At 48.1% G+C, this 57,671-nt stretch carries 51 protein-coding genes (2 of these 51 running past the window's edge); 18 read left to right on the top strand and 33 right to left on the bottom strand.

Annotated features, from left to right (window positions below):
• Positions 1-445, top strand: the 3' portion of a protein-coding gene (gene aceB / locus L8G48_RS06260) for a malate synthase A (RefSeq protein ID WP_248263745.1). 1,139 nt of this gene lie to the left of the window's left edge; 445 of the gene's 1,584 nt are visible here — the last part of the coding sequence; its start codon lies off the left edge, out of view; the stop codon is at positions 443-445.
• Between the two features lie 45 nt (positions 446-490).
• A complete protein-coding gene (aceA, locus tag L8G48_RS06255) occupies positions 491-1,828 on the top strand; it encodes an isocitrate lyase (RefSeq protein WP_248263744.1) in 1,338 nt (445 codons plus the stop codon).
• Here aceA and aceK read toward each other — a convergent pair.
• Positions 1,812-3,500, bottom strand: coding sequence for a bifunctional isocitrate dehydrogenase kinase/phosphatase (aceK, locus tag L8G48_RS06250; RefSeq protein ID WP_443986711.1), 1,689 nt, complete (start codon positions 3,498-3,500; stop codon positions 1,812-1,814). The genes aceA and aceK overlap by 17 nt on opposite strands.
• Before the next feature lie 28 nt (positions 3,501-3,528).
• Positions 3,529-3,819: a helix-turn-helix domain-containing protein gene (locus L8G48_RS06245; RefSeq protein ID WP_248263742.1), complete on the bottom strand. Its 291-nt coding sequence runs from the start codon at positions 3,817-3,819 to the stop codon at positions 3,529-3,531.
• 169 nt (positions 3,820-3,988) lie between these two features.
• On the opposite strand from L8G48_RS06245, the gene L8G48_RS06240 reads away from it, so the two are divergent.
• The 3 genes from L8G48_RS06240 (at position 3,989) to L8G48_RS06230 (ending at position 6,991) form a co-directional block, all read left to right on the top strand.
• Positions 3,989-4,924 (top strand): LysR family transcriptional regulator, encoded by a 936-nt coding sequence (locus L8G48_RS06240; protein ID WP_248263741.1) that lies wholly within the window; start codon positions 3,989-3,991, stop codon positions 4,922-4,924.
• A 232-nt stretch (positions 4,925-5,156) separates the two neighbouring features.
• On the top strand, positions 5,157-6,524 hold the full coding sequence (locus L8G48_RS06235) for a GAF domain-containing sensor histidine kinase (RefSeq protein WP_248263740.1): 1,368 nt from the start codon (positions 5,157-5,159) through the stop codon (positions 6,522-6,524).
• Positions 6,525-6,532: 8 nt separating this feature from the next.
• Positions 6,533-6,991: a tellurite resistance TerB family protein gene (locus L8G48_RS06230; RefSeq protein ID WP_248263739.1), complete on the top strand. Its 459-nt coding sequence runs from the start codon at positions 6,533-6,535 to the stop codon at positions 6,989-6,991.
• A 127-nt stretch (positions 6,992-7,118) separates the two neighbouring features.
• Here L8G48_RS06230 and L8G48_RS06225 read toward each other — a convergent pair whose 3' ends face one another.
• The 3 genes from L8G48_RS06225 to azu form a co-directional block, all read right to left on the bottom strand.
• Positions 7,119-10,226, bottom strand: a complete 3,108-nt coding sequence (locus L8G48_RS06225; protein WP_248263738.1) for an efflux RND transporter permease subunit — start codon at positions 10,224-10,226, stop codon at positions 7,119-7,121.
• Positions 10,226-11,269 carry an efflux RND transporter periplasmic adaptor subunit gene (locus L8G48_RS06220; protein WP_248263737.1) on the bottom strand — a complete coding sequence of 348 codons (1,044 nt, stop codon included), beginning with the start codon at positions 11,267-11,269 and terminating at the stop codon, positions 10,226-10,228. The genes L8G48_RS06225 and L8G48_RS06220 overlap by 1 nt, the downstream gene beginning before the upstream one ends.
• 88 nt (positions 11,270-11,357) lie before the next feature.
• Positions 11,358-11,807, bottom strand: a complete 450-nt coding sequence (gene azu / locus L8G48_RS06215) for an azurin (RefSeq protein WP_248263736.1) — start codon at positions 11,805-11,807, stop codon at positions 11,358-11,360.
• 84 nt (positions 11,808-11,891) lie between these two features.
• On the opposite strand from azu, the gene L8G48_RS06210 reads away from it, so the two are divergent.
• Positions 11,892-13,043: a trans-sulfuration enzyme family protein gene (locus tag L8G48_RS06210; RefSeq protein ID WP_248263735.1), complete on the top strand. Its 1,152-nt coding sequence runs from the start codon at positions 11,892-11,894 to the stop codon at positions 13,041-13,043.
• Here L8G48_RS06210 and L8G48_RS06205 read toward each other — a convergent pair.
• The 6 genes from L8G48_RS06205 to L8G48_RS06180 all read right to left on the bottom strand — a co-directional run bounded on the left by L8G48_RS06205 (position 13,040) and on the right by L8G48_RS06180 (position 19,661).
• Positions 13,040-14,728, bottom strand: a complete 1,689-nt coding sequence (locus tag L8G48_RS06205) for an NAD-dependent malic enzyme (RefSeq protein WP_248263734.1) — start codon at positions 14,726-14,728, stop codon at positions 13,040-13,042. The genes L8G48_RS06210 and L8G48_RS06205 overlap by 4 nt on opposite strands.
• Positions 14,729-14,964: 236 nt before the next feature.
• Positions 14,965-15,342 (bottom strand): helix-turn-helix domain-containing protein, encoded by a 378-nt coding sequence (locus L8G48_RS06200; RefSeq protein WP_248263733.1) that lies wholly within the window; start codon positions 15,340-15,342, stop codon positions 14,965-14,967.
• 10 nt (positions 15,343-15,352) lie between these two features.
• The gene (locus L8G48_RS06195; RefSeq protein ID WP_248263732.1) at positions 15,353-15,652 is read right to left on the bottom strand and encodes a type II toxin-antitoxin system HigB family toxin; all 300 of its coding nucleotides are present in this window, start codon (positions 15,650-15,652) and stop codon (positions 15,353-15,355) included.
• Between the two features lie 366 nt (positions 15,653-16,018).
• On the bottom strand, positions 16,019-16,765 hold the full coding sequence (gene murI, locus L8G48_RS06190; protein WP_248263731.1) for a glutamate racemase: 747 nt from the start codon (positions 16,763-16,765) through the stop codon (positions 16,019-16,021).
• 6 nt (positions 16,766-16,771) lie between these two features.
• Positions 16,772-19,036 (bottom strand): heavy metal translocating P-type ATPase, encoded by a 2,265-nt coding sequence (locus L8G48_RS06185; protein WP_248263730.1) that lies wholly within the window; start codon positions 19,034-19,036, stop codon positions 16,772-16,774.
• Complete coding sequence (locus L8G48_RS06180; protein WP_248263729.1) at positions 19,029-19,661, bottom strand: DUF998 domain-containing protein; 633 nt, start codon at positions 19,659-19,661, stop codon at positions 19,029-19,031. Before L8G48_RS06180 ends, L8G48_RS06185 begins: the two co-directional genes overlap by 8 nt.
• Positions 19,662-19,728: 67 nt before the next feature.
• Here L8G48_RS06180 and L8G48_RS06175 point away from each other — a divergent pair, with 67 nt between their 5' ends.
• A complete protein-coding gene (locus L8G48_RS06175) occupies positions 19,729-20,478 on the top strand; it encodes a 3',5'-cyclic-nucleotide phosphodiesterase (RefSeq protein WP_248263728.1) in 750 nt (249 codons plus the stop codon).
• A gap of 16 nt (positions 20,479-20,494) precedes the next feature.
• Here the strand turns inward: L8G48_RS06175 and L8G48_RS06170 are convergent, their stop codons facing one another.
• Both L8G48_RS06170 and L8G48_RS06165 read right to left on the bottom strand, forming a co-directional pair.
• A complete protein-coding gene (locus L8G48_RS06170) occupies positions 20,495-21,736 on the bottom strand; it encodes a type II toxin-antitoxin system HipA family toxin (RefSeq protein ID WP_248263727.1) in 1,242 nt (413 codons plus the stop codon).
• A complete protein-coding gene (locus L8G48_RS06165; protein ID WP_248263726.1) occupies positions 21,729-22,004 on the bottom strand; it encodes a helix-turn-helix domain-containing protein in 276 nt (91 codons plus the stop codon). Before L8G48_RS06165 ends, L8G48_RS06170 begins: the two co-directional genes overlap by 8 nt.
• A gap of 110 nt (positions 22,005-22,114) precedes the next feature.
• Here L8G48_RS06165 and L8G48_RS06160 point away from each other — a divergent pair, with 110 nt between their 5' ends.
• Positions 22,115-22,561 carry a type II toxin-antitoxin system RelE/ParE family toxin gene (locus tag L8G48_RS06160; protein ID WP_348983641.1) on the top strand — a complete coding sequence of 149 codons (447 nt, stop codon included), beginning with the start codon at positions 22,115-22,117 and terminating at the stop codon, positions 22,559-22,561.
• Positions 22,536-22,817, top strand: coding sequence for an addiction module antidote protein (locus L8G48_RS06155; RefSeq protein ID WP_248263724.1), 282 nt, complete (start codon positions 22,536-22,538; stop codon positions 22,815-22,817). Before L8G48_RS06160 ends, L8G48_RS06155 begins: the two co-directional genes overlap by 26 nt.
• A gap of 117 nt (positions 22,818-22,934) precedes the next feature.
• Here L8G48_RS06155 and purL read toward each other — a convergent pair whose 3' ends face one another.
• Together purL and L8G48_RS06145 are read right to left on the bottom strand one after the other, a co-directional pair.
• The gene (gene purL / locus L8G48_RS06150) at positions 22,935-26,822 is read right to left on the bottom strand and encodes a phosphoribosylformylglycinamidine synthase (protein ID WP_248263723.1); all 3,888 of its coding nucleotides are present in this window, start codon (positions 26,820-26,822) and stop codon (positions 22,935-22,937) included.
• A gap of 98 nt (positions 26,823-26,920) precedes the next feature.
• On the bottom strand, positions 26,921-27,058 hold the full coding sequence (locus L8G48_RS06145) for a hypothetical protein (RefSeq protein WP_248263722.1): 138 nt from the start codon (positions 27,056-27,058) through the stop codon (positions 26,921-26,923).
• Between the two features lie 151 nt (positions 27,059-27,209).
• Here L8G48_RS06145 and L8G48_RS06140 point away from each other — a divergent pair, with 151 nt between their 5' ends.
• The gene (locus tag L8G48_RS06140) at positions 27,210-27,710 is read left to right on the top strand and encodes a transcriptional activator RfaH (RefSeq protein ID WP_248263721.1); all 501 of its coding nucleotides are present in this window, start codon (positions 27,210-27,212) and stop codon (positions 27,708-27,710) included.
• 22 nt (positions 27,711-27,732) lie between these two features.
• On the opposite strand, the gene mltF is transcribed toward L8G48_RS06140, so the two are convergent.
• Positions 27,733-29,100, bottom strand: coding sequence for a membrane-bound lytic murein transglycosylase MltF (gene mltF, locus L8G48_RS06135; protein WP_248263720.1), 1,368 nt, complete (start codon positions 29,098-29,100; stop codon positions 27,733-27,735).
• Position 29,101: 1 nt separating this feature from the next.
• Positions 29,102-30,397, bottom strand: a complete 1,296-nt coding sequence (locus L8G48_RS06130) for an amidohydrolase (protein WP_248263719.1) — start codon at positions 30,395-30,397, stop codon at positions 29,102-29,104.
• 69 nt (positions 30,398-30,466) lie between these two features.
• On the opposite strand from L8G48_RS06130, the gene tadA reads away from it, so the two are divergent.
• Positions 30,467-30,940: a tRNA adenosine(34) deaminase TadA gene (tadA, locus tag L8G48_RS06125; protein WP_282444681.1), complete on the top strand. Its 474-nt coding sequence runs from the start codon at positions 30,467-30,469 to the stop codon at positions 30,938-30,940.
• Here the strand turns inward: tadA and L8G48_RS06120 are convergent.
• From L8G48_RS06120 to L8G48_RS06110, 3 genes are all read right to left on the bottom strand, one after another.
• Complete coding sequence (locus tag L8G48_RS06120) at positions 30,933-32,321, bottom strand: Na+/H+ antiporter NhaC family protein (protein WP_248263718.1); 1,389 nt, start codon at positions 32,319-32,321, stop codon at positions 30,933-30,935. The genes tadA and L8G48_RS06120 overlap by 8 nt on opposite strands.
• A 130-nt stretch (positions 32,322-32,451) precedes the next feature.
• Complete coding sequence (locus tag L8G48_RS06115) at positions 32,452-35,598, bottom strand: TonB-dependent receptor (protein WP_248263717.1); 3,147 nt, start codon at positions 35,596-35,598, stop codon at positions 32,452-32,454.
• A gap of 123 nt (positions 35,599-35,721) precedes the next feature.
• Entirely contained in the window at positions 35,722-38,955 is a 3,234-nt protein-coding gene (locus L8G48_RS06110) for a TonB-dependent receptor (protein ID WP_248263716.1), read from the bottom strand.
• A gap of 84 nt (positions 38,956-39,039) precedes the next feature.
• Here L8G48_RS06110 and L8G48_RS13480 point away from each other — a divergent pair, with 84 nt between their 5' ends.
• The 3 genes from L8G48_RS13480 to L8G48_RS06100 all read left to right on the top strand — a co-directional run bounded on the left by L8G48_RS13480 (position 39,040) and on the right by L8G48_RS06100 (position 41,226).
• Positions 39,040-39,165 (top strand): hypothetical protein, encoded by a 126-nt coding sequence (locus tag L8G48_RS13480; protein ID WP_282444678.1) that lies wholly within the window; start codon positions 39,040-39,042, stop codon positions 39,163-39,165.
• 182 nt (positions 39,166-39,347) lie between these two features.
• Positions 39,348-40,556, top strand: a complete 1,209-nt coding sequence (locus tag L8G48_RS06105; protein WP_248263715.1) for an endonuclease/exonuclease/phosphatase family protein — start codon at positions 39,348-39,350, stop codon at positions 40,554-40,556.
• A 145-nt stretch (positions 40,557-40,701) separates the two neighbouring features.
• Complete coding sequence (locus L8G48_RS06100; protein ID WP_248263714.1) at positions 40,702-41,226, top strand: hypothetical protein; 525 nt, start codon at positions 40,702-40,704, stop codon at positions 41,224-41,226.
• A gap of 208 nt (positions 41,227-41,434) precedes the next feature.
• Here the strand turns inward: L8G48_RS06100 and guaA are convergent, their stop codons facing one another.
• The 5 genes from guaA to L8G48_RS06075 all read right to left on the bottom strand — a co-directional run bounded on the left by guaA (position 41,435) and on the right by L8G48_RS06075 (position 45,558).
• Positions 41,435-43,012, bottom strand: a complete 1,578-nt coding sequence (gene guaA / locus L8G48_RS06095; RefSeq protein ID WP_248263713.1) for a glutamine-hydrolyzing GMP synthase — start codon at positions 43,010-43,012, stop codon at positions 41,435-41,437.
• Positions 43,013-43,023: 11 nt separating this feature from the next.
• Positions 43,024-44,493: an IMP dehydrogenase gene (guaB, locus tag L8G48_RS06090; protein ID WP_248263712.1), complete on the bottom strand. Its 1,470-nt coding sequence runs from the start codon at positions 44,491-44,493 to the stop codon at positions 43,024-43,026.
• 210 nt (positions 44,494-44,703) lie between these two features.
• Positions 44,704-45,063 carry a hypothetical protein gene (locus L8G48_RS06085; protein WP_248263711.1) on the bottom strand — a complete coding sequence of 120 codons (360 nt, stop codon included), beginning with the start codon at positions 45,061-45,063 and terminating at the stop codon, positions 44,704-44,706.
• Positions 45,064-45,071: 8 nt separating this feature from the next.
• A complete protein-coding gene (gene brnA / locus L8G48_RS06080; protein ID WP_248263710.1) occupies positions 45,072-45,305 on the bottom strand; it encodes a type II toxin-antitoxin system BrnA family antitoxin in 234 nt (77 codons plus the stop codon).
• Positions 45,292-45,558, bottom strand: a complete 267-nt coding sequence (locus L8G48_RS06075) for a BrnT family toxin (protein WP_248263709.1) — start codon at positions 45,556-45,558, stop codon at positions 45,292-45,294. The genes brnA and L8G48_RS06075 overlap by 14 nt, the downstream gene beginning before the upstream one ends.
• A 271-nt stretch (positions 45,559-45,829) precedes the next feature.
• Here L8G48_RS06075 and L8G48_RS06070 point away from each other — a divergent pair, with 271 nt between their 5' ends.
• Complete coding sequence (locus L8G48_RS06070) at positions 45,830-46,051, top strand: hypothetical protein (RefSeq protein WP_248263708.1); 222 nt, start codon at positions 45,830-45,832, stop codon at positions 46,049-46,051.
• Positions 46,052-46,057: 6 nt separating this feature from the next.
• Positions 46,058-47,575, top strand: coding sequence for a DUF5666 domain-containing protein (locus L8G48_RS06065; RefSeq protein WP_248263707.1), 1,518 nt, complete (start codon positions 46,058-46,060; stop codon positions 47,573-47,575).
• An 83-nt stretch (positions 47,576-47,658) separates the two neighbouring features.
• On the opposite strand, the gene L8G48_RS06060 is transcribed toward L8G48_RS06065, so the two are convergent.
• A complete protein-coding gene (locus L8G48_RS06060; protein ID WP_248263706.1) occupies positions 47,659-48,924 on the bottom strand; it encodes a type II toxin-antitoxin system HipA family toxin in 1,266 nt (421 codons plus the stop codon).
• Complete coding sequence (locus L8G48_RS06055) at positions 48,911-49,255, bottom strand: helix-turn-helix transcriptional regulator (protein ID WP_248263705.1); 345 nt, start codon at positions 49,253-49,255, stop codon at positions 48,911-48,913. Before L8G48_RS06055 ends, L8G48_RS06060 begins: the two co-directional genes overlap by 14 nt.
• Positions 49,256-49,578: 323 nt before the next feature.
• On the opposite strand from L8G48_RS06055, the gene L8G48_RS06050 reads away from it, so the two are divergent.
• Entirely contained in the window at positions 49,579-49,848 is a 270-nt protein-coding gene (locus L8G48_RS06050; protein WP_248263704.1) for a helix-turn-helix domain-containing protein, read from the top strand.
• Positions 49,849-50,097: a HipA N-terminal domain-containing protein gene (locus L8G48_RS06045; RefSeq protein WP_248263703.1), complete on the top strand. Its 249-nt coding sequence runs from the start codon at positions 49,849-49,851 to the stop codon at positions 50,095-50,097.
• A gap of 13 nt (positions 50,098-50,110) precedes the next feature.
• Here the strand turns inward: L8G48_RS06045 and cysQ are convergent, their stop codons facing one another.
• From cysQ to L8G48_RS06015, 6 genes are all read right to left on the bottom strand, one after another.
• Entirely contained in the window at positions 50,111-50,845 is a 735-nt protein-coding gene (gene cysQ / locus L8G48_RS06040; RefSeq protein WP_248263702.1) for a 3'(2'),5'-bisphosphate nucleotidase CysQ, read from the bottom strand.
• Positions 50,838-51,434: an adenylyl-sulfate kinase gene (gene cysC, locus L8G48_RS06035; protein WP_248263701.1), complete on the bottom strand. Its 597-nt coding sequence runs from the start codon at positions 51,432-51,434 to the stop codon at positions 50,838-50,840. The genes cysQ and cysC overlap by 8 nt, the downstream gene beginning before the upstream one ends.
• A 62-nt stretch (positions 51,435-51,496) precedes the next feature.
• The gene (locus tag L8G48_RS06030; RefSeq protein ID WP_248263700.1) at positions 51,497-53,464 is read right to left on the bottom strand and encodes a tetratricopeptide repeat-containing sulfotransferase family protein; all 1,968 of its coding nucleotides are present in this window, start codon (positions 53,462-53,464) and stop codon (positions 51,497-51,499) included.
• Between the two features lie 66 nt (positions 53,465-53,530).
• Positions 53,531-55,972 (bottom strand): TonB-dependent receptor, encoded by a 2,442-nt coding sequence (locus tag L8G48_RS06025; RefSeq protein ID WP_248263699.1) that lies wholly within the window; start codon positions 55,970-55,972, stop codon positions 53,531-53,533.
• A 183-nt stretch (positions 55,973-56,155) separates the two neighbouring features.
• Entirely contained in the window at positions 56,156-56,647 is a 492-nt protein-coding gene (locus L8G48_RS06020; RefSeq protein ID WP_248263698.1) for a serine protease external chaperone, read from the bottom strand.
• A gap of 24 nt (positions 56,648-56,671) precedes the next feature.
• Positions 56,672-57,671: the final stretch of a S8 family serine peptidase gene (locus L8G48_RS06015; protein ID WP_248263697.1), read on the bottom strand. 1,268 nt of this gene lie beyond the right edge of the window; only the last 1,000 of its 2,268 coding nucleotides appear in the window; its start codon lies beyond the right edge, outside the window; it ends in the stop codon at positions 56,672-56,674.

The raw sequence follows: 57,671 nt of genomic DNA, 5'->3' as shown, positions 1-57,671 counted from the left end.
CGATAACCAGCTTCACATACTGCGCGAAAACGACACCGAGACTGATCAGGCGTTGCTGCTTCAACCCTGCGAAGGCGACCGTACCGAAGCCGGTATGCGCACCAACATTCGGGTATCGCTGCAGTACATAGCGTCCTGGCTGAACGGCAAAGGCTGCGTGCCTATTTATGGCCTGATGGAAGACGCTGCCACTGCAGAGATTTCCCGTACCTCAATCTGGCAATGGATCCGCCATGGCAAAACCTTGTCAGACAACACGCCGGTCACCAAAAAGCTGTTCCGACAGTATCTGCAGGAAGAAGCTGACGAAGTAAAAAAAGAAGTGGGTGAACAACGCTGGGATAACGAGCCTTTTCAACAAGCCCTGAGCTTACTGGAAGAAATTACCACAGCCGATGAGCTGGTCGACTTTTTGACCCTGCCCGGCTACCAACAACTGAAATAACCCTAAAAATTCGCATTAAATAATAGAACAATAAGGAATTTACGCATGACAACCAAAAATCTTTCATTCGCACAACAGGTTAAAGAGCTGCAACAACAATGGGATACCGACTCTCGCTGGAAAGGCGTTGAGCGTCCGTACAGCGCAGAAGAAGTTGTTCGCTTACGCGGCAGCGTGCAACCGGAACACACCTATGCCCGCAACGGTGCCGATAAACTCTGGCAGTTGATACACGGCAAAGCGCAGGAAAAATTCGGCAAAGACTATGTCAACGCTCTGGGCGCATTAACCGGTGGTCAGGCGGTGCAGCAGGTTAAAGCTGGTTTACAAGCCATTTACTTGTCCGGCTGGCAGGTCGCTGCCGATAACAACTCGTCGTGCAGTATGTATCCGGATCAGTCGCTGTACCCGGTAGATTCCGTGCCTACGGTAGTAGAGCGCATTAACAATTCCTTTGCCCGTGCCGACCAAATTCAGTGGTCAAAAGGCGTCACCCCGGAAGACGACAGCTATATTGATTATTTCGCACCCATTGTTGCCGACGCAGAAGCCGGGTTTGGTGGCGTCCTGAATGCTTACGAGCTGATGAAAAACATGATTAAAGCGGGTGTGGCCGGTGTGCACTTCGAGGACCAACTGGCGTCAGTGAAAAAATGCGGCCACATGGGTGGAAAAGTATTGGTACCAACCCAGGAAGCCGTGCAAAAGCTTGCGGCTGCACGTTTAGCCGCGGATGTCGCCGGAACACCAACGTTAATTGTGGCCCGCACTGACGCTAACGCTGCCGACTTGCTGACTTCCGACTTTGACCCGAACGATAAACCCTTCATTACCGGCGAACGCACCGCCGAAGGTTTCTACCGGGTGAAGCCGGGCATTGAACAGGCTATTTCACGCGGTTTAGCCTATGCACCGTTTGCCGATCTTATCTGGTGCGAAACCGCAAAGCCCGACTTAGACGAAGCGCGTCAGTTTGCGGAAGCGGTTCACGCCAAGTATCCGGGTAAACTGCTGGCTTACAACTGCTCGCCGTCGTTTAACTGGAAACGTAACCTGGACGACGACACCATTGCCAAGTTCCAGCGCGAACTGGCAGCAATGGGTTATAAGTTCCAGTTTATTACGCTCGCCGGTGTGCACAATATGTGGTACCACATGTTTGAGCTGGCACATGACTATGCGCGCAACGACATGTCGGCTTACGTTAAGCTGCAGCAGCAGGAATTTGAAGCAGCAGACAAAGGCTATACTTTTGTCGCACATCAGCAGGAAGTGGGCACCGGTTACTTTGACGAGCTGACCAACGTCATTCAGGGCGGCTTGTCTTCGGTAACGGCACTGACCGGCTCTACCGAAGAAGAGCAGTTTAAACCTTCCGCGTAAAACGTAAATCTACCGCATAAGGAAACACATCCGTAAGCTCACCCTTACGGATGTTTTTTTGTACACGACACCAGTAAGCCGGATCAATCAATTCAGGGTGACGCTTTAACAGTCTCTCCCGGTATTTGGCCTGCGGCACCGCAAATTGTCCCAACTGCTGAGGAAACACATCGTCGGGCGCATAGGAAACTTCCCAGTCATTGTCGGGCAAACGTCTGAAACTCATGTCGGTTAAATAGCGAACTTCGTCGTAGTCGTAAAACACCACACGTTTATGCCGCGTGACGCCGAAGTTCTTTAACAGCATATCGCCGGGGAAAATATTAGCGGCCATCATTTCTTTTAACGCACAACCATAATCATCCATCGCCGCATCTACTTCATCTTCTTTGGCGTATTCCAGGTAGAGGTTCAATGGTGTCATTCGGCGTTCGACAAATAACTGGTGAATCACCAAGGTGTCGCCCTCAATCGAAATGGAGTTAGCGATAGTTTTCTGAAACTCTTTCAGTAAATCACCGGAGATACGCTTAAGCGGCAATGCCACATCAACAAACTCCAGCGTATCCGCCATGCGCCCCACCCGGTCGTGGCGTTTTACCATACGGTAGCGGTCAATGACCGTTTGTCGGCCAAAAGCTTTGGTGCCCCCCAGCTTATCTTTAATCACTTTAAACACATAAGGAAAAGACGGCAGGGTAAACACTGTCATGACCATGCCTTTAACCCCGGGGGCTGCAATGAGCTGGTCGTCTGTGCGGTGCAAATGATGCAGAAACTCCCGGTAGAACTCAGTTTTTCCTTGTTTATGGAAACCCACCGATGAGTAAAGCTCTGCCAGAGTTTTCTGAGGCATCAGATCTTTTAAAAAGCGAACTAACGCAGACGGCGCCTCGGTTTCCACCATAAAGTACGAGCGCGCAAAACCAAAAATCGTCGCCATACGATCAGAGCGGGTAATAAAAGCATCCGCATAGAGTTTACCCTGCGAGTTGATCAATACCGGCACAATAAAGGGGTAATGATTGTTTTCTGTCACCACCCGCCCAACAATGTAAGCGGCTTTGTTGCGGTAAAACGGTGACTTCAGCACATCAATGCGTAAGTTATGGGCTTCAATATCGGTCTCCGTTGCCCGCTCAAAAAACTTGTCACGCAGCTGCTCAATATCATTTTCAAAATTTTCGAACTCACCGCCTAGCCCGATATCTTCAAACACTCGAGTCAAGGTTCTTTCAAGACCATCCACCACCGGAAAGTACGAGTGGCACTCGTTTTCTACCGGCACCGGAATATGGTTTGCCAGCACGGTTTCCACAAAAATATAGTCGTTATTAAAGTACGCGCGGTCAAACACCCGGCAAAATACCGAGTTATAAAAGGTCTCAGCCAATTCCGCCTGCGGATGGAACTTCAGCAACTGTTGATAGCGCTGCCGGGTTGCACGCCAAAGGTTCTCGTCCAGTTCATTGCCGACGCGGCGTTCCACTTTCTTCGCGGTACTTACCACTTGGTGATCATAATAATGAATACGCTCTGCCGACGCGGACACTACCGCCTTCCAGTCACGCTGCAAAAAGCGCTTACGCGCGCCCTGCGTCAACGCCTGAAAACGGCGGTAATGGCTGTGAAAGCCTTCGAGAATAATGCGCGCCAAATTCTCAGAATTCATACTCATTTACGATGCTTAAACATAGGCTTTAGAAGTCATTTGAAAAGTCCTCGCCCAACTTACGGCGCTTACGTTGAGGGCCGTTAGCAACACGTGCATACTGACCATCAAGTATCGTCGCAAAATGCTCTAACAAGCCCAGCAGTTCTAATGCCGACAATAGAGTCAAGGAGTTTATTGGTTTACCCTTTTCCATACGATAAACCGTATTCACACCACAACCCAGGCGTTTCGCGAACTCAGACTGATCCATCGTAAGCGAGCGCTGATGTTTGATAAGTTGACCCAGCGTCGATAAGAACTCTTCAGCCACAAGCATTTAAACCACCAAAAATAACTGTTTAATTATCTATTAGATTGATTATGGTGGATTAATAGAAATAAGCAAATCAATTTCATAAATATTCCAACAAACAACTCTGGCGTTATACATTCACCCTATTTATAATTTCAACAGTTTTTTCATATTCCACTTATTTTGGATAGTCATGAATACCATTAAAGACATTGATCTGAACTTGCTGGTTTACTTAGACGTGTTGCTGCGGGAGAAAAATGTCACCCGCGCGGCGGCGCAGCTGAATATAACCCAGCCAGCCATGAGTAACGGCTTGAAGCGCTTACGCAACTTGCTGAACGACCCGATTTTAGTGCGTACCAGCGAAGGTATGGTACCTACGCAACGGGCGCTTGATATGCAGGAAGCTCTGCGCGGTATGCTCTATTCGGTAGAAGAAATGATCCAGCCGGTACGTGAGTTTGATGCGGCAACCAGTGATCAGGTGTTTCGTATTATGGCGTCCGACTACGCCGCCTCCACGCTCATGCCGAAACTGCTGGAAAAACTCGACGAACAGGCACCTAACGTATCACTGGATATTATGACCCCCAGTGACATCAGTTTTCACGACGTGGAAAACGGCAAAGTCGACTTAGCTATTAACCGCTTTGAACAACTGCCACAGTCGTTCCACCAAAAGAATTTGTGGAGCGATGAGTTTTCCTGTCTGATCCGCAAAGATCACAAGCTGCTTGAAGATTATACACTGGATAATTACTTAAAAGCCCAGCACGTCTGGGTCAGCAAAACTGGGTTTGGTGTGGGTGTCGGTATGGACCCGCACGATGTGCAAAAACTCGGTTGGGTAGATGACGCCTTAGATAAACTGGGTAAACGCCGGAGAATTAAAGTGTTTACCCGTAACTATCACGTGGCCATGTATCTGGCACGTCAGGGCCTGGTTGCTACCTTACCCACGCGCGCTGCCGAGCTTTATTCGCAGGACAGTCAACTGGTCATGAAAAAACCGCCGTTTCACATACCGGGGCTCACCCTGACCATGATCTGGTCGCCGCTGCTGCAACACGACGCAGGCCACCGCTGGTTCCGGCAGGTTGTCGCCGAGACTGCGGCAGCTTCTTAGTTGCTGTAAGGCTCAGGCGGCAAGCAACTCCGCACCAGAGCCCTTTAGTTCGGTCGCGCTAAGATTCATGTTGTCTTTTTCATGGTATTGCCTCATTAAAAATGTATTCCCTTTGTAGAGAGTTAAGATCCAAATGTACCGTGGCTAACGTTAAATAATAGTTAACACTGGGTTAATGAACTTTGAAAGTCTGTCGGTTACAGTGAGAAAATATTCAGAACACGGATTGAATATGAAAGACACTTTAGAAAACATTCTTCTCGATGTATCAAAGTCGCCGGATATCGACGGCGGAGACCTGGAAAAAGCCTCAGAATTGATTTTAACATCAGCGCTAAACGGGCTTGATATTACCCGGGTCAGCATTTGGCTTTTACAGCCGGACAAGCAGAGTATGGTTGCCGCTAAACTCATTGATGCAAAATTAGAAGACCGTGAAATTCCCGTTTTACGCAAATCGGAATTACCGTCTTATTTCAGCTTACTGGAAACCGAACGCATCATTATTGTCAATGATGCCCGTAACCACCCCGCCACAGTGGAACTTAATAATGGCTATTTAAAAGAAAACGGCGTTTACGGAATGCTCGATGTTCCCTTACGTCATAAAGGCGACATGATTGGGGTTATGTGCTGTGAGAGCCGCAAACCTGAGCGCCGCTGGACATCCGATGAAGTCGCTTTTGTCGGTATGCTGGCCGATATCTATGGTCGTGCCGTGAGTGCCTCCGAGCGTGAGCGTTTTGAGTCTTTATTAATACGCCAGAATGAACAGCTGGAAAGCATGGTAGAAGAGCGCACACAGTCTCTGACCAAAGCTATGGATAACTTTAAGCAGGCCCAGGAACGCTTAATTGAAACCGAGAAAATGGCAACTCTGGGTAAACTGGTGGCCGGTGTCGCGCATGAGGTCAATACGCCGCTGGGTATTTCGGTTACCGCGGTTACCCATTGCGAGCACCGTTTAAAAAAGCTAGACCAGGGCTTTAGCGACGGTGCTATTTCGCGCAAACACTTGCAAACCTTTATCAGCAATACATTCGAGGCCTATCAGTTGCTCAGCAGCAACCTTGAACGTGCTGCAACACTGATCCAGAATTTTAAAAAAACCGCCGTTGATCAATCCAGTTTTGAGTTGGTCAATTGCGAACTGAATAACTACTTACATGCACTGATGTTAAGCCTAACCCCTATAGTGAAAAAGAAAAAAGTCACCATAGACATCAACTGCGATGACCGTATTGTGTTAAGCACGTATCAGGGTGCTCTGGCACAAATTGTGACTAACCTGGTCAGTAATACCAATGACCACGCCTTTACCGAACCCGATGACAATCATCAAATTCGCATTACCACCAAGCAGAAAGACAAAGGCGTGCACTTTTATTTTAATGACAATGGTAAGGGCATGAACGCTGAAACACTGACAAATATCTTTGAGCCATTTTTTACCACCTCGAGACAAAGCGGCGGTTCCGGACTTGGCTTATCCATTGTTTATAACCTGGTGACAAGGAAACTCAACGGCGAAATTTCTGTCCAATCAACGCCGGGCGAAGGCACTGAATTTTCATTTTTCTTACCCGATTTACCCAAATAGGATGTTGTATGCTAAAAGCTTTGCAGAACTTCTTTCAACAAAACCCGACAACCGCTGAACAAGCCACATTGCATCAGGTAGAGGGACTCACCAACAACGCTTTTCTTTCTCTGGTGTTAATGACTGAGATCAGTCTGGCTGACGGTAAGCTTTCAGACGAAGAGCACGACCATTTATTGCATGAGCTGGAGAACGAATATGATATTACCGATAATCAAGCAGAAAATGCCATTAAAGAAGCCGTTGGGGCGGTAAGGGAAGCCACCTCATTACACGATTTTACCGCACAGCTAAAAGCATTGAGGTATGAACAGCGCGTTGAATTACTGGAAACTTTGTGGGTCGTTGCCTACGCTGATAATAAGCTCGATCCGCATGAGGAGAGCATGTTGCGAAAACTCGCTGACTTACTTTATATCAGCCACGCTGATTATATCCGTGCCAAATTAAACGTTACGGATGCTTAAATGCGACGGCTGCCGGCACCCATGCCGAAGAGATAGGTATGGCAACTGGCTCACCGGCAACCGCAAATTAACGTACCGGTTAGTTTTCTGGTAAAATCCGGCACGGGATAATTCCCCCGGACAATCTTTAGTGACCACCTTCTCTTGCCGCTTCCATCTCGCTTTCCAGTTGAGCCGCCTCGTCGGCACGCGGTTTAGTAAAGCGTGCCAGCCACAAATAAAGTACCGGTGTTAAATACAGAGTAAACAGCGTTGCCAGACCCAAACCACCAAACACAACCCAACCGATGGCGTTACGCGCTTCAGCACCTGCACCGGTGGACAAGATTAATGGCAGCCCACCAAGAATGGTTGAAACCAACGTCATCATTATCGGCCGTAAACGTATCAGGGCTGCTTCTTCAATGGCTTCGCGAACCCCGGCTCCCCGGTCTCGTAACTGGTCCGCAAACTCAACCAGTAACACTGAATTTTTGGCCAGCAAGCCTATCAGCATCACCAATCCTATTTGCGAATAAATATTCATTGAGGTGCCTGTCAGGAACAACGCATAAATAGCTGCAGCAATACCAAAAGGTACCGTCAGCATAACCACCACGGCACTGTTTAAAGACTCAAACTGAGCCGCCAATACCAGCAACACAATCAGGAATGCCAGAATATAGGTCATTGCAACTTCCTGAGATGTATCCTCAAAGGCTGCGGCTTCACCCAAAAAGACCAACCCCATACTGCCCGGTAACGTATTTTCTGCGACCTGCCGCAATTGCTCAACCGCTTCCGACATTGGCAGATTTTCAGGCAACTCAGCATCGATTTCTATGGCGCGCCGTTGTGCTTGCCGTTCCAACTCTGCTGACACGCCCTCTTCAATAATTTCTGACACACTGGAAATGGGGACTAACCCGCCATTGCTGGAAGAGACATACAGGTTTTGCATATCCTGCGGCGACTGTATCAAGTTATTACGAGTGCGCAGAATCAACGGAATTTGTTGATCACCCACATTTAAATCGGCAATATCATCACCATCAATGGCCGCTCTGAGTGTTGACGATATGTCACTGAGTGAAACTCCCAACTCAGCGGCCCGCCGACGATCAATTTTAACCCGTAACTGGGGCTGTGTTGGCTGATAAGAAATATTCAAATTTCCTAGATCCGGAATTTTCTGTTTCACTTCAGCAGTGAAATCCTGAGCGACTTTGAAGATCTCATCATAACTTTCACCGGTAATGGCCATTTCAATGCCGCCACCCTGACCACGCAAATCCAGGCTATTGTCGCCAAATGCACGTCCGGGGGCACCGGGAACCTGACTTAATGGTTTTCTTAATTCAGCGATGACTTGTTGCTGGCTAATATCCCGTTCTTCCCATGGCTTCATGTTAGCACTGATAAAAACAATGTTTGGATCCCACTGGCCAACCACCGTATAGATGGATTCAATGGTTCCGGCTTCTTTTTGCTCAATGAGAGTTTCTTCTAATTCCCGGGCTTGCCGATCCATAAACTTAACGCCAACACCATCAGGCCCTCGGGCAAAAACCCGAATCGAGCCTCTGTCTTCATCGGGTACCAGTTCACTGTCAATTTGTTGAAAAATAGCAGCACCGCCGCCCGCAGCCAGAAGTGAAAACACCACCACCACCCAGCTGGCATTTAATGCTTTATGCAGGGTATAACGGTAAAAATTTTTAAAAACATGCCCTACTTTCGCAAACCGGTTATTTTTTCCGGCTAACTTTGGGAGCCGCGCCGTAAACGCCGGAACCAATGACAACGCAACAAAGGACGAAATAACCACAGCTGCCGCAAGTACACCACCAAATTCACGGAAAAGTCGGCCCGCGGTTGAAGGTAAAAACGCAATAGGCACAAAGACAGCAACCAATACCGCAGTGGTTGCTACCACGGCAAAGAAAACTTCTCTGGTGGCAAGTACCGCCGCAGCCCGGCTGCCCAGGCCCATGCCTCGTCGGCGTTGAATATTTTCGGTAACAACAATGGCATCATCAACAATAAGACCCGTTGCCAGAACCAAAGCCAGCAAGGTTAAAATATTGATTGAAAAGCCCATTAACCAAATAGCGGCTATCGCACCAAACAAAGCCACCGGAATAGAGAACGCCGGAATAATGGTCGCCCTGAACGAGCCCATAAACACCCACAGGGTGGCAACAACTAAAGCCACAGTGATAGCCAAAGTGGTCACCACTTCAGTAACCGATTTCCGGATAAATTGAGCATCATCGTTGGTAATGCTCATTTCCATATCCGGAAACCGGTCACGTAAACGATCCAGCACCGCCAGTGCCCGATCAGAAATTTCAATGGTATTTGACCCTGCCTGCCGGATAACCCCTAAACCAATAACGGGCTTGCCGTCTAAGCGCACAAAGCTGCTGGCATCCGAAGGTGCAAAATACGCCTGCGCCACATCACCAACGCGAATATCATCCTGAATAATGATGTTCTCAATCTGCTCTTCATTCACCGCGGTTGCATCGGCACGAATAATTAACCGTTGGTCGGTCGACTTTAAACTACCGGCAGGAACATCAAAGGGTGCCTGTTGCAGAGCATTTGCAACATCGGTAACCGCAATACCAAAACTGACCAATTTCAACGGATCAAGATCAACCCGCATTACCCGTTCACGGTTGCCGTTCAGACGAACGTCGGCAACACCATTAATCGCCATAAACTCGGGCGACAAATCTGTCTCCAGCCGACGTGTTAATTCAGCCATGCTCAAGGTATCGCTGCTAACAGCAATATCCAGCACCGAACGCGCATCGTTATCGGCTTTGCGCACATTAATTTGTTCAACATCGTCCGGTAACTCGCGCCGTATTTGATTCACCGCTTCCCTGACTTCAGCCGCTACCACGTCAAGGTCCACTCCCGGACTAAATTCGACAGAAAGACGCGCACTATTTTCTTCACTCTGGGACTCAATAGACTTAACGCCCGATACTCGCGCTGCGGCGCCCTCGAGAATGCTGGTAACCTCAGCATCAACGGTTTCCGGCGCACCACCAGGCAAGGTTGCACTAATACCAACAACCGGTCTGTCAACATCAGGCAGCTCGCGAACCTCAACCCCCATCAACGCAGCAATACCCGCTATGGCAATGAGAACGTTAAGAACGACAATGAGAACGGGTCTGCGAATAGAAATTGACGGTAAGTCGTTTGCTTCGGTGTGAGAATTCATCGGATTATCTGACATTACTCACCCAACTTCCCGCTATCAAGCGATGTCCGGTCGAAGGTAACCGGTTGACCATCGCGCAAGCTTTGCACACCTTCCACAATCAGTAAGTCGTCGCGCTGAATATTTCCTGAAACCAGCACTCGTCCTGGCAATCGTTGTTCTATCTGAACTTCAATACGCTTCGCATTTTTTCCCTCAACCACCCAGATAAAGGGACTGTTCACGCCCCACGACAAGGCCGCTTCCGGAATCGAAGCAAACTCTTCACCATCTAACGCAATAGAAGTTCTGAAACTGGTTCCGGGTAAAAAGTTATCGTTCTCGTTACTAATTTTTGCACGAGCCCGGTACATTCTGGTTTCCGGGTTAATGCGCGAATCCAATTCAACAATATCGGCCATTACTGGCGTACCAGAATAACGCCAGGGCTGAACTTTAAGTTCAACACCCTCTTGAAGTAATGAAACCGCAGCTTCAGGAATGCGAAAATCAATTAATAAAGTCGAACGGTCATCTAATGTGGCAATTGTGGTTTGTTGCTCAATACGATCACCGACTTCGACATCGGTAATGCCGATAATTCCGGCAAAAGGCGCCCGAATAAAACGATCCTCTAATTCTATTTTGGCGTTATCCAGCTCAACTCGCGCCAAGTCTCGCAGTAAAATAGCATTGTCTAATTCAGACTGAGGCACAGCACCCAGTTCACGACTGGCTTGTAGGCGATCGACCGTGCGCTCTGTATCACGCAAATTAATTTGTGCTTGCTCAACGGCAACTTGCTGACGTCGGGCATCCAGTTCAACCAGCAACTCATCTTTTTCAACTTCATCGCCCGGTTGAAAATTAACAGCCACTACCCGGTCGCCGACCGCGGGGTAAATAGTAATGGAGCGGACAGCTTCAGCCGTACCGACAGCTTCTACCCGGTTACGTTCACGCTCAAAGCTCACCGGCTCTACATTGACCAGGGCTTCACGAGGACCAAATTGCTGGGCCTGACTAACAGTGCCACTCAGTGACAGTGCGAAAACGAAAACAATGAGTAAAAACTTCATAACGCTCAAAGAATGCTCCAAAAAAACTGCAGCCACTGAGGGCTGCAGTTATGATTAATCAATAAGCCAAAAGACAATTTTGCTACAATTAACCTTTAATTGCAAAGCTGCCCTGCATAATGGCTGAATGACCCGGGAAGGTGCAGTAAAATTTATAATCGTTGTTTGCACTCATGCCTTCAGTAGAGAAAGTTATTGATGTTTCTTCTCCGCCACCAATGACATCAGTAGCCGCAATAACAGTATCAGAGTCCGGTACGTACTGGCTTTCCATACCAGCAGACATGCCTTGCTGCACAACTGACTGCATATTGCCAGCTTCACTCAGTACCCAGTTATGACCCATCACTTTTTTACCCAGTTTACCTGAGTGAATTAAGGTGACAGTAACGTCATCACAACTTGCCGGTACCGACATTTCTGTTTTATCAAACTTCATCATGTCATTACCAGTGATGGTCAGTTCACATTCGTTAGCTTGTGCAGCGTTTGCGACAAACAACATGGAACCCAGTAGCGTGGAAATTATGTAACGCATTGCAATACCTCTTCGGTTAGTATGAAATATATCCCTTTCTTATACGTGATATCTCGCATTGAGATTACTTTAACGAGAATTTATATGACAAAACCTTCTTTTTCGCCGCAATCACTCCTGGCTCAGGGCGGCAGCCACTCTGCCAACGAAAGTGGAGTAATTATCCCTCCAGTATACACCTCAACGACATATCTGCGTGATGACGATAATCAATATCGTACAGGACGGGTGTATTCCAGGGCTGACAACCCGACTTACCGACCGGCAGAAAAACTATTGGCAGAGCTGGAAAATGCCTGCGACGCACGCTTATTTGCCTCGGGTATGGCCGCGGCTACTGCCGTTTTTCAAGCACTGAAACCCGGTGATTCGGTCATAGCGCCCAAAGTCATGTACTGGGCTTTGCGCAAATGGCTGCAGACGTTTGGCGTTGATAGCGGACTGGACGTTCGTTTTGTCGACACCGCTAATTTGGACGAATTACGCGATGCTATTGACGAAAAATCGCCCACGCTGATTTGGCTGGAAACCCCGGGTAACCCGCTTTGGACAATTACCGATATTACAGCAGTAGCGGATATGGCTCGCGACTGCGGCGCTCTGCTTGCTGTTGACTCAACGGTAGCCACCCCGTTACTGACCAAACCATTGGACTTAGGTGCTGATATTGTTATGCATTCAGCCACCAAATATCTCAACGGCCACTCTGACGTAATTTCCGGGGCTCTGGCCGCCCGGGAAGATAATGCATTCTGGCAACGACTGGTGGCTATTCGGGCGCAATCCGGCGCTGTCCCGGGACCTCAGGACGCCGCACAATTATTACGCGGTATGCGAACCTTATTTTTACGCGTGCGGGAAAGCTGTCAAAGTGCGCAGTACCTGGCGGATCAGCTAGAGCGACACCCGCAGGTTACTAAAGTATTGTACCCCGGCCTGAAAAGCTTTGCCGGCCATGACGTGGCAATGAAACAAATGCAGGGTGGCTTTGGCGGCATGCTGTCAATTCGCTTAAACGGTGGTGGAAAATCCGCTATTGCCGTTGCCGCGAAAACTCAATTGTGGCATAGAGCCACTTCATTAGGCGGGGTCGAAAGCTTGATTGAACACCGCGCCAGCATAGAAGGCCCCGATACCCCGGTACCGATGGATTTACTGCGTTTGTCGGTTGGTATTGAGAATGCCAATGACCTGCTGACTGACTTACAACAGGCCATCGACAGTGCGCACGCTTAAATACTGACGCGCTTATAGAAACGGTATTCCGGTTTCCAGAAATTATTGTCGATGCGCTCGCGCAGCGTATCGTCATCAATTTCCAATGCCAGGCCTTCCTGCTGAGCCACTTTGCCTACCGCAAAAGCAATGTCTTTACTTAACTGAGTTAAGTCATTAAAGGCCGGCAATAACGCCTCACCTTTACCATTCGCGCTGGGTGAGGCACCGGCCAGGGTCTTACTGGCCACACGCAGCATTTCATCACTAACCCGTTCCGATTTAACCGCTAACACACCCAAGCCAATTCCCGGGAAAATATAACTGTTATTGCACTGCGCTACAGGATAAATCTTACCGTTATATTCAACCTCGCCAAACGGACTCCCGGTTGCCACAATCGCCTTACCCTCAGTCCATTTAAAAACGTCAGCCGGATGCGCTTCCACATGCTTGGACGGATTACTTAGCGGGAAAATAATTGGTTTTTCGACATTTTTTGCCATGGTCGAAACCACCTGCTCGGTAAATAACCCCGCTTTACCCGACACGCCAATTAAAATATCCGGCTCAGCACAATGCATCACGTCCAGAAGCGATGGATAATCACCACTGTATTCCCAGTCGGCCAAGTCTTTCGCATTTTGCGCCAGCGCCATCTGAAAGTCACGCAAACCTTCCATGGCGTCCACCACCAGACCAAAGCGATCGACCATAAAAATCTGCTTCTTCGCCTGTGCTTTGGTCAGGCCCTCTGCGGTCATCTGAATCAATACCTGCTCGGCAATACCACAACCGGCCGACCCCGCACCAACAAACACCACCTTCTGCTCGCTAAGCTTTTTACCTTTTTGCCGACAAGCGGCTAACAATGTGCCTACCGTCACCGACGCTGTACCCTGAATGTCGTCGTTGAAACAACAGACTTCATCACGATAACGGCGTAGCAGCGGCATAGCATTGGGCTGAGCAAAGTCCTCAAACTGCAGCATCAGACCCGGCCAGCGACGTGTCACCGCCTTAATGAACTTATCCAGAAATTCGTCGTATTCGTCCTGATTAATACGCTTATGCCGTGCGCCCATGTACATCGGGTCGTTCAACAGCTTTTCGTTGTTGGTGCCTACGTCCAGCATTACCGGCAGAGTGTACGCCGGGCTGATGCCACCACAGGCCGTATACAACGACAACTTACCAATGGGAATGCCCATGCCGCCAATGCCCTGATCACCTAAACCCAGAATGCGTTCACCGTCGGTCACCACAATCACTTTCACTTTTTGCTTCGTGGCGTTGCGCAGAATATCGTCTATCTGGTCACGCTCGGAATAAGAGATAAATAAGCCGCGCGAGCTTCGGTAAATATCCGAGAACTTCTCGCAGGCATCACCCACCGTCGGGGTATAAATAATCGGCATCATCTCTTCCAGATGATCCGTTAGCAAACGGTAGAACAGGGTTTCATTATTATCCTGAATGGCTCGCAGATAAATATGCTTGTTCAGCGGCGTCTCGAAGCTGCGGTACTGCATGTAGGCCCGCTCGGCCTGCTCTTCAATGCTCTCGTAACGGGGCGGCAGCAAACCGGTCAGGTTAAACGCAGCACGCTCTTCCCGACTAAAGGCACTGCCTTTATTCAGTAGCGGGGTTTCCAGCAAATTGGGACCAGAATACGGAATATAAAGCGGGCGCTGCGTTTGCGGCATAAGTACAAACTCCTGAAAGCAAAAGTAATACGAATAGCATAACAAAACACGGCGGCCGGTTCACATGTTTCGCCTGAGCATTGAAGGCCTTATGTCAGAGACGCTGCAAGTTCATCCTTGAACGCTCGACGAAGCGCGATCCATGGCGCTGCACACCTCCAAAGTCCCCCTGATAACCTTTTAACGCACTCGCTATTTAAAATCCTACCCGACGCAATGGCTCAAACTTGCAATAGCTAACCTTTAGCGCTATCTAACTCATAATTAGAAACCAAACATTCCAGCGGTATATGTAACCCGCTATGAAGCCGACGAATCATAGGAAGCGTTAAATGTCGTTTTCGATTCAATACCTCACTAACCCGACTCCTCTGGCCTAAGAATGGAACCAAATCAGAGTCATTTAGACCCTCCTGCTCCATTCTGAATTTAATCGCCTCGACAGGATCGGGAGCATCAATTTTATATTGAGCTTCTTCATAGGCTTCGACCAAAGTCACCAGAATATCCAGTTCATCAGCCGCTTCTGTGTCTGGCTCAGCATCCCAAAGCTCATTAATACGAACCAGCGCATTTTGATGATCTTCAGCTGTTTTTATGGGTTTTATATTCATACCCTTACCTCTAAATTGTCTCTGCATTAATTGTATCGTATTGTTCATGCGTACCAACGAAGCGAATATAGACCATCGAAAATTCATATTTCACCGCGACAATAAGTCGATACTTATTCCCGTGAATATTAAACACAACCCTATTATTAGCTATAAAACTCGCATGCCGATATTGCTCTTTTATCTCCTGAGGTGTTTTCCATGAGGCATATCTTGCTTCATCAAACCAAGCTTTAAGAGGTTGCTCTGCATCCCTGTAGTTAGGCTTTTCCCAAAACTCCCGAAGAGTCGCCCTTGATACAATTCTCATAAAAGAAATTATCCCCACCAGTAATTTCCCATTATGGGAAAAAAAGAATTTTTGTCAATGAAATTCCCGTTTTGGGAAAGTTGTTTTTTATAAGTTAAGAATAGAGATCAGTAAGAAGAATCCAATAGGAAAAGGATTAAGTGGTTAGATGAATTCACGGGCGGGCTTTGCCGGCAAGAGGCGATAAAGGAAAGAGCCCGGGACTTGAGGAGTTCAACGGCTATGCGCTAGATGAAACCTCGCTGGATGAGTACGCAGGCAGGTTGCGGAGGTGTGCAGCGCCAAGGATGGCGCTGCACAAGCCCTACAGGGATGTACTTGCGGGCGTCCTCCATAAGAGCCTTTTCAACTGCAGCACTCATTCAGCTAAAGCGCCAGCCCCCAGCGGGTAGCGGTACGTTTTACAGCGTCGACGTTTTCGGTAGCAATAATGTGCAATGGGGTGGTTTCAAACTGGGCGCTTAAGTCCAGCTGTTGTTTTAACCAGACCAACATGGCTTCGCCGGAATGAATGGTTTTTGCACCATTAAAGTAGCCCGAAATACTCTCAGCAATTAACGGAAAATGCGTGCAACCCAGCAGCACCACGTCAGGCCTTTCCAGCTGGCTGAAATAATGTTTGAAGGTTTCCTGCAGTATGGGGCCGTCGTAGAGTTCCTCTTCAACAATGGGCACAAATAATGGCGTGGGCATCGCATCCACCTGGTTGTAACCCAGCGCGTGAATTTGCTGCTGGTAAGCACCAGAATTAATGGTAGAACGTGTAGCAATAACCAGCACACGAGCGCTGGTATCAATGCCCTGCAACTGCTGCAGTGCCATTACACCCGGCTCCAGTACACCATACACCGGCTTATTCGAGAACTTTTGCATTTGCTGCAGCGCGGTGACACTCACGGTATTACAGGCCACCACCAAGCAGTCAACGTCGGCACCGTTAAAAAATTCTACCGCTTCCAGTGCGTAGCGGGTTACCGTGTTGCTGTCTTTACTGCCATACGGCACTCGCGCGGTGTCACCGTAATACAACAGCTCGCTGAAACAACCACTGCGCTGCAACGACCGGACTACCGTTAAGCCACCGACACCACTATCAAAAACTCCGACTTTCATGTCTGTTTATTCCTTGCCAGCTGATGTTTCTAAACTCACGGTTTTTAGACGCAGCGCGTTGGTTATCACAAACACACTGGAGAGCGCCATGGCGCCTGCCGCCAGCATCGGTGACAGCAAAATACCGAAAAATGGATACAAGACACCGGCCGCCAACGGTATCAGCGCGGTATTATAGGCGAATGCCCAGAATAAGTTCTGGCGAATATTACGCATGGTCGCTTCCGACAGCGCAAACGCTTGTTGCACCACGGTCAGGTTATCGGACATTAACACCACATCGGCAGACTCAATGGCCACGTCGGTGCCGGTACCAATTGCAAAACCCACATCGGCAGACGCCAGTGCCGGCGCGTCATTAATGCCGTCACCGACAAATATCACCTGCCCCCATGCCTTCTTCAGACGCTGCACCGCGTCTACTTTGCCATCAGGTTTTACGTTCGCCACCACTTCGCCAATGCCCAGTTCTTTGGCAATGCGTTTTGCAGTAGATTCAGCGTCGCCGGTAACCATTGCGGTTTTTAAACCGTCGGCATGCAGGCGCTTGATCAACTCTTTGGCGCTGGACTTTATCGGGTCGTCCTGAGTGAAAACCGCTGCTAACTTGCTATCAACAGCCACATAAATGGGTGTACGACCGCTTCCCTGCCATTCTTTCGCCTCGGCGGGGTCACTATCAAGACTGATTTGCTGATCCTGCATCAGTTCACTGGTACCAATATAAAGCGTTTTTCCATCCACCTTACCGGTAACACCCAAACCAGAAATGGCCTCGAAGGCATCCGCTTCCGAAACTTTTACGTCCTGCTTTTTCGCATACTTAACCAAAGCTTCTGCTGTAGGATGCTCTGACTTCGCTTCAACCGATGCCGACAGACGCAGCACTTCTTTTTCATCAAAATTGCCCAGCGTGATCCAGTCGGTAATCGTCGGTTTGCCCTCAGTCAGGGTGCCGGTTTTATCAAAAATAACACCTTTTGACTGCTGCAACGCCTGCAAGGCACTGCCCTGACGGAACAGCACGCCCATTTCAGCGCCACGGCCGGTCCCCACCATAATGGAAGTCGGCGTCGCCAGCCCCATGGCACAAGGGCAGGCAATAATCAGCACAGCCACCGCGTTGACCAGCGCAAAAGTAAGCGCTGACTCACTTGCCGCGAAGTACCACACCACAAAAGTCAGCAGCGCAACCAGCATCACTGCCGGCACAAACCACAAGGTAATACGGTTAACCGTGTCCTGAATCGGCAGTTTACTGCCCTGTGCCTGCTCCACCATACGGATGATCTGCGCCAGCACCGTACCTTCACCGGTAGCCGTCACTTTAAAGCGCAAGGTGCCCTTTTCATTGAGCGTGCCGCCCACCACTTTGTCTTCTTTTTGCTTATGCACCGGTTCGGGTTCGCCGGTTATCATGGCTTCATTCACATAGCTGTCGCCGGACGACACCTCTCCATCGAGAGCAATACGCTCACCCGGACGCACCTCAATTTCATCGCCTTTACCCAGCTCAGCGATATCCACTTCGGTCACGTCGCCATCGCGCACTACCCGCGCGGTTTTACTTTGCAAGCTCATTAACCGCTGAATCGCATCTGAGGTATGGCTTTTCGCCCGCGCTTCCATAAAACGCCCGGCCAGAATCAGGGTGACAATAACCGCCGATGCTTCAAAGTAAACGTTCACTGACTCGCTTGGCAGCCAGGACGGTAATAGCGTTGCCACCACCGAATAGCCCCAGGCCGCTGTTGCGCCTAAGGCTACCAATGAATTCATATCCGGAGCGCCACGCGCTAGCGCAGGAATGCCCAATTTGTAAAAACGAGCGCCCGGAAACGCCAATACCACCGTAGTAAGCACTAACTGCACCCACCAGCTGTTTTGTAAACCAAAGGCGTTATGCACCCACTCGGAAAACACCGGCACCATGTGGTTGCCCATGGCTAATATAAACACCGGCAAACTCAGCAGCGTTGATAGCCATAACTGATGCTTTAAGGTTCCCATTTCCTGCGCTTGTTGCTGACGCTGTTCGCGCATCTGCTGATCGCGATCGAGCACTTCATGAGCATCATAGCCAGCGCCTTTGACTGCCTCAGTCAAATCATCAACAGACAGCTTGTCAGAGTAAGTCACTTCCGCACTGTCCGAGGCCAGGTTCACTGACGCATCCTCAACACCGTCCAGAGCGTTCAGCGCTTTATCGACACGCCCCACGCAGGACGCGCAGTTCATGCCTTCAACACTTAAACGAACGGATTTACTCATCAGTGCCTCCGTTGGCTTCTGCCGGTTTCAACCACAGTAACAACCAGAAAACCACCAACTGCCCAAGCTCCAGGTAGCGCTGAATGGCTCCGCGCACTTCAGCCAGTTCCGGGCTAATCATTAACACAAAGCCTAAAGCAATAATCACAGACAACAGCACAAAAGCCGTACGTACCGGCCAGGTCGTTTTAGGTGTAAACGCCAGTAATAAGGTACCCAGCGCAAAACCAAAATAACTCACTATGCTAATAACATTGTGTAATGCCTGAGAACTGGAGCCATCGGCAGGACAGCCTAAATCGCAAGGCGCCAGCGCCGCGCCGAGGTAAGCAACCGGATAGAAGAACAATAATGACCAGCCCAGATGGCTAATACCTTGTACTCGTAGATGCGGCCGGGCAGTGAGCAACACGCCGAAGGCAATGAGTGCCAGCGGAATAAAACCGACCCAGCCAAAGGCACCCGCTGCGGTGCTGCTGGTGGCATTAATTTCGCTGATGTATTGGCTAACATGAGAAAAGTCGTCTTTTACCCAGGTCGCCACTAATTGCAAACCAATCCAGAATAAGGTCAAAATAATAAGTTGCGGCATAACGGGAGAGCTTTTCGTGGGTGCGTTTTGCATGTAGCCTCCTCGGCTGTATTAATGTGATAATCTTTCACTACAGTGTAAACCAAGATGGGAACGAATTGTGAATATTCAAGTGCTTGGCTGCAGCGGCGGGCTCAGCGGTGACAACAAAGGCGGTTCAACCTGCATTCAGCTCAATCATAATATTTTGATTGACGCCGGTACGGGTCTGAATCAACTCAGTCTGGCGCAAATGCACCAAATTCGTCATGTATTTCTGACCCATTCGCATATGGACCACATTGCCGCACTCCCCACGTTTTTAAGTAATCAGTACGGAAGTGAGCACTTACCCGTAACAGTTTACGCGCAGGCTCATACCCTGGAAAAGCTCAAAAATAACATTTTTAACGGCGACATCTGGCCTGAGCTGAGTACCATGACCCAAGGCCCCAACGCTATCTTGAAGTTTAAGGAAATTCATCCGGGGCAAAGTATTGAACTTGAGGGTATGGAAATTAACGCCTTTGCGGTAGAGCACAGTGTGCCAACCTTGGGTTACAGCGTTAAAAACCAAGGCAAACACTTTGTTTTTTCTGCCGATACCATCGCCGGCAAGCAGTTGACAGAGCAGCTTAACCGCCTGGGCCCTATTGATACCTTAATGCTGGAATGCGCGTTTCCCGATGAATTACTGCACGTTGCTGAAAAAACCAAACACATGACCCCGAGTTTGCTGGAGAATGCCTTAAAAAGCTTAGAGCAACAACCTGCTGAGCTTTGGGTTACTCACCTGAAACCCAGCTACGAAACTGCTCTACGCAAAACCTTAGCTGACAACCCACCACATAAAAACACGGTCGTGCTGTAACCTGACGGTTGTGATTTCACGTCAAGCGACGTTTACGCGAACCAATATCATTTTCGATCGTCTCAATGAGGCTAGCAGAAACTCCGAGAGCTTTAGCATCGGTCTTAAAGCTTTGGGTTTGTTCATAAATTTCTTCCAGCATATGATACAGCGGTTTACTGTTGCCAAACCCTGCCTGTCCGGCCATCTGCTCTAACGCAACCTTCTTATCAGGATAAGTTCCGTTACCGTTAAACGCTGTCATATGTTCGCCATAAGAAGACGGACTATAAACAATGTCGTAACAAGGCGATAACCGCCACTCATCTTTATCATTAGCAAGGAAGCTAAAGTTCTTTGAGTGATCATCCTGATTCACGCTCACATAATTAAATAATGCCCGTTTAACCAGTTTCTTTGCTTCGTCAACACCACACATAATCCGTGTGGCCTTAATTAAATCGACATAATCTAAAGAAGGTTCCCGGAAAGAAGCATCCAGTAAGCCCGCGGCTGACAACATGTGGTAGCGGCCACTTTCAGAACAATCAAACCGCGTCTGCTGTAACCAGAATTGACCATTACCCGCATCAATAAGCTCAAACTCCGGCACCTCAATCCCGAGTTTTTTCGCCATAGTTAAATACAAATACTCAACCAGACTTTCTTCGTGTTTTAATAAAAAACGTTCCGAAGTGAGCTTCACAATCAACTTCTGCCCTTTCGCCTTTGGATCAGTCGAGTATTGGCCATCGTTAAGCAATGTTGCATTTAATTTCGGGCGAGCACCACCCGAGCCTCCGGCTGCCTGCAGGTGCTCAATAAGATCGGTTTCAGTACCTTCAAACTCCTTTACCGCTTCCTGACCCAATTTTCTTATAGCAATATCATCACGACTCAGCTCTCTTAAAGACGTTTTTGGTTCATAAGAAAGCGCGCCCAAACAGTCCGAACCAATAACAGCCAGTCGCTCCAGTGCCGATATTTTCTGTGGGTTATAGCCATTTTTTCGAAATACTCTGTCCATCAGATAAAGTCCCCAACCATCAGGCAGGCTATCCGCAAACACACCATGTAAACCATAATGTGGTTGCCGTGGGGCTTTTTGAAGCTCAGTTGTCGCTTTTAAATTGAACGGCGACAAAGATGTTTTGTGTTGCTTCAAATAGTCATCGTGATACTGAAAATAAACGCCCGATTTATTCTCAGCCAGAGTGCCAAGAGCAATCCTTTTACCATCCGACAAGGTTCGTATTACCTGAAGTGGGGTATCAAGCATTGTTCAAAACCTCATCAATGGTTTTAGGCGCTTTTTCCTGCTGCAGAAATTGCCTCAGCTGATTCAGTTCACCCAAAGCTTCTACCAGCATTAAAAACTGGCGCAAAGAGATGTTTCCTGTGCGCTCAAACTTACGAATCGTACTATAAGGCACGCCCGACTTTTCCGACAAAGCTTCAACCGACAGCTTTTGTGATTTTCGCTGTTGCTGTATGTGCTCTTTAAGATCAAGCTGAGTATCGTATGCGGTGTTAAGAATCAGTGTCATAATAGTAATGTTTTTAGCCTTTATTTACCTATAATCGTCACTATTATAGCAGATATAATGAACTAGGGTAGCCTTATGTTCAGATCAGGTGAGAACTGGCTTTGACGTGAATGTCGGCCTACATAGCCATTAAACAATTACACTATTTCAATTCTTCAGCTTACATACCCGCTTTCACTACTCTGTTAGTTTATTCATCTTATTTGCCAAAGTGTATTTTAAAAACTACAATGAGCTTATCGGTATATGAATCCAATAAATTTCGGCGATGGTTGTCAGGTATAAAGGACCCTACGATAAAAGGCCGAATTATTTCGCATATTAGTAAATTAATAGATGGGTTGTCTTGCGACATAAAGCCTATTGGGCACGGATTAAGTGAACTCCGAATGCATTTGGGTGCAGGCTACAGGGTTTACTTTTATGAAGATCAAGGTGTGCTAATTTTACTCCTCGCCGGAGGTGACAAAAAGAGCCAGCGAAGAGACATCAAAAAAGCGCACTTACTTTACGAGTACTGGAGCAATAACAATGGCTACGACTTTCAGAAAATTTGATGCAGCCTCTTATTTAGCGGATGCAGAATCTGTTGCAGCTTTCGTTGCCGATGCTCTGGAAACAGAAGACGCAGGTTATATCGCTAACGCTATCGGCATCGCAGCGAAAGCAAAAGGTATGACAGCGTTAGCACAGGAAACAGGGCTCTCCAGAGAGCAGTTGTACCGATCCTTCAGTGACAAAGGCAACCCAACCCTTAAAAGTGTACTAGCTGTAACGAAAGCGTTAGGTATAAAAATAACAGCACGTACCTGACGTAAACGTCAGTCTACAAGACAGGCGCGAGCTGCAAGAACCCGTGGGCTTTCTGCTGTAGGAGTGTCGAAGGCCATGGATGGCAGGATAGCGAGTGCCTGCAACCTCCAGCACTCGCTAGCCGATGTGCTTGCGGGCGTTGCGGAACATGCGCATCCACGGGCTGTCTTCGCCCCATTCGTCCGGGTGCCAGCTGTTAGCAACAGTTCGGAACACACGTTCAGGGTGTGGCATCATCGCCGTGACACGTCCATCGTCACTGGTCACAGCCGTAATACCTTTGGGTGAACCGTTCGGGTTAGCCGGATACTGCTCCGCCACTTCGCCCCAGTTATCAATATAACGCAAGGCGACCTGTCCACTTTGCTCCAGTTGCGACTGCTGCTGAGGGTTAGCAAATTCAGCCCGGCCCTCACCATGAGACACCGCAATGGGCATCCGCGAACCGGCTAAATCACCCAGGAATATAGATTTAGACTCCTGAACCTCAACCAGACTAAAGCGTGCTTCAAAGCGCTCGCTGCGGTTGGTTACAAAACGCGGCCAGTGCTCAGTCCCCGGAATCAGAGACTTCAGCGTGGATAACATCTGGCAACCGTTACACACACCCAGAGCCAGCGTATCGTTTCGTTTAAAGAAGGCTTCAAACTGCTCGCGTGCTCGGTCATTAAACAGAATAGACTTAGCCCAGCCCTCTCCGGCGCCTAATACGTCACCATAAGAGAAGCCACCACAAGCTGCCAGCGCTTGCATGTCATCCAGCGACACACGCCCCGCCAGAATATCACTCATGTGAACATCAACGGCTTCAAATCCAGCACGATCAAAGGCCGCTGCCATTTCATAATGCGAATTCACACCCTGCTCACGCAGAATCGCGACTTTAGGCGCCACACCTTTAGCAATATAAGGTGCCGCCACATCTTCCGAAGGGTCAAACGTTAAGTCGGCCAGTAACCCCGGGTTATCAGCACGCTGTTTCAAGCGGAACTCTTCGTCAGCACACACCGGATTATCACGCAGGCACTGCATTTGGTGCGTAGTTTCTGCCCATACCGTGCGCCAGTGTGTGCGGCTTTGCGCGAGCACATCCTGTCCGTTCCGAGTAAAGACAATAGCGTCTTCATGGGTCGGCTCACCAATCCGTTTAACACAGTCACCCAGACCGGCGGCTTTGTAAGCCTCCATCACTTGCTGATATTGCTCATCACTGACCTGAATGACAGCACCCAGCTCTTCATTAAATAGAGTCGCCAAGTTGTCTTCACCTAACTCGTCCAGCGCGACTGTCGCACCGCAGTTTCCGGCAAAAGCCATTTCCGCGACAGTAGTGAACAAGCCACCGTCGGAGCGGTCGTGGTAGGCCAGTAAACGGCCCTCGGTCACCAACTGCTGGGTGGTATTGAAAAAGGTTTTAAAGGCGTCAGTGTCGTCTAAATCCGGCGTGCGCTGACCTAACTGCTGATACACCTGCGCCAGTGCAGAGCCGCCTAACCGGTTCTGACCTTTACCTAAATCAATCAGAATTAAATGCGACTGGCCTTTGTCGGTGCGCAGTTGCGGCGTTAAGGTTGTGCGAATATCATTCACTCGCCCAAAAGCGGTGATTACCAGGCTCATTGGCGCGGTAACCGCTTTGTCTTCACCGTCTTCCTGCCACTGAGTTTTCATCGACATAGAATCTTTGCCGACCGGAATGGTAATACCCAGCTCAGGACACAACTCTTCGCCCACGGCTTTAACGGCCTCGTACAAACCGGCGTCTTCACCCGGGTGTCCTGCAGCTGCCATCCAGTTGGCGGATAATTTAATGCGTTTTAAATCGCCAATATCAGCAGCAGCAATGTTGGTCAGAGACTCAGCTACGGCCATCCGTGCCGACGCCCCAAAGTTTAACAACGCCAGTGGTGTACGCTCACCCATCGCCATCGCTTCACCATGGTAACTGTCATAACTGGCCGCCGTTACCGCAACATCAGCAACCGGAATCTGCCACGGTCCCACCATTTGATCACGCGCCACCAAGCCGGTGACACTGCGGTCACCAATGGTAATTAAGAAGGTTTTCTCGGCAATGGCTGGTAACCGCAATAAGCGGTCAGCCGCATCGTTCAGCTCAGCAGCTTCCAGATGCAAAGGCGTACCTTCAGCCTGAGCCTTGCCGACATCGCGGTGCATTTTCGGCGGTTTGCCTAATAAAATATCCAGCGATAAATCAATCGGCTGATTCGAAAACTTGGCGTCGTTGAGTAAAATAGTCAGCTCTTCAGTAGCTTCACCAATGACCGCGTATTCCGCGCGTTCGCGCTCACACAGCGCTTCAAAACGCGCCATATTTTGCGGAGCAATGGCCATAACGTAGCGTTCCTGCGACTCGTTACACCAAATTTCCAGCGGCGTCATGCCCGGCTCGTCATTCGGAATATCACGCAGTTCAAAGCGACCACCACGGCCACCGTCGCTCACCAGCTCCGGCATCGCATTGGATAAGCCACCAGCACCAACGTCATGAATAAAGGCAATAGGGTTGTCGGCACCCAATTGCCAGCAGCGGTCAATGACTTCCTGACAGCGGCGCTCCATTTCCGGATTCTCGCGCTGAACTGAGGCAAAATCCAAATCTTCAGTAGACTCCCCCGACGCCATAGAGGACGCAGCACTGCCACCTAAGCCAATGTTCATAGCCGGACCACCTAACACTACCAACTTAGCACCAACCGGAATGTCACCTTTTTGCACGTGCGCTTCGCGGATGTTACCCAACCCACCGGCAATCATAATCGGCTTGTGGTAACCACGGGTTTCACGACCATTGTGGCTGTCGACCGTTTGCTCGTAGGTACGAAAGTAACCGGTCAAAGCAGGACGACCAAATTCGTTATTAAACGCAGCGCCGCCTAACGGGCCTTCCAGCATAATATCCAGCGCCGATACAATACGGGCCGGTTTACCGTAATTCTCTTCCCACGGCTGCTTAAAGCCCGGAATATTCAGGTTAGAAACACTAAAGCCCACCAGCCCCGCTTTGGGCTTAGAACCGACGCCGGTAGCGCCTTCATCCCGGATTTCACCACCAGAGCCGGTAGCCGCACCCGGGTATGGGGAAATAGCCGTTGGGTGATTGTGAGTTTCCACCTTCATCAAAATATGCACCGGCTCGTGGCTGTAGCCATAGCTCAGGCTGTCCGGTTGCGGATAAAAACGCCCGGCTTCATGGCCTTCCATAACGGCCGCATTGTCTTTGTAGGCAGAGAGCACGTAATTGGGCGTAGTTTCAAAGGTGTTTTTAATCATTTTGAACAGCGATTTCGGCTGCTCGACACCATCGATAGTCCAGTCCGCGTTAAAAATTTTGTGACGACAATGCTCGGAGTTTGCCTGGGCAAACATATAAAGCTCAATGTCGTTGGGGTTGCGATCCAGCTTGCGGAAGTTATCGACCAGATAATCCATCTCGTCATCAGCCAGTGCCAGCCCTAGCGTGATGTTCGCTTCTGACAAGGCTTCGCGACCGCCGGCCAGAATATCGACCGAAGATAACGGCTGGGGTTCCTGTGAGCGGAACAGCTGTCGCGCGTCATCCATATCGTACAAAACGCTTTCGGTCATACGATCATGCAACAGGGCTGCCGCTTGTTTCAGTTCTTCAGCCGATAAATCACCCTGCAGATAAAAAGCCACGCCACGTTCTACCCGGTGGATGCTTTTTAAACCACAATTGTGGGCAATGTCAGTGGCTTTTGAGGCCCAGGGAGAAATGGTACCAATGCGCGGGGTTACTAATATTAAGGCACCTTGCGGGTCATGCGCCGGCAGTTCAGGACCATATTTCAGCAGTTGGACTAATACCGAGCGATGCTCATCGCTGAGTTTATTATGCAAATCAACAAAGTGTTGATACTCAGCATACAGCTCTTTGACAGGAATGCCTGCCTGTTTCAGTTGTTCAAGTTGCTTCGTTGTTTTGAAGGCTGATAAGGCAGGTGCACCGCGGTAGATTTCCACAAGCAAGGTCTCCAAAGCTGGACGATTTTTGCTGGCAGATTATACAGTAGGCTGACATTCATGTCAGGTCGAATATTTAACCTGACGTAAACGTTAAGCTATTCGACTTTTGAAGTACCTTCGCGGTTAACGATGCGAAACCACTTTTCGCGGCGATCGATAATGCGCTGTCTGCGCTTGCGGATAACAGCGCGGCGGCGTTCGTTGTTTTCACGTCTGAGGCGGTTGGTTCGCATAGACTTAGGCCTTTATTGCATCAAAATACCTAATTAGCTTACCTTTCCGCCCCCGTTTTTTGCAATGATTTTTTAAGAGGCCTATAGCCCTAATTTGCGTAACTCAACTGAATATGGAACGATCCATCACCCACGAACAAAAGGACCTGTTATGAACGAACTCGAATCTGATGTCTGGTACATCGTACGAACCAAACCTAAACAGGAAGAACGGGCTATACTGAATCTGGAAAATCAGGGGTTTGGGGTGTTTGCGCCGGAATTAACGGTTAAAAAGGTTCGTCGTGGTGTGCGTACATCGGTGGTAGAGCGAATGTTTCCGGGCTATGTCTTTGTCAAGCCCGATGACATTATCGAACAGTTCTATAAGCTGCGCAGCACTTATGGCGTTGCCGGGGTGCTTCGTTTTGGCGACAACATGCCCAAGGTGCCACAAAGCTGGGTTGATCAAATGCGCGGTGTGGATCAGCTAACCGACGAGCAAGCACCGAAAGTGGGCGATACCGTCGAAGTTCAGCAAGGGCCATTCCGTGGGTTCCTTGCTAAAATTATCAAATTAGATGGCGAATCGCGTTGCTTTGTCATGCTGGAATGGATGCAAAAAGAAGTCAAAGCCAACTTCAGTTACAAGGAACTTCAATTCCAAGCCTGACATGAATGTCAGGCTACGCGAATTACAGTCGCCCCTGTTCATCCAAATATTTTAATGTGTCGTAAAAGCGACGAATATTACCCACATAGGTAACCGGCTCATCGCCCCTGGCAAAGCCGTAACGAGTGTGACGGTAAAACTGCTTTTGCCGCAGCAAAGGTAAGCGTTTTTTCACATCTACCCAGCGGTCGGGGTTACCTCCCTGACGCTCGGTGATAATGCGGGCATCTTCTAAATGACCGAACCCTATATTATAAGCCGCGAGGGAAAACCAGGTTCTGTCGGGTTGCGGAATTCTTGCCGGCACCCGGTTTAACATACGCTCCAGATAGCGCGCACCACCACGGATACTCTGCTCGGCATTCAGTCGACTTTTAACACCCATCGCCTTTGCCGTCGGCAGAGTCAGCATCATCATGCCACGCACACCGGTAGGTGATACCGCTCTTGGGTTCCACAGCGATTCCTGATAAGAAATGGCGGCCAGCAAGCGCCAGTCAAGCGAGCCTGAATGCTCTTTAAAGGTTTCGATATAACCCGGTAAAACTCGCTCAACCGCCTCTATAAATAAGCTGGTAGTCACATAGTTAAACTGCTTTACATGACCAAAATGCTGCTCTTTGATATACGCTAAACGGCCACTGGAACGAATTTCTCCAAAATATTCCACCACCGCCGAGAACAACGAGTCGTCAGTACCTTGCGGTAACGCCCAGGCAATATCCTGATCATGCTTTACCGTAAAAGCTACACTTAAATCCGGATGAAAACGGCGTTGAATATCCAGCGCCGTACTGTCGGTAATGGTGTAATCAATCTCTTCTTTAATGACCATTTGCAGCAATTCCACCGCATCGTGATCGCGCGTCGTGCGCCACTTTAAGGTGGGAATGCTTTCACCTAAGCTTTGCAAAAACTCATGGTGCGAGCTGCCTTCCACCACTACAATTTCCCCATCGGTAATTTGCTGCAGGTCACGCGGACGTTGCCGCGATCCCTGCTTAAAAACCACTTTCTGGCTAATAATGTCGTAGGGTGGACTAAAACGAAACAGCCGGGCACGCGTCGAAGTGCGGTCAAGACCCGCAGCAACAATATCCACTTCGCCGCGACGCAGCATGGTAAACAAGTCGTTCACGTCAAACCGTGGTACCATCTCCAGCTCAACACCTAAGCGAGCAGCAAAACGTTTGGCTAAGTCATACTCAAATCCTTGCTCACGGTCGTGGTCAAAGTAATAGCTGGTCGGATTAATTAAGGTTCCCACCCGCAATACCTGACGTTCTTGAACCACGGTCATGGCATTGGGGCGGGTCTGAGGCGTGCAGGCCGTTATCAGACTAACGGCAAAACACAAAAAAACGAACAGCGATACTGCAGATTTGGGCATATTACAGTGATTCCAGAGCCCAATTTACATACAGCGCAACGCCCGTTTTAAGCGCATCTTCATCCGCATAAAAGTGCGGCGAATGGTTACTGGGCTCGCTGGCCATATCACGCTCTGGTGGAGTAACCCCTAAGAACACGAACATACCGGGCACTTCCAGTGCATAGTACGAAAAGTCTTCCGCACCTGTCACTAATGGCACTTCCTGCACTTTATCAGCACCGGCAACGGCTCGGGTTATCGGCAACATTTGCTCAACCAGGTTTTCGTCGTTACGGGTGACCGGGTAGCCTAAATCAACGTGAACATGCGCTTCTGCACCGTTCGCTTCAGCCGTTTTCTCTGCGGTAAGCGTTAATTTATCGTGAATATCCGAACGAATATCCATATCAAAGTTACGGATGGTGCCAATTAATGTCACTTCGTCAGGAATGATGTTATTGCGCACACCACCATCGACAATACCAAACGACAGCACCGCCGGTGCCTTTGTAATATTGGTCTGGCGGCTGATAATAGTTTGTGCGTTATTAATAATTTGTGCTGAAGTCACAATAGGATCAACCCCGGTCCATGGGGCTGAGCCGTGCGCCTGCTTTCCTTTAACTTTAATTTCGAACCGGTCTGCAGAAGCCATCAGCGGGCCTTTTCTGTAACCAACATGGCCTGTCGGGAAACCAGCCCACACGTGAATACCAAAAACTTTTTCTGGTTTGTTTTCGGCTATTAGGTCAGCAAACAGACCTTCTTTCAACATTAATTCAGCGCCACCTTCCTCACCTTCCGGCGCGCCCTCTTCTGCTGGCTGAAAGATAAACATCACGTTACCGGCCAGTTCACCTTTCACTTCGGCTAATTTTTCTGCCGCACCCATTAGCATAGCCACGTGAGTGTCGTGTCCGCAGGCATGCATCACGCCCACTTCGTTACCCCGAAATTCTGATTTAACCGTTGATTTAAATGGCACGTCGGTTTGTTCAGTTACCGGCAATGCATCCATGTCCGCACGCAGCGCAATGGTAGGGCCCGGTTTACCGCCTTTAAGCAGGCCCACAACGCCGGTGTGAGCCACACCCGTTTCTACATCCATACCCAGAGAACGCAAATGCTCAGCCACCATTTTAGCGGTCTCAAATTCGCGGTTACTCAATTCCGGGTTGGCATGAATATGACGACGCCACTCAATAACCTGAGCTTCTAAGTCACTGCTGACTTTTACCGGCGACTGCTGTGCAGCAGAATGGGTAGTGAAACCCAGGCCGCTGGCCAGTATTAAGCTAATAACGAGCTTTTTCATTGTTCTCTCCTGCATAAGTGCGGATTGTTATTCTGGTACTGACTAATATCCTGCGCTAAAATCGCTGCCATGACAACCGATGAAATCTATATGCAGCGAGCCTTAGAACTCGCCCAACAAGCGCAAACCGCCGACGAAGTGCCCGTTGGCGCGGTGTTGGTTATGGCCGATAAAATTGTGGGTGAAGGTTATAATCAGGTTATTTCCTTATCCGATCCATCCGCTCATGCTGAAACACAGGCCATTCGTTCTGCAGGCCAGGCTACCGATAACTATCGGTTGGTCGATTCCACCCTGTACGTCACGCTGGAGCCTTGTGCTATGTGCGCGGGGTTAATCACTCACGCCCGCGTTAAACGCCTGGTGTTTGGTGCAACCGACCCCCGCACCGGAGCCACCGGCACCGCCATTGAAGTTATTAATCACGCCTCCATGAACCACAAAGTGGAAGTGCAAAGTGGTGTTCTGGCAGAAGAATGCGGCGATATTCTACGCCGTTTTTTCCGCGCCCGCCGAACATCTGCCAAGGTCAACGCTAAATAAGCAGACCCGTTATTGAATAAGCCACGGTTGCGCCAAGCCCGGCTAATAACGCATAAGGTAACTGCGTTCGCACATGGTCAATGTGTTCCACGCCCGAGGCCATAGAGGCAATAATGGTGGTATCGGAAATAGGCGATGCATGGTCACCGAAAATGCCGCCGGAAATGGCTGCCGCAATAAACGTTGCCGCCGGCAACCCCAGCGTCATAGCCAACGGAATAGCCAGTGGCAGCATAATGGCAAAGGTGCCCCAGCTGGAGCCAATGGAAAAGCCGGTAATGGCCGACAGCACAAAAATCAGCGGCAACAGCATCCACAACTGCACAGAACCATCTAATGCCGCCGCTAAAAACTCGCCCGTACCTAAGTCGCGGGTTAAGCCCCCCAGCGCTATCGACAACCACAAAATGACCGCCAGCGGCAGAATATGCCACGCTCCTTTTAACAAGTAGCGACCCACATCCATTAAACCAACCCGTTGTGTCATTAAAGTACCAGCGACCGCCAGCCCCAAAGCCACATAAATGGCAATAAACACACTTAAGGTACCGTTGCCGTCCACTAGTACGCCACCTCCGGTTACCAGCAGCATGACCGGCACCATCACCACCAGCGATACTAAGCTGGTCATTACCACCGCAGTGCCTTTGCCGAAGCTGGCTTCTTCGTCCGGCCCGTCGCCCCAGGTATTCTGCGAGACTTGATCCGGTAGCGCATTCTGTTCAAACGCTTTCATGGGACCAATATTCCAGTCGAATAAAGCCACGAACAAAGCCAGTAATACCGCAAAAATGGCATAAAAATTAAAGGCTATAGACTGAATGAAAACCAACAGTGGCTGTTCAACGCCCTGATTAGCAATTAAGGTGAGATTAAACGCGCCCCAGGCATTCAGCGGAATCAAAATACAAATAGCAGCACAGGTAGAATCAACAATGTAAGCCAGTTTTTCCCGGGCAATGCCCAGCCGATCATAAATAGGCCGTGACGTTGTGCCGGAAATCATAATGGTAACGTTGGACTCTATGAACACAATAACGCCCAAAACCCAGGTCATTAACCGCGCCCGCCGCTTGCTTTCTATCCACTGCTTGCGTTCCAGTTTCAGTACAAACTGTTTAAAGGCACCACCATTTTCCAGCACCCCAAACAAAGCACCAATACCCAAGGTAAAAAACCAGACCAGCATGTTACTGGGGTCAATTAAGGTATCCCAAGTGCTTACCAGCGTACCCAAAGCAATATTTTCAGGGGCAGGCCAGAACAGCAGAATATTGGCCAAAATAATGCCACCAATAAGCGCCAGCAGAACTTTTCGGGTAATAATCGCAAATACAATTGCCAATAAGGAAGGTAAAAGACTGGTCCAGCTCAGTTCCATTGGGTCAGCTAATTAGTGGTCGGTAACGGCAGATTAAAATAATAAACCGCCGCGGGCAATACCAACGGCGGTTTATTCGTAGCACTGACGCGCCATCTCTTAACCTGACGTTCACGTCAGGTGGGGTTTATCAGAATTTGTATTCTACACCTAAACGTACAGACCACAGTGACGGCTCACCCGCACGCGCCTGAACATTAGAGGTATTACGGAACGAGTTGTACTGGTACTGACCCGCGTCATTAATTTCAACATCGGCAACAGTGAACGCACGTGGAAAGCTTGCTTCGTAAAGCACGCCCCAGTCGTCATTCAGCATGTTGCCTAAGTTTTCAATCACGAAGAACGCTGATGCTTTATGTCCATCCATAAAGCCGGGTAGTTCCTGTTCAATACGTAAATCAACTTTGGTCCACCACTTGCTGTTGAACTCATTACGTGGCGCAATACCGCCCGCATATTTGCTCAAGCCCGACTCTTCAAGAAAGTCGAAGAACGCAGCTGTTTCAAATGGGTTACCGTCATCGTCGGTGCCAATCGCGAAGTTTGGATCCTCCAGACCGGTGGGTACATATAATAAGCTATAGCCTTTATATGAACTTTCACCGAAAATATCCGACATTGTGTAAGAGAACGGACGACCTTTATTGCGTGTCCCGAACAGAGTGAACACAGTGTCATAACCGTCGAAGAACTCTTTCGTGTAATTCGCCTTAAAGGTAAAGCGGTGTGGTATTTCGTAGTTAGAGGTCGCAACCCCCGGGTTCTGGGCGTTAGATCTTGCCAGGTTTGTGTAGTTAGAAAACGCCACGGAACTGGTCATCGGGTTAACATCTTCTGCTTCGTTATAAGCGTATCCAAAAGTCCAGTCCAGACCAAAGTCATGCGACTTACTCAACGCCAGCGAAACCGTAGTTTGAGAGCCTGAATCACCATCAACATTGGTCAACAGGAAGTCATCACCTTGACCACGACCATCAGTCGACTGTTTTTCGAAAATAGGACGACCATCCGGCGCAGTATCAACCTGCTCAAGGCCCATATTGTAGATAACCGCAGCATCTTTTTTATCCGTGTACAAAAAGTCCGCCATCAGAATGTAGTTATCAGGCAGCGTATAAGTAGCACCTAACGCATATTTCCATTCTTTGGGTAACTCGAAATTAGGATCCATAGTGTTGATTGGGCCCTGGCCACTGGCATTGGCTACTTCGTCGAACAGTTCCTGCGGAACATCATAAATTGGACGTCCTTCGCCTGTGTGTGGCACATCAAACAAAGACTCATTCGCAAAGCTTCGGCGAGATTCATATTGCGTCACACCATTGTTTGAATAGTTGTTGGAAATCCAGACATTCGGATTACCGCCAGAATACAAGCCAACACCACCGCGAACTTCTAAGTCCGGGTTAACAAACCAGTTAAAACCAAAGCGTGGCTGCAGTAAGTCCTGACCATCCAGATTTTGCTGGTTAGAGAAACCATAAAGTTCCTGGTTTAATGGATTATTCACTGGCAAGTCATCGCTGGTGTACCAGTCATAGCGCAGACCGTAAGTGAAAGTAATATCCATTGGTGCGTAATAGTATTCATCCTGAACGTACGCAGTATTTACCGCGTAACCAAATTCTGCCGCTGCATCGCGAGGGTTATTAGTGCCTGCCGCGCTCTCATAAGTGGCTCTATATGGCGTGCCTGCTTCAAAATCATCGATTGAACCGAACCGATACTCGCCTTCTGCTTCTTGCACAAATAGGTTAAACACGTCATATTCTTCACGCTCAATACCGGCAGAAAGAACATGATCGCCCAGTAAGTAGGTCCCTTTCAGTTTAAAGAAAGTGGTATCGTATTTCAGCTTATTCGCGTGCCGGGAGTCATCCGCGCCTAAGTATACCGTCGCGTCATTAACCCCAATTTGAACTTCACCAAAGTCGGTGCCACCCAGAGGGTTGACGCGAGCATCTAACTCAGAATAACCCACTCGCACTTCGGTCGAGAAGTTGTCACTCCAGTCAGAATATAGCTCGCCCACATAAGACGTGAACTCAGATCCGCGCTCGTAAAAGTGGTTGGAAAACTCCAGCTCGTCTGAATCACCATCAGACTGAGCGATAGAAAAACCATCGTTATAGTTGTAAGTTAACGACGCACGGTGCGCATCACTAATGTACCAATCCAACTTGGCTAAGAATTTTTCATCTTCGACCGGTAAGCTGGCCGGGAAACCGCCAGGATTATAGCCGTAAATGTTCTCCGAAATAGTTGCAATACGCTCAACATCAGCCTGGCTCACACCTGCAACTTCGGTTGCTGCGCCAGAGCCCTCGGGACCACGGTCAAACGTATCGGAGCCTTCCAGCTTCTCATAAGAGGTAAAGAAGAACAGCTTATCTTCAATGAAGGCACCGCCAACATTGAAGCCATAGCGTTTTTCACTGAAGTCACCCACGTTAATGCTGTCGCCTTCCAGCTTATCACCCTGCAAAGAATCGTTGGTGTAGTCATAAAACACACCACCAAACATCTCATTGTCACCGGTTTTGGTAACGGCGTTAATGTTACACGCCGTAAAACCACCGTACTGAACATCAAAAGGCGCAAACTCAACCGCAACCTGCTCAATCGCATCGTAAGAAAACGGCATACGTTCGGTTGGGTAACCACTGCTGTTAAGGCCGAAGTTATCGTTCATACGAACGCCATCAACGGTCAGACTGTTAAAACGAGGGTTAGCACCACCACACTGAATATCACCAGCATTGGTTTCGTTAATGTAAATACGCGGGTCAATACGAATTACGTCTTTTAAGTCGCGGTTGGCAGAAGGTGCATTTTCCAAATCCTGTAAATTGAAGTTTGCTGCCGGACTGTTACTGCCATAAAGCGCGTTGCTGACCATAGAGCCAGTTACGCTCAGAACTTCCATCTCTTCACGCTCAAGACGCACATTGACGTTTTGAGAGTCACCCAGGGTCAGGTAAATATTTTCAACTACCTGGTTGCGACCTTCCGGGCCTTTAACCACTATGGTGTAAGGGCCGCCAACCGGCAACCCCCGTGACGAAAACGTACCCTGTTGGTTCGAGCTTAACGTTTTAATGCTTCCGGTACGCTCGTCGCGTAGCTGAATGGTTGCATTTGAAACAATCTGACCAGACTCAGTGGTCACAACACCACGAAGGCTGGATGACGTTTCCTGAGCCAGAGCAGTGCCACTAAGGCCCATAGCAATAGCAGCTGCAACAGCCGTACGCTTAAAAGTAGAGTTAAACATAGTGTGTTCTTCCCGGTTTTGTTTTGGTTTTAACTACAAATAAGGGTATAGCTTATTTGTGACAATTCTATGAACTTTATCCAAAAAAAAAGCCCCACAAATTGTGAGGCTCTGTTTAACGGTTTAGAAGGTATAACGAACACCTAACTTAGCGCTCCAGGAAGAGCTCATGTCAACAGTACTGTAATTATTCGGATAGTACCCCTGATAAGTCTGTTCAATTTGATATTTCCCTTCATCACTAAGCCCGCCAAAGTCATACAATGAGATTTGAGGGTAAGTTAGGCGACGTTCAATACCCCAGTCGTCATTCAACAAGTTAGCAAAATTATCGATGGTTAAATATAAGATACCCTTGTGTCCATCCATAAAGCCAGGTATTTCCTGTTGAATACTCAGGTCTAAGTCAGTAACCCAAGGCTGGTTATGAGTATTACGATCTAATATATAACCGTCACCACCATAAGCAATACCCGCATTATCGAGTAGAAGTTTAAGCTCGTTCCAGCTAATTGAGTTATCCCAATCTACGTTAGGATCATTCTCGCCTGACGGAATATAAGCCAAATAAGCGGACTGCGAATTGAAATAGTCACCACCAGCCTCATTATCACCAAAGGCATTGTCATTATAGAAACTCATTATGTAACTAAACGGACGACCTGAGCGACGCTCGAAGAAGAGATTAAAACGAGTTTCATAGTCCGCGAAGAACTCTTTCTTGTAACCCAAGGTAATTTTCAGGCTATGCTCAGTTTCGAAATTACCTGTAGCAGTAAAAGCTTGGTTTCGGCTTTTTGCTACATAGTGTTTGTAGTTACTCGCCGCCTGTGAAGAAGAACCAGCACCGTTGTCTTCAACGTCTTGATAGGTATAGCTCGCTGTAAAGTTTAAACCGTTATTCCACTGCTTCGCTATCGACTGCGAGAAGATGAACGCACGTCCATCTTCTGCTGCATTTGTCAGCATAATGTCGTAATTTTCAGTGCGGTCGCCCTCATAACGAGACTCATAAATAATACGCTCACCATCAGCTGCTCTTCCAACTTCCTGGATAGCTGTGTTATACCAGACAGGCTGATCTTCAATGCGTTTATACATAAATGACGTGGTCGCATTAAACATGTCACCTAAGTAAGGAACGTCTAATTCATAATCCAATGCTAACTGAGCTCGCCAATCGCTTGGCAACTCAAAGTTTGGAGCGGTGTAGTTTGTACTACCGTTGCCACGTTCCATAGCGTCTTGGATTTCCTGAGGAATGCTATCGAAGCCGCTAACTACATTATTTTCATAATATTCGGCTATTACACTTGATGGTGCTGTAACTAGAGTCACACCGTCTTTGGTGAATGGGTTTGTATACCAAACGTTAGGAACGCCACCGTAGAAGCGACCAAGACCACCACGAACAACCAAGCTGCTATCGGTATAATATTTAAAGCTAAAGCGAGGCAGGAAAATATCCAAGCCGTCCAAGTTCTCCTGATTGGTCATGCCGTCATAAGCTTCCTGGAAATTTTCATTTAAAGTCGGCGTGTCGCTAGAGCTTAAACGCTCGTATCGTAAACCCGCATTAACTTCCAAGTTTGGTGTTGCGTAGAATGTATCGCCCGCATATAACGCCAAAGTTGTTCTTTCAACTTCATAAGCTGCGTCTTCAGGGTTATTTGTGTAGGCATTTTGGTAGTCAAAATCCCAAGAACCGCTAAAGTTTCCAACAATACCGTTTTCAAAACCGTAAAAGTCATCAAACTCCCAAGTTCCCAACGAGTCTGGCACGAACTTGTTATATAAACTCAATTGCTCTACTTGGGTACCAAATACGATTTCATGCTCACCCATAAGGTAGGTAGCATCAAAGTTGAACGTTAAGTTGTCGTTTTTAGCAACGTTTGAATGGCGATACTTGTCGCGCCCGAAAACAAACGATGGGCCTCTATAGCTTTCTTCAACAGTCACTTGCCCTATATTTGAATTAGTGAGCGAGTTTGCTTCAACATCTTTGTAGGTCAAACCCATTTCGGTGATAAAGTTAGCCGTCCAGTCGCTATACAAACGAGCACTAATATTATTCATGCGCGTGTGGTAGGTATATCGGCTTGATGCCAAAGACACTTCATCAGTCTCACCTGTAGCAAAGTTGCGAGCATCAGAGTTATCTTGCCACTGATAAGTCACATCAAGACGATGAGCTTGATTAATATTCCAGCTTAATTTAGTTAACCATTTACGGTCTTTGTCTTCTGGATCTCCACCCAAAGAGTCTTGAATATCGTATTGCTCATCGAGTATTTGGATAAAATCGTTGTATAGGCTTTCCGTTACATAAAACTCATTTGTTGCGCCACTGCCCTGAAAGCCGTAGTCTAAATCAATCTCGTTTGTCCATTCTTCATAGTTAGTGAAAAAGAATAAAGAATCTTCGACAATGGGTCCACCGAACGAGAAACCTAACGTTGATATTGTTCGGTTTGGTTCTATGTCCTCTTCGCGATATGTTCTATAACCGTTTTCATCAAGAACAGGATCGTCGTTTTCATCGCGAATTTCTCTGATTTGCGCAACATCACCTTTAAGATCAGGACTTGAGTGCTCGTAGAAAAATTCACCTTCGAACTCGTTAGTTCCAGACTTAGTTACTGCATTAATCGTACCGCCTGAGAAGTCGCCTTTTTTTACCGAGAACGGTGCGGCATCAACTGAAATTTGCTCAATAGCACTTAGCGATACGGGAGGCTGTTCAGTCGGGTAGCCACCATAGTTCAAGCCGAAGTCATCATTCTGACCAATGCCATCAACGGTGATGCTATTCATGCGCGGATCACCACCGGCAATAGTCATTTCGCCGGAACCATTAATGGTGACTAACGGGTTAATACGCGCTACGTCTTTTAAGTCACGGTTCAGACTGGGCATATTATCAATGGTATCTTCACCAAAACTGCTGCTCGCGCCGCCACTTTCAGTCAACAGGGCCGTACCAGAAACAACCAAACGCTCCATATCATCAGCTTCTAACTGGCGACTCACACGATAGGTATCACCCAAGTCAAGATAAACCCCCTCAAGAACGGCGTCACGATATTGCTCAGAATCCAGAATTACCTGGTAAGGTCCGCCAACCCGTAAGCCTTTTGCTGTAAAAGTACCGTCCTCATTGGTTGTGAATTCACTCACTGTGCCCGTTGGCTGGTGAATAATAACCACTTTAGTGTTTGCTGCAGGATTTCCCTGAGGGCCTGTGATAACACCACGCATAGACGATGAGGTTTCTTGAGAAAAAGCACTTGTCGAAAGGCCTACAGCTAAAGCAACAGCCGCAGAAATTCGACTCACTTTGGAGTTCAATCTCATGAGTTATTTCCTAGTTTTTTGGCAACGATAAAAAGAAAGTTTCTTAATGGACGAGAAGTTATAAAGCAGAAATGTGACAACTTAATGAAAATGTGTGAAGCAATGGAACTTTTTGCCGAAGACAGAAAAGGAGAGCCAGTCTTTCGCTTAGAATTGGATGAAGAGCCGCGGCACAATAGCTGGTTCATTACCGGAAAGCTCATGACCTGATAGGAATCAAGAGTACGGCAAGAGGTCCGAGCTGTATGGGATGCGGCTGATTTCATTACGCTTCTAAGACATTTTTGTGTCAGATATATGACATATTTTAATCAAAATATTCGCCCTTGCCTAGTCATTCGGGAACCTTTACTCTTCCCCATTGTCTTAGGCTGCTCTCTAACGGTTATTCCATGGGCTTTATGCGGTTTTTATTATTTTTAACATTCGTTGTCTTTATGATTCCTGTCTCTTTTAATGCAGTAGCTGGTTACGGCAAAAATGAACCTGAAACCATTCGGGTTGCGACCTTTAATGTCAGTATGGATGCCTCTAACTACTTAAATGAAAGCGAATTACCGGCATTAACTGAATCGCCTTTACCGGAGGTGTTGCAAAAGAATCATGAACAAATTCGTGGTATTGCCGAAATTCTCCAACGCGTTCGTCCTGACATTGTTCTCTTAAACGAATTTGACTACCTTGACCCTGAAGTTGGCGTTAATGTTTTTCAGAAAAATTACTTAGCTGTTTCACAAAACGGGCAGCAAGCCATTGAGTACCCTTACGCTTATACCGCTCCGGTTAACACCGGTGTGCCCTCGGCTTTTGACTTAAACCGCGACGGCAAAGCGCAAGGCACCGGCATCGACGCCTGGGGTTTCGGTTGGTACCCCGGTCAGTACGGCATGGTTATTTTATCCAAATACCCATTATTGACCGATAAAGTCCGCACTTTTCAGCATTTTTTGTGGCAAGACATGCCCGGTCGTCACATTCCTTATGTCATAAACGAGCAAGGCCAGGCCACCAATGAACAATGGTACTCTGATGAAATTATGGCGCAGTACCCGTTAAGCTCAAAATCGCACTGGGACTTACCGGTAAAAGTCGGCGATAAAATCATTCACTTATTAGCCGCACACCCGGTACCACCGGCATTTGACGGCCCCGAAAACAGCAATGGCATGCGTAACTTTGACGAAATTCGCCTGTTTGCCGATTATCTCACGCCCGGCAGCGGCAATTATCTCTACGACGACAAAGGTACGCGAGGTGGTCTAGCCGCAGACCAGAGCTTTATCGTAATGGGTGATATGAACGCTGAAGCGGGCTCCGGTGGCGTCGATGGTGCTATAGAACAGTTACTGGAGCACCCACGCGTTAACGATGTAAAGCCGCAAAGCCGCGGTGGGCAACAGCATTCTCCGGACAAACAAGGAGCGCAGTTCCATACTGCCGCCTGGCGTAAACGCGTTGATTATGTACTGCCGTCTAACGACTTAATTGTAAAAGACGCGGGGGTGTTCTGGCCGGTGGATGATGAGTCCGGTAGCGAGCTCATGCAGAAACGCAGCGCCTCTTCCGACCATCGTCTGGTTTGGTTAGATATTGTCAAGTAGCCTGACGTTCACGTCAGGAACGATATCTGACCTGACATGAATATCAGGCTATAGCCCTTTATTTTACTGAAGCTTTACAGTTGCAGGGCTGTTGAAATCCTCCTTAGGTGCGATAATGCAAACCTTGTATCCAAGGAGGTAAACCATGAAAAAACTATTACTCACAACAGCGTTACTTGCAAGCGGTTCGCTTATGTTTTCAGCAGCCAGCAAAGCTGATGATTTCAACTACGTGAGCGGCGGCTTCAACGATTTCTATGATTCCGACTTCTATGTAGAAGGCTCCAAAACCATCGCCCCTAACTGGGTGGGTGACGTTCAAGTAACTGATATGGGTGACTACTCACTTCGTGCAGGAGCTAAATACTTTCTGGATATGGGAGCTGGCCAACAATTCAACACTTTCCTGAAAGGCGGTGTTAGCCACTATGACTTTGGCAACTACGACGACACCAGCGCGTACGCCGGTATTGGCGCTATGACCAAGTTAAGCCAGCAAACCACCGCTATTGTAGATGCAGGTTACGACTGGGGCTTAGACGGTTTCGCATCAGTTGGTGCACGTTTGCGCTACGCCTTTACTGAGCAGTTCTCTGCTGACGCTGGTTTCCGTGGCAACTTCAACAGCGTTGATAACGAAGTACATTTAGGCGTGACTTACCACTTCTAAGTTGATTCTACGTATATTTACGTTTTTTATGGTGTCGATATCCACTTACAGTGGGTTTTGACACCATTATTGAATCTAGGTTTGACAGTTATATCTGTCATATTAGCCTAAAACTAAAAAATGACAAATATATCCGTCAAATAAATCGCGTAGCCTGACATTCATGTCAGGTGGGATATCTCACCTGATGTGAACATCAGGCTACATATTATTCCCACTCAATAGTGGCCGGTGGTTTGCCGGAAATATCATAGGTTACGCGGGAAATGCCGTTCACTTCGTTGATAATCCGGTTAGACACCTTCTCTAACAACTCATACGGCAGATGTGCCCAACGTGCGGTCATAAAGTCGATAGTCTCTACCGCACGAATGGCAATAACCCAATCGTATTTACGCTGATCACCCATTACGCCAACCGAACGTACCGGCAGAAACACCGCAAAGGCCTGACTAACTTTGTCGTACCAGCCTGCATTGTGCAGTTCTTCAATAAAGATGGCGTCGGCACGGCGCAGTAAATCGCAGTACTCTTTCTTAATTTCACCCAGCACACGAACACCTAACCCCGGCCCCGGGAACGGATGACGATAAAGCATGCTATGCGGCAAACCTAACTCAAGGCCAATTTTACGCACTTCGTCTTTAAACAATTCGCGTAATGGCTCAACCAAACCCAGCTGCATGTCTTCCGGTAAACCACCCACGTTGTGGTGCGACTTAATGACATGCGCTTTACCGGTTTTGGAGCCGGCAGACTCAATCACGTCGGGGTAAATAGTGCCCTGCGCCAGCCAGTCTACTTCCGTCAGTTTACCGGCTTCTTCATCAAAAATTTCAATGAAGGTATTACCAATAATTTTACGCTTCTTTTCCGGGTCGTTCTCGCCTTTTAAAGCATCTAAAAAGCGGTCTTCGGCGCGAATCGGTAAAATGTTCAGGCCATAATGGTCGCCGAACATTTCCATCACCTGCTCCGCCTCGTTTAAGCGTAACAAACCATTATCCACAAACACACAGGTCAGCTGGTCACCAATGGCACGGTGCAGCAACATCGCCGTTACTGACGAATCGACTCCGCCCGATAAGCCCAAAATGACTTTATCAGTACCTACCTGCTCGCGGATGCGTTCAATAGCGTCATCAATGATCTTTGCCGGGGTCCATTGCTTCTCACACCCGCAGATATCGCTGACAAAGTGCTCCAGCATCCGCAAACCCTGACGGGTATGTGTGACTTCCGGGTGGAACTGTACGCCATAAAACTGACGCTCTTCGTCGGCCATAGCTGCGTAAGGACAATAGGAAGTTTTAGCGACCGTATGAAAACCTTCCGGTATCATTTCTACTTTATCGCCGTGGCTCATCCACACATCCAGCAAAGGCGCACCCGACTCAGAAACGGCATCTTCAATGGCTTTAAACAATGGGCTTTGCTCTACCAGCTCAATTTGTGCGTAACCAAATTCACGCTCCAGCGAGCCCTGAACCGAACCGCCCAGCTGGTGCGCCATGGTCTGCATACCATAGCAAATACCAAATACCGGTACACCGGCATTAAACACATAGTCCGGCGCACGGGGAGACCCTTCTTCAGCCACACTTTCCGGACCACCGGATAAAATAATGCCTTTTGGCGCAAAATCACGAATGTCGGCTTCATCAACATCCCAGGCCCAAAGCTCACAATAAACGCCAATTTCGCGAATACGGCGGGCAATCAGCTGGGTGTACTGAGAGCCGAAATCTAAAATCAATATTCGGTGATCATGGATATCTCTAGTCATTATTTATCCTGTTACGAGCTACGATAATTCGGTGCTTCTTTGGTAATGTGCACATCGTGTACGTGTGATTCGCCCATACCGGCGGCGGTCACTTTCACAAATTGCGGTTTGGTACGCATGTCTTCAATAGTCGGACAACCGGTTAAGCCCATAGCTGAGCGCAACCCGCCCATCTGCTGATGAATAATGGCAGCAATAGGTCCTTTGTAAGCAATGCGCCCTTCAATGCCTTCCGGCACTAACTTGTCGGCTTCATCGCTTTTCTGGAAGTAGCGGTCAGACGAGCCATTAAGCTGATCCATGGCCCCTAGGCTGCCCATACCACGGTATGACTTGTAATAGCGGCCCTGATAAAGCTCCACTTCACCCGGTGACTCTTCAGTACCGGCCAGCATACTGCCAGCCATGACGCAGTGCGCGCCGGCCGCCAAAGCTTTCGCAATGTCACCCGAAAAACGAATGCCGCCATCGGCAATAATTGGCACACCCGATCCTTTAATCGCATCTACCGCATCGCTAATCGCGCTAATTTGCGGTACACCACAACCGGTCACAATACGAGTGGTACAAATAGAACCCGGGCCAATGCCTATTTTTACCGCATCCACACCGGCTTCAACTAAGGCTTTCGCCCCTGCCGCTGTTGCCACGTTACCGCCAATAATTTGTAGGTTCGGGTAGTCTTTACGCGTTTGTTTAACCCGCTCCAGTACGCCCTTGGAATGTCCATGCGAGGTGTCAATCAGCAGCACATCAACACCAGCTTCAACCAGCAACTTAATGCGCTCTTCAGTACCGGCACCAACACCGACAGCGGCACCCACGCGCAGTGAGCCCAGTTCGTCTTTACAGGCGTTAGGTTTGTTTTCGGCCTTTTCAAAGTCCTTCAGGGTGATCATACCCTTTAGCTTGTGGGCGTCATCCACAACCAGTATTTTTTCAATACGGTATTTGTGCATAAGCTGCAAAATTTCTTCGCTTTCTGCCGCTTCATGCACAGTGACCAAACGATCTTTACCGGTCATGACATGAGAAATTTCTTTACTATCTTCGTCTTCAAACCGGGTATCACGACCGGTAACAATACCCACCAGGTCGCCGTTACCTTCAATAACAGGAAAACCCTGAAAGCCATGCTCGGCGGTTAGTTCTTTAATTTCACCAATGGTAGTTGTCGGTTGCACAGTAACCGGATCAGAGACCATGCCACTTTCGTATTTTTTCACTTTACGAACGTGCGCGGCTTGTTGCTCTGCGGTCATGTTTTTGTGGATAAAGCCAATGCCGCCTTCCTGCGCCAGCGCAATCGCCAGTGCTGACTCGGTAACAGTATCCATTGCGGATGAAATCATAGGAATATTCAGCGAAATTCCGCGCGTTAATTGCGTGCGTAAATCGGCCGTATGGGGGAGAACTTCGGAATGACCGGGTACGAGCAAAACGTCGTCAAAGGTCAGGGCTTCTTGGGATATTCGCAGCATCTGCAACACTCCGTGACTGGATTCATGTTGCGAGTGGATTTTACCCGTTTTTGCTACCGAACGCAAGGAAAATTAATGAATGCTTGGGCATATACTGCGGATCTGGCCGGACGCCGTGAACCCATCCCTGGGGGCTTAAGTAACGCCATCCATGGCGTTACATACCGGCCTGCTCCGCAATACATACCATTGATAGCATTCATTAATTTATCAGCGTTCAGGTATCCAGCAAACACCGCCTTTAAATTCAGGTTCAGGCTCAGGTATATGCTGACAGGTTGAATATCCGGTTTTTGCTTCTTCTTTCGCTTTTTCGTTATAACGGTGAATAGTATCTAATAACCAACGCTCGTCAGGAACTGTCTCGCTGCTATACACCACATAGCCTTCCGGGCCGCCGCAAGCCTTCTTACCTACCGGCAATACTTTACAGCTATCAATACTTTGCGCTTTTGGAGTGCCAATTAAACTCTTTATATCTGCCATAGTTACGGGACCATCCGGCGCTGACTCTGCGCTGCTGCAACCGGCCAATAACAGCGTTGTTATAAAAGCTAAAAATAATTTCATATGCCCTCTTATACATTCCTGTCAATTTGCTCAAGCCGCTCGGCCAACCAAACTTTTATAATAGATTGTCTAGTTACACCAATTCGAGCAGCCTCCTCATCTAAAGAGTCTAGCATCCATTCAGGAAAGTCGACGTTTACCCGTTTTTGCTTGCGCAAAGGCCTTTCCGCTTTTTCCAGTTCAAGCTCATCAATAACGTCTTCATCTGAGTCAAATTTTTTGTCAAATTCACTCGCTTTCATAAAGCTTCACCTCGCTATACCTAGAGCGCCTGACAGAGATAATCCTAATAGCCCTTAATCGATAAGTAATCACAGCTGACCAGTGGTTTCCTTTGTACTTGGCTATAACTAAATAACGTCTTTCATCTTGAGTTTTAGCTGGAATTTCAATTAACTCTGGATCATTCCAAAGAGATTGAGCAGAGTAAAAATCAATTCCATGCTTTTGCAAGTTTGATAAACTTTTTGCTCCATCAAATTCAAAAGACAACATTAAATATATACCATAAATAAATAAAAATTAAATTGAAATGGTATTAAGGTGTCACTCTGGAATCATCAGGTAAAAGCGTATTTAATGATCAGATATTGCAATAACACAGGATCAAATGCGTCTGCGATTACCAGATAATGTAACAAAAACCTAACGTAACGAACATTCAAAATACTCAAACGTTCCTCTGGTATTGCCCAGAACCATCCGCTAAGGTGGAAAGTACCGACACTGCAATTTAGGTGTTTTAGAAACAACAAGAGGTACAACTATGCGTTTTAAACAGTCTCTTTTAGTCTTAGCAATATCTGGTGCGCTAACCGCCTGTGGCGGAAGTTCAGGTGATTCCGCCACCGACAGCACACCCGGTGGCGGCAACAATACTGACGACGGCACGGCAACCACCACAACAACGGTGGTCAGTGAAGGCGTGATCACCGGCTTTGGCAGCGTTTATGTTAACGGCAAACGTTATCGCTCAGAAAGTGCCTAAATAGCCGTGGGCAATTCTCCTGCAGCAGACGAAGCACAGTTAAAAGTGGGTATGGTGGTCACCGTAGCGGCTTCTCAAGCTGACAATGGTGAAGACCCGGAAGCACAACAAATTCGCTACGAAGAACACTTACAAGGCCCTATTTCGTTTATTGACCGCGGCACCGGGCAAATTGAGTTGCTGGGCCAGACCATTATTTTTGATGACCTGACCGAATTTGATGAGACCGACATAGACACATTATCTGTCGGTGACTTCATTGAAGTGAGCGGCTACATCAACGATCAGGGTAACTTCTACTCCACGCTTGTTGAGCTGGAAACAGACGAAACTGAAATTAAGTTAAAAGGTGAAATAGCCAATCTGGATACCGATGCTCAAACCCTTTCATTGTCTGAACTGACCATTGACTCGTCCGCTGCCGAGTATGACGACATGACAATTGACGATCTAGCCAACGGTTTGTTCATTAAAGTAGAAGGTGATGAGTACAACAGTGAGACTCAAACTCTTATCGCCACCAGCATTGAGAACAAAGAAAACGATGACATTAATGACGACGCTGAAGAAGTCACCATTGCCGGTATTGTTAAAGGTTACGACAGTGAAAGCGGTGTATTTACCGTTAATCGCTATGAGTTTACCCTTAACGACGATACCGAATTTGACGACGGCAGCTTAGACACGCTTGCCAATGGCATCATCGTGAAAGTTGAAGGTCGCTTTGAGAATGACCAGCTTATTGCTGAAGAGATCGAATTTAAGGCCACTGACGCACGTAGTAAAACCGAAGGGCAAGTCACTGATATTAATACAGAGAACGAAACCTTTGTGATTAATAACACAACCTTTAGCGCTACACCAGAAACCCAGTACGAAGACGAATCGGACTCAGATGAGCGTCGTTTTACCTACGATAACATTGCCGTTAACGACTGGCTTAAAGTGGTTTCGCGTCAAGATGACCAGGGCACTAGCCTGGCTTTAAAAGTAAAACGCATTGACCAAAACGATCGTGAAGGTGAAATTAAAGGTCGCGCAGCTGATGTCACCGCTGAAGGTATGACCGTCGCCAACATTTCTGTAGCTTTCAACGAAAACACCGAATTTGAAGGTGACGACGACAACATCAGCATTGAGCGTTTTATCGAGCTGGTTGAGAACAGCCCTGCAGTAATTGTTGAGGTTGAAGGCGAGTACGACGGCGATACCTTAATTGCCACAGAAGTCGAAGTTGATGTTAAGGGCGGCAGAGACGACGATGACGATGATAACGCTGACAACACCGGCAAAGTCGAATTTGAAGGTGCTGTTGAGTCTATCGAAGGCGACTCGGTCGTTGTTAATGGAAAAGAACTGAGCTTTAGCCAAGACACTGAGTTTAAGCTAAACGATGAAGAGGTTAATCTTCAAACCTTCTTCGACGCCCTTGAAGTTGGTGCGGTTATTGAAATAGAAGGTATCTGGGTTGAACAGCAGTTCATCAAAGTAGAAGAAGCTGAAGTCGAGACCGATACGGAGTAACCAAGCACTTCTGTCAAGTCAGATCCTAAAGGCCCACCTTAAACGGCGGGTCTTTTACACTGTATGGATAGATGCGAGCAGAGTCACGTCCGCAATGAAAACGGATTAAGAAACTGGCGCCCCCAAAATAGATTTCGGTCAACTTCGCTCAATTCAGCCTCATTACATACACTATGCCAATTTCGCTCTATTACTGACTTCTGACTCTCAAAAATAGCCAAGGCTTCATCCTGTTTCAACAAAAAGTTGGGAGCAGCTTGCAGGCAAGTACTTATTTGGCTGGCATTATTGTTACCGAGAATACGCATTGCCTGTCCCTGCTCATTCCTCGTACGCCCCTGTGGGCAAATATCATAAGCTGGGGTCAGTTGTAAGCTATTGCCATCCCAAAAAGCCGCATGGTTTCTGGCATGATCATCCGTGTTGCCACACAAAATATTAAAGACTAATCGGGAAAACAGTTCTTTAAGCGTTTCTTTCGGCTTACTGAAACGACGACGAATAATTTCAGCGAGTGTTTCGTAACTCGCATAACGAGCCATCATGTCATCAAGTTCAAACAGCGTTAAGGCCGAAACCATTGATTTGCGCTTCCAGCCACTTTCACTATGCGCTCTGTCAAAACGTTCAATAAGAATGACATCCTTGCCTGCCGCTTGTGCCATTTTTACTGGTGCGACATTTAACCCAGCCAACAAAGCTAAACGCATAGCAATAAACTCTGCTTTTACAACACTGTAAAGATCGTTAGAAGCTGCAAATTTTGCAATGTACTTTATACCATCTTGTTCAATAAGTGCTTTCGGACGAGCTCCACCAATTGAACTACCATGATAAAGAGCCTGATCGAGTTCTGGTGTTAACGGAATCCCTTTTTCAACACGCTCAGCCGAATCAATCAACTCTTCCATAGTGGCATTTTTCGCCGAGCGGGGCACATATTCGGTTGGCGACAACTGAAAGTCGAGAGCCCCAATTCTATCTGAGCCAGACTCTAGCAGATAGGTCAGTTCATGGAACACTGCAGTATCAACACCCTCTCCCCGTTTTCCCTGCAGTTTATTAATAACGACTCTACGCCCCCAGGCATCCGGTGCCGCGTCGCGGATACACCCAGGCATGGTTAAACCTTGTAAGTTTGGAAGTCTTCCAGACTTTAATGGGAGTTCAGGTTCGTAAATTGGAATAGCGCCAGGCTCGTCGTTAATACGTGCCAAATAGTTTTTCCCGTAATTAAAAAAGAGATTATCGCCGTCCGATTCTAACTTTCCAGCCACTACCGGTGTGATTTCGCCGGGCAACCATATCCAGACATAAGCTTCTTTGTAATTAGGCTCAGAAGTCATCATCAACGGCCTTTTTAGATTTACGCACCCGTTGTGGCAGTAGCGCAAGTTTTTCTTCGGTGCGCTTGATGTTATTGGCGAGTTTCGAAGAAGACAACTCTGCATCAAATAACGCTAAACCGACAATGCTGGCCACCTCGAATACGGCGCCTATTTCACACTTAGGATCAGCCTTTTCAATACGTTGGAGCATACTTCTTGAAATTCCCGCGCGCTCTGCAACTTCTTGTGCACTAAGCTTGCGTTCAATGCGCGCAGATCGAATAAGCCCGGACAGCAGAGTCAGAGCTTCTTTTGTGTATTTTGAGTAAGTCCGCACTATCGATTTTGGCATAATAATGATTTATATATAAACTTTTAAACAGTTTAATGAGTTACTTATAAATCAATTTAGTTAGTGATAGGCGTTTTGTCAAATTTTTAATGGTGTACCGCGCACGTGCCATTAATGGTCGTCACCTTCCATGACAGTCTTGGTCAATGCCACATTAAAATAAGATTCACTTTACATTAACCTTATAATATTCACCGATACCGGTTTTTTTATGAGTAAATCATTAAAAAATCAATTAATAACCGATACCGACTAATTTACCTTGAAAAAACCTACCCACTCTCTATAATCACTTAAATCGGTGAATAAAAAAAAGAGACCCTATGCCTAAACGAGTCAAGGCAACAGAAGCCCCCAATGTATCTGCCATTACAACCCCAGAGATACTAGGGCAACTTATCAAAGCTAAGCGTACCGGTATGAACCTCAAACTTCGTGACTGCGCAGCGCTGTGCGGTGTGGGCGTAAATACCTTGTCCCGCCTGGAACGCGGTAATCCCAATACGACTTTGGCAGCTACGTTTTCAGTACTAAAAGGGTTAGGCATTCAGTTAACAACAGAGGCAAATTCAGCCAGCGAGGAGTGGGTATAAATGCTGCATTCCATTGATATTCGCTATGGTGACACTGCTATTGGTCATTTAGGTCTGAATGAAGAAACCAAACTTCCTGTAATAGAGTACCAACAACACTGGCGGGAAAACGGCTTTCCCATCGCGCTGGCAATCTCTGTCCAGGGTCCTAATACACCGGCTAGTGTGTACAACTATTTAGATAACTTACTGCCCGAAGGAAAAGCCAGAAAGCTGTTGGCACAGGACCTTGCGGATGTAGACCTCTGACGTCAGCGTTGCATCACCGCGCAATAAAATACGGGTTCAGGTACTCTTCTTTCTGATTGTACAGCAGCTTTTCGCCATTAATGGTTGTTACCTGCCCGCCCGCAGCACTTAATACCGCATGCGCGGCACCGGTGTCCCACTCGCAGGTAGGGCCTAAACGCGGGTAGATATCGGCTTTACCTTCAGCCACTAAGCAAATCTTCAGCGAACTGCCTATGGGCAACATTTCATAAGGCTTGCCTAAAGCATCCAGCCAGTCGACAGTTTCCTGCGACGGATGAGAGCGTGAACCCACAACACGTAAGGTTTCCGGCTCTTTGGCTGCTACCGAAATGGCCTTGTCGTTTAAAAGCGCACCACGGTCTCGCTCGCCGGTGTACATAGCATCCAGTACCGGCGCGTAAACCACACCCAGAATAGGCACGCCTTTTTCAATTAAGGCAATGTTCACGGTAAACTCGCCATTGCGCTTAATAAACTCTTTAGTGCCATCTAAGGGGTCAACTAACCAATAACGGCACCAGTGTTTACGTTGTTCCCAGCTAATGTCGGACGACTCTTCCGAAATAATCGGGTACTGAGTTTCAAGAGCGCGTAAGCCATCACAAATGACATTATGCGCGGCCAAATCAGCTTTCGTCAGCGGGCTGTCATCGCCCTTTTTCTGCACATCAAAGTCATCGCTTTCATACACATTCATAATGGCCGTGCCAGCGTCGCGGGCAATTTTTTTAATCTCTTCAAGCATAAATAATCCCGTTATCCTTTAAATACTGCACCACTTGCTCAGCGGCTTGTTCAATGTCCATTTCAGCGGTTTTTAAATGCACTTCAGGTTGCTTTGGTGCTTCGTACGGTGACGAAATACCGGTAAAGTGGGGAATATCTCCCGCGCGTGCTTTTTTGTACAAACCTTTCGGGTCGCGCTGCTCACAAATTTCCAGCGGCGTATCCACAAACACTTCAATAAACGCTTTACCGGCCAACTCACGCGCCTGCGCCCGGTCGGCAATAAAAGGGGAAATAAACGCGGTACCCACAATCAAGCCGGCGTCCAAAAATAACCGGCTAACCTCGGTAATGCGGCGAATATTCTCCACACGATCGGTATCGTTAAAGCCTAAGTCTTTATTCAGACCATGACGCACGTTGTCGCCGTCCAGCAAGTAAGTATGGCAGCCCAATTCAAACAACTTACGGTCAACCGCATTAGCAATAGTCGATTTACCAGAGCCACTTAAGCCGGTATACCAAAGTAGCGCCGGTTGGTGTTGTTTTTGTGCTACGCGGTCGCTATGTGATACAGCGGCATGGTGCCAGACAATATTTTCCGTCATTGGTTATTTCTTTCAAAAAATAATGCCTAAATTGTACCGCAAATGCGACACCTTGCGTAGCCTCAGGTTACCACCCCACCCAACGCATCCTGCAACGGTTTTAACTGCGCTTCAAACTTGCGCCACTGGCCAATACCTTTGGCATTAATGGGTTGTCTTACCTGCTCAGAACTGGCGGTTTTCACCCGGCGTTCGGCTTTGTGCGACTGCAGACACTGAGGCTCCAACGGCAGTTCCAGGTATTCAAACAGCGCTTTAATTTCGGCTTCCGGGTTCTCCACCAACTGCTCATGCACCACGGTGTGAATGGCTCCGGGATACACGCTATTCCAATGCGCCATCAGCTCTACGTAGTCACGGTAGTAATCCGCCAGCATCTCCATGCCATAACTGAACTCCTGACCCTCGGCAAATAGCTGTTTGTAGGCACTAAAACAACAGTCCATGGGGTTACGGCGGGCATCAATGATCTTCGCATTAGGCAGCAAGGTTTTAATCAGTCCAATATGGCGGAAATTATTCGGCATTTTATCGGTAAAAAACGGAGCGCCGGTTCTGTAAACTTCGGTTTCGCTCAGGTAGCGCTGTCCTAACTGCTCCAGCTTTTCCGCTGTTAACTCATCCAGTACGTACGGGTATTTCGGCTTTTCTGACTGCACCTGGCGTCCGTTAAGGCCGTGCGCTATGGCCGGAATATTCGGCAACTCCAACGTACCTTCAATTTTCGAATGCGCCGCCAGTATTTGCTCCACCAAAGTAGAGCCGGCACGCGGCAAGCCAACAATGAATATTGGCGTAGCGTCAGTGTTGGGCGAAATACGGGGAATTTGTTCTATCTTCTGCTCAGTAAAGTAATCGCGCTGGGCTTCAATGCGCTGAGCCAGCACTTCCGATTTAAAGTGGCTGGTTTCGCGCTTTAAGTCATTACCACGCTCATAAAAACGAAAGCTTTTCTCGTAATCACCCTGTTGCTCAAACGCTTTCCCCAACGCAAAACACAAGTGAATACGGTCATTCAAGTAGGTACCAGAGTCTTGCTCGGCGCGCTGCATTGCAGCTATTTCATTGTTATTGAACTGATACGTTTTTAAATTCGCCAGACTCCAGTAGGCATCACCAAAATCAGTACGCTCTGAATACGCCTTCTGATAACTTTGTACGGCGTCCTGCTGCCGGCCAATGGCTTTTAATAAGTGGCCTTTAGCCACGTAAATTCCGGCAATATCCTCAGTCACTCGTTCCGTCAGCAGTTCGTCATATAAAGCCAGTGCCTGCTCGTCGTAGTCTAAAGCCGCTGATAAATTCGCAAACAGGGCTTTGTACAACGGATTGTTCGGTTCTTTTTCAAACAAGGTTTTAGCGTGATTATAAGCATCACTGTGTTTTTGTCTGCGCTGCAGTACTTTAATGTAATCAAACCGGGCTAAGTCGTAATCGGGCTTTAATACCAGCACACTTTCCAGCAAAAACTCAGCGTCGTTTAATACGTCCAGCTGAGCACCGATATTCGCTAGCGTGCGCATGGCCTCAACATGGTGCGGGTTACGCTGTAAGAAAGCGCGGCAAAGTTTTTCAGCTTTGTAGTATTTACCTTCATGGTACAGGTTCAATGCGGCCAGAACCTCTTTAGGCTGACGCAGTAAAAAGTCAGCTTGTTGTTGGTTGCGCTTCGCCTGCCCGGCATTACCATGTTTAGCTTCCAGCGTTGCGGCAGCAGTCCAGCTGGCGTGTAACGCCGGGTTTAACCGAATGGCCTGGTAATAGTGTGTTAAGGCTTCCGCGTTTTTCCCCTGAGCCTTTTCGGTGTGAGCCAGCTCCTGGAACGCGCGCCCGTACTCGGGCCATTCCGCCAGTAACGCCTGCGAGGTGGTTGCCGCTTGCTCCAGTTTGCCTGAGTAACGGTAAGCCACCGCCTCATAATACAGCGACTCTTTATAAGCGTCGCCTGACAGCTCATCACGCTCTTGCTGCAACAGCTTCAGTGCCTGCTCAAATTGACTTCGTGCCAAGAGTTTTTTTATATGATCCATACAACGGTTAGTTCCTCACAATGAAAAAAGGGGCCTAAGCAGGCCCCCTGTCATCAAATTATCTTATCAATAAAATGAATAAGATACTGACAAGCCAATTGACCGCGGACGATTCGTTGTCGTTCTCAAGATATCGTCCTGGGTGTTGGTATACAACTCAGCACGTTCATCCGTGATGTTTTGAATGTAAAGCTTAGCGCTCCACTGATCTTTCATCACACCAATCGATGCGTTACCGATATTGTACGAGTCCTGCTTACCGCCTGCTTGCTCAACTTCTGCTGCAACCAGCGACGGATAGGTGTCTCCGGCGTAAATCCAGCCGACCTGAGCAAAAGCGTCCCAGCTATTCTCCAGGGTCCAGGTGTAGCGACCACGAAGATTACCCTGCACCTTAGGTGTCAACGGCAGTTCAGAGCCAATAGGTAAGGTACGGACAATGCCCTGACCGGTACTAACCAACTCAGTATCGTTATACGACAACGCACCGCTAAAGGTAAAGTTGTCGGTCATGCGCCAGGTAAAGTCGGTTTCCAGACCACGAATTTCTGAACTGGCTGCGTTATCAACAAAGGTCAGAATTGAGATGTCGGTATCCAGACGCGTAATTTGCATATCGTTCCACTCAACAAAGTACGCATTACCATTCCAACGCAATGAGTTGTCCAGCATCAATGACTTCCAGCCAAACTCGTAGTTGACCACGTCATCTGACTCATAAACGGTGTTAACCGATTCGCCGGCATCGTTGGTTGCACCACCAGCGCGGTTAAATCCGCCCGGACGGAAGCCTTCTGAGTAAGTTGCAAAGAACAAGGTCTCCGGCGTGTACTGATAGCTTACTCTGAACTTCGGAATCACGTCGTCTTGTTCAAGCGGCTGGTCGGTATGGCCAGCGGTTGAGTTGTAGTCACGCCCGGCATCGCCGTCGGTGCCTTTTGAGGCAAAGCTGGACTGACCGTAAAAGTCAGATTCCATGTCGTACCAACGCAAACCAAGGGTCGCTGACCATTGCTCGGTAAAGTCGTAAGTGAACTCACCGAAGGCCGCAATTTGTTCTTCAGTACGGGTAATGTCGTTAAAGAAGCCAACACCCGCCGGACGAGTATTGGGGTTATTAGCGTAAACACCGTCAATGGGTGCATTCGGCACAAAACCTAACTCTTCAGGATTTGAGAAGTAAACGTAGTCATCCTGGGTGTCAATTTCAAAGTCATCGTAGAACACACCCGCGGTAATACGCGCGTTGTCAGAAAAGTCGTAGTTAATACGAGCTTCCTGGGTAATACGCGTGTGCTCCTGAAAACCTTTAAACCCTTTAGTTGGGTCAACACAGTTTTCCGCCATGCCATCATCGCCGTAATTACAGGTGTAATAAACGATGAAGGTACCCGACGTATTGTAACCCGTATAATCCACAGACTGCTCAATTTCGCGGTCTAAATAGCCACCGGTATACAGCACTTCCAGTGCGCCTAAGCGCCCTTCTAACGTCCAGGTGGTCAGGTCAAAGCTGTCTTCCAGCTCGTCCGGAAAGTGGCGCTCAACCTTTAAATCGCCCACTTCTGGATCGTAGTCAAAAACACCGTCGGCACCTAAGTCCTGCGCCTGGTGCTGCAATAACAACTCCCACTGGTTATTGATCATGTACTTAGCGCTAAGACGAAAACCTTTGTAGTAACTGTCGTTAAAATCTTCTTCAGCCAGGTCGGTGTTAAACCCACTGGTAAACTCAGTACCGTCATCAACCAGAGCTTCCATGGACGGATCCATTGGACGGTAGTTAGGATTGTTCGGGTCTATCGAGAACTCGCCGGCCACATTGTCAATATAACCACCGCGGTTAACATTGTAAAATGCGCCACGCACCGCTAAGTCACTGGTTACCGGAATATTAATGTAACCCTCGGCGGAGCTACTCATCTCCCCTTCAGCCATGGTTTCAAAACCGGTGGTAAAGCCTGCTTCGAACGCCCCTAAAATTGGCTTCTGAGTAATGTAGCGAATGGTACCTGCCTGAGAGCTGGAGCCAAACAGTGTGCCCTGCGGTCCGGGTAACACCTCAATACGCTGTAAGTCGGTGGCGTAAACATCGAGGTTTCGTCCGGGTGCCGTAACCGGCTGTTCGTCAACATAAAGCGCCACGTTTGGCATTGTGCCTTGTGCACCGGACAGCATCACACTGATAGGCTGAATGGACATACCACGAATAAATACGTCGTTCTGACCGGGCCCACGGCCACTGGAGGTAACATTCGGTACATATTGCGCGTAGTCGTCAAAGTTGCCGATATTCTGTTCTTTTAAATCGCGGCCACTTAACGCTTGTACGGCAGTAGGGGTTTGTTGGATATTCGTCGTGCGCTTGGTTGCGGTAACGTTGATGGTTTCAATTTGCTTAGAATTTTCTGCCTCTTCTTGTTGCGCATTTTGTTCTTGTGCAACTGCTGACGAAGAAGCAGCTAATGCTATAAAGATAGCAGAGCTCAACTTATTATAATTAAACATGGGTTCTCCCAGTTTTGATGTGAAAAAATCTCCTTTAAAAACAGCTTTTATGTCGCTGCGTTAATCTTACGAACCTTTACAATTATAAGGGTTTTAGAGTGTAGGTCAAAAAAGCAAAGCCCAAAAACAAAAAAACCGCATTCAGGCAGAGCCAAAATGCGGTTTTATTCACTACAACAAGAACTAACGCTTAATGACGTGCAGCTCGTTGCGAGGTTCAATCACCTCAATACGGGCCGCGCGAACTAAATCGCTGCCGCGCATTTGTTCAACCAGGTCGTTCAGGTCAGCGCCTTCTGGTGCTTTTAATAAACCCAAACCAGCACGCGAATCCTCGCTGACAATGGCCAGCCCAAATTCTTGTGCAACGGCAGCTAAACCTTGCTCGCCAGCTAATACCGTCAAGTTACCACTGATAGTGGCAACGTTACGGGTGACTTCGTTATACACTTCAACACCACCCGTTAACTTAGGTGCCTTTACATTAGCGCTTTTTTCCATCATACGGTAAGTGCCAAACGCACGTGTGTCAGATACCGTTGCAGGAAGCTCTGCTTTACTGGCACTCTTTTGGTTGTCAGTAGTCAGGCGGTCATCAACAGCCTGCTCCTGAGCAACAACAGAGCCTGTCATCAATAAACCCAATGCAGCTAAAGACATCATTGTTAATTTCATAACTTCTTCTCCTTTGCCTTGTTATTAATGACCAAACAGACGGACATTAACCTGGTCAACAAGGCTGTTTTCCGTATTATTCAGAAACGTACCACGGTCTTGACCATTCGTATCAACCACACGAACTATCCAGGTTCCGGCAGACGACTCACCTAAGAACGCGTTAGTTAATAATGGGCTGCTCGGGTGATAAATGTGATCCAAATCGCCACCCAGTGAACCTAAGCCTAAAACGCCTAGCGACGTACGTGAAGTAGCAATAACTGACTTAGTACCGGCAGGAGAGGTCACTTCAATAGCGATATCCGAACCTGCTGTAGTACCGGGAATATTCTCCAGGTAAGTTTCAGCCATTGCCATGTTGCGCACTGACAAACCAAATTGCATACCTTCGATGGTTACATCTTCTTCTACGGTAATTTCAATTGCAGCGCCGTCAGCATTGTTATCTGGTACTTCCACCGGTGTTGCCAGTAAAGTTTCTAACCACTCAGTTTCTACTAACTCTGGTAATTCGACCGAACCAGACATCGCAAGTTCAACAGCGGCGCCTGCGTCAGGACGACCAAAGCCATATAAGTTGTTAAAGCTGAAACCAGCAGCGTTTTCAACCCAACCTTGGTGTGCAACAAAAGTGCCGTCACCAACAGTCAGTTCAATTGGTGCGTTATCCGCATCAACCTGAGTCGCCGTTGCCGCCAGAATGTGACGAATTTCGCGCCAGCTTAATTCTGGGTTAGCTTCAGCAATCAAATTAACCACACCCGAGGTGTTTGGAGCAGCTGACGACGTACCGTTAAAGGTGTTGGTATAGTTACAGCTTAAGTTGCTGTCATTATACTCACCCATAGGATTATTGAACGGGTAAACACGCTCGTGAAAATCACCAATACCTATGGCAGCGAGGAATTCGCCGTTAGTAGCCATGAAGCTGTCGTAAGCCGCCCAGCCAGCGTAACCACGTGTACAAGTTGTCTGGTCAGTGGTTACCATTGCCGGTTCAGTATAACCAAATTCACCAGCC

The sequence above is a fragment of the Idiomarina aminovorans genome, assembly GCF_023155095.1.
Taxonomy (GTDB): domain Bacteria; phylum Pseudomonadota; class Gammaproteobacteria; order Enterobacterales; family Alteromonadaceae; genus Idiomarina; species Idiomarina aminovorans.
This window is presented reverse-complemented; position numbering and strand designations above follow the sequence as displayed.

Coding starts and splice junctions, on each gene's coding strand:
- L8G48_RS06110 (WP_248263716.1), bottom strand. CDS start 38,955: ATGAGATTGAACTCCAAAGTGAGTCGAATTTCTGCGGCTGTTGCTTTA.
- L8G48_RS06165 (WP_248263726.1), bottom strand. CDS start 22,004: ATGACACTGATTCTTAACACCGCATACGATACTCAGCTTGATCTTAAA.
- L8G48_RS06085 (WP_248263711.1), bottom strand. CDS start 45,063: ATGAAATTATTTTTAGCTTTTATAACAACGCTGTTATTGGCCGGTTGC.
- L8G48_RS06195 (WP_248263732.1), bottom strand. CDS start 15,652: ATGAGAATTGTATCAAGGGCGACTCTTCGGGAGTTTTGGGAAAAGCCT.
- L8G48_RS06235 (WP_248263740.1), top strand. CDS start 5,157: ATGAAAGACACTTTAGAAAACATTCTTCTCGATGTATCAAAGTCGCCG.
- L8G48_RS06045 (WP_248263703.1), top strand. CDS start 49,849: ATGCTGCATTCCATTGATATTCGCTATGGTGACACTGCTATTGGTCAT.
- L8G48_RS06155 (WP_248263724.1), top strand. CDS start 22,536: ATGGCTACGACTTTCAGAAAATTTGATGCAGCCTCTTATTTAGCGGAT.
- L8G48_RS06210 (WP_248263735.1), top strand. CDS start 11,892: ATGACAAAACCTTCTTTTTCGCCGCAATCACTCCTGGCTCAGGGCGGC.
- azu (WP_248263736.1), bottom strand. CDS start 11,807: ATGCGTTACATAATTTCCACGCTACTGGGTTCCATGTTGTTTGTCGCA.
- tadA (WP_282444681.1), top strand. CDS start 30,467: ATGACAACCGATGAAATCTATATGCAGCGAGCCTTAGAACTCGCCCAA.
- L8G48_RS06180 (WP_248263729.1), bottom strand. CDS start 19,661: ATGCAAAACGCACCCACGAAAAGCTCTCCCGTTATGCCGCAACTTATT.
- L8G48_RS06115 (WP_248263717.1), bottom strand. CDS start 35,598: ATGTTTAACTCTACTTTTAAGCGTACGGCTGTTGCAGCTGCTATTGCT.
- L8G48_RS06060 (WP_248263706.1), bottom strand. CDS start 48,924: ATGATGACTTCTGAGCCTAATTACAAAGAAGCTTATGTCTGGATATGG.
- L8G48_RS06205 (WP_248263734.1), bottom strand. CDS start 14,728: ATGCCGCAAACGCAGCGCCCGCTTTATATTCCGTATTCTGGTCCCAAT.
- L8G48_RS06140 (WP_248263721.1), top strand. CDS start 27,210: ATGAACGAACTCGAATCTGATGTCTGGTACATCGTACGAACCAAACCT.
- L8G48_RS13480 (WP_282444678.1), top strand. CDS start 39,040: ATGAAAATGTGTGAAGCAATGGAACTTTTTGCCGAAGACAGAAAAGGA.
- guaA (WP_248263713.1), bottom strand. CDS start 43,012: ATGACTAGAGATATCCATGATCACCGAATATTGATTTTAGATTTCGGC.
- L8G48_RS06030 (WP_248263700.1), bottom strand. CDS start 53,464: ATGGATCATATAAAAAAACTCTTGGCACGAAGTCAATTTGAGCAGGCA.
- cysC (WP_248263701.1), bottom strand. CDS start 51,434: ATGACGGAAAATATTGTCTGGCACCATGCCGCTGTATCACATAGCGAC.
- L8G48_RS06025 (WP_248263699.1), bottom strand. CDS start 55,972: ATGTTTAATTATAATAAGTTGAGCTCTGCTATCTTTATAGCATTAGCT.
- L8G48_RS06120 (WP_248263718.1), bottom strand. CDS start 32,321: ATGGAACTGAGCTGGACCAGTCTTTTACCTTCCTTATTGGCAATTGTA.
- L8G48_RS06230 (WP_248263739.1), top strand. CDS start 6,533: ATGCTAAAAGCTTTGCAGAACTTCTTTCAACAAAACCCGACAACCGCT.
- guaB (WP_248263712.1), bottom strand. CDS start 44,493: ATGCTGCGAATATCCCAAGAAGCCCTGACCTTTGACGACGTTTTGCTC.
- L8G48_RS06070 (WP_248263708.1), top strand. CDS start 45,830: ATGCGTTTTAAACAGTCTCTTTTAGTCTTAGCAATATCTGGTGCGCTA.
- L8G48_RS06185 (WP_248263730.1), bottom strand. CDS start 19,036: ATGAGTAAATCCGTTCGTTTAAGTGTTGAAGGCATGAACTGCGCGTCC.
- L8G48_RS06050 (WP_248263704.1), top strand. CDS start 49,579: ATGCCTAAACGAGTCAAGGCAACAGAAGCCCCCAATGTATCTGCCATT.
- L8G48_RS06225 (WP_248263738.1), bottom strand. CDS start 10,226: ATGTCAGATAATCCGATGAATTCTCACACCGAAGCAAACGACTTACCG.
- L8G48_RS06100 (WP_248263714.1), top strand. CDS start 40,702: ATGAAAAAACTATTACTCACAACAGCGTTACTTGCAAGCGGTTCGCTT.
- aceA (WP_248263744.1), top strand. CDS start 491: ATGACAACCAAAAATCTTTCATTCGCACAACAGGTTAAAGAGCTGCAA.
- L8G48_RS06020 (WP_248263698.1), bottom strand. CDS start 56,647: ATGAAATTAACAATGATGTCTTTAGCTGCATTGGGTTTATTGATGACA.
- brnA (WP_248263710.1), bottom strand. CDS start 45,305: ATGAAAGCGAGTGAATTTGACAAAAAATTTGACTCAGATGAAGACGTT.
- L8G48_RS06220 (WP_248263737.1), bottom strand. CDS start 11,269: ATGAAGTTTTTACTCATTGTTTTCGTTTTCGCACTGTCACTGAGTGGC.
- aceK (WP_443986711.1), bottom strand. CDS start 3,500: ATGAATTCTGAGAATTTGGCGCGCATTATTCTCGAAGGCTTTCACAGC.
- L8G48_RS06055 (WP_248263705.1), bottom strand. CDS start 49,255: ATGCCAAAATCGATAGTGCGGACTTACTCAAAATACACAAAAGAAGCT.
- cysQ (WP_248263702.1), bottom strand. CDS start 50,845: ATGCTTGAAGAGATTAAAAAAATTGCCCGCGACGCTGGCACGGCCATT.
- L8G48_RS06245 (WP_248263742.1), bottom strand. CDS start 3,819: ATGCTTGTGGCTGAAGAGTTCTTATCGACGCTGGGTCAACTTATCAAA.
- mltF (WP_248263720.1), bottom strand. CDS start 29,100: ATGCCCAAATCTGCAGTATCGCTGTTCGTTTTTTTGTGTTTTGCCGTT.
- L8G48_RS06075 (WP_248263709.1), bottom strand. CDS start 45,558: ATGTTGTCTTTTGAATTTGATGGAGCAAAAAGTTTATCAAACTTGCAA.
- L8G48_RS06200 (WP_248263733.1), bottom strand. CDS start 15,342: ATGAATATAAAACCCATAAAAACAGCTGAAGATCATCAAAATGCGCTG.
- L8G48_RS06130 (WP_248263719.1), bottom strand. CDS start 30,397: ATGAAAAAGCTCGTTATTAGCTTAATACTGGCCAGCGGCCTGGGTTTC.
- murI (WP_248263731.1), bottom strand. CDS start 16,765: ATGAAAGTCGGAGTTTTTGATAGTGGTGTCGGTGGCTTAACGGTAGTC.
- L8G48_RS06160 (WP_348983641.1), top strand. CDS start 22,115: ATGTCGGCCTACATAGCCATTAAACAATTACACTATTTCAATTCTTCA.
- L8G48_RS06170 (WP_248263727.1), bottom strand. CDS start 21,736: ATGCTTGATACCCCACTTCAGGTAATACGAACCTTGTCGGATGGTAAA.
- L8G48_RS06105 (WP_248263715.1), top strand. CDS start 39,348: ATGGGCTTTATGCGGTTTTTATTATTTTTAACATTCGTTGTCTTTATG.
- L8G48_RS06240 (WP_248263741.1), top strand. CDS start 3,989: ATGAATACCATTAAAGACATTGATCTGAACTTGCTGGTTTACTTAGAC.
- L8G48_RS06145 (WP_248263722.1), bottom strand. CDS start 27,058: ATGCGAACCAACCGCCTCAGACGTGAAAACAACGAACGCCGCCGCGCT.